We start from the raw sequence: 54,649 nt of genomic DNA on the forward strand, positions 1-54,649 counted from the left end.
GATGGTCGACGGCGACGCCGTGCACCTGGTGCGCGAGCGCGAACTGCCGGCCGACCTGTTCAAGGGCGAGCACCTGCTCAAGGGCTGATCCGGCGGCGCCCCTCTCCCCACGGCGGGGGGGCGCAGTACTCGCTACGCGGCGCGCTTGCGCGCCCACCACCACATCCGCAGGCCCAGCAGCACGAACACCACGGCGGCGTAGATCGATACTTCGCTGAAGTCGTTCTTGCCCGCCTTGTGCCACCAGAAATGCAGGATGCCGAGCACGGCGATCGCATAGACCGCCTTGTGCAGCGCCTGCCACCGCTTGCCGCCGAGCCGCTTGACCATGCCGTTGGTCGATGTGGCCGCCAGCGGCACCAACAGCACGAACGCGGCAAACCCCACCGTGATAAATGGACGTTCTGCAATGTCCTTGATCATGTACGCGACGTCGAACCCACGATCCACGCCCAGCCACAGCAGGAAGTGCTGCACGGCGTAGAAGAACGCGAACAGCCCGAGCATGCGCCGCAGTTTGATCAGCCAGTTCCACCCCGTGAAGCGGCGCAGCGGCGTGATGGCCAGCGTGGCGCAGAGCATGACCAGCGTCCAGGTTCCGGTGGATCGCGTGACGAATTCGAGCGGATTGGCGCCGAACTGCGCCGTGGCGCCGAGGTAGAGCAACCGGGCGAACGGTAGCAGCGCCAGGATCCACGCCAACACCTTGATGGCGCGCACGCCCGAAGGCGACAGCGTCGCCAGCCCGCCGGCGCGTGGCGCGGGCGGCGCGCGTGACACCGTGGCTTGATTCGCGATCATGTCCGGCTCCGCCATCAGAAGTTCTTCTTCAGATCCATGCCCTGATACAGCGACGCCACCTGCGCCCCGTAGCCGTTGAACGGCAGCGTCTTGCGCTTGGGTGCGAACAGCGCGGAGAACCCGCCGCCGCCCTTCTCTTCGCCGATGCGCCGCTCGGTGGCCTGGCTCCAGCGCGGGTGATCGACGTCCGGGTTCACATTCGAATAGAAGCCATACTCGTTCGGTGCGGCCAGGTTCCAGCTGGTGGGCGGCTGCTTGTCCAGGAAGCGGATCTTGACGATGGACTTGGCGCTCTTGAAGCCGTACTTCCACGGCAGCACCATGCGCACCGGCGCGCCGTTCTGGTTCGGCAGCACCTCGCCGTACAGGCCGAAGGTGAGCAGCGCCAGCGGGTGCATCGCCTCGTCCATGCGCAGCCCTTCGCTATACGGCCAGTCGAGCACGGAGCTACTGATACCGGGCATCTGCTTCTTGTCAGCCAGCGTAATGAACTGGACGAACTTCGCCCCGGGAAGCGGCTCCACGCGACGGATCAGTTCGGCGAGCGGATAGCCGATCCACGGAATCACCATCGACCACCCCTCCACGCAGCGCAGCCGGTAGACGCGCTCCTCCTGCGGGGCGAGCTTCACGAGTTCGTCGATGTCGTAGACCTTCGGCTGCTTGACCAGCCCTTCCACCGACACCTGCCACGGCCGGGGCCGCAGCGTGCCGGCATTGCGGGCTGGATCGGACTTGTCCGTGCCGAACTCGTAGAAATTGTTGTACGTCGTCACGTCCTCGTAAGGCGTGCGCTTCTCGGTGATCACGTAGCTGTTGTTCGGCGTGGCCGCCAGGCGCTGGCCCTTGCCCGGGCCGGCCTGTGCGAACGCCTCCCGCGCGAACCACGGTGTCAGCGCGCTGCCTGCGGCGCCGGCGGCGGCCAGCGCGAGCAGGCGACGACGCGATTCGAAAATATGGCGCGGGGTAATCTCGGACGTGGCGATATCGTCACCACGAAGCCATTTGGGGGAAGGGATCAACATGATGGGAGCGTTCCTGATGGCCGCATGTTCTGTTGGACATGGGGCTTGGTCGGATGGTGCGGGGAAACCTGACAACTATTTCCCCACCGTTTGCCGCCCGACATCTCCCCGGACGTGGCCCGGGGAGCCATGCGTGGACGGTCAGGGCTTGGCCACGTGCCAAACGTTGTTGAGGTTGTCGCCGGTACGGTCGCCAGCCTTGGCGTCCTTGGCGAAGCGGTACAGCGGCATGCCCTTGTAGGCCCACTGGCGGGTGCCGTCGTCACGCGTGATGATGGTGTAATTGCCCGAGCCGCTGGTGCCCGGTTCCGCAAGCAGCGGCGGCCAGTTGGTCGCACACGTGGCATTACAGACACTCTTGCCGCCGTTCGCCGGGTCGCGGTCGAACGTGTACAGCGTCAGGCCCTGCGGATCGGTCAGCGCGCCGTTCGTCACCTTGACGGTCGGAGGCATGCTGCCGCCGCCCATGCCCATGCTGGAACACGCGCCCAGCAGCACGACGGACGCGGAAGCCACGGCCAGCAGGGCGGGACGCAGCAGCGATGCAGCGGTGTGACGATGAGTGGTCATCATTGGGTCTCCTTTTCTCCAGGCGGCGCCGCCAGTCGACGCCGTACTTCCTCAGTAAACACCTGATGTGATCCGTTTATTCCCGAAAAGTTAAAAAAATGTGGTGCAGACGCCAACAAGAGACGAATACGTCATGTTTGTGGGCGAGCCGCAAAGAAAAAGGCCCGCTACGGAGAGCGGGCCTTTGTCGATCCAACCGGGAATGTCGGGTCAGAGTTCGCCGTAGCTGTGCAGACCCGAGAGGAACATGTTGACGCCCAGGAACGCGAAGGTCGTCACCAGCAGTCCGACCAGCGCCCACCACGACGCCACCGTGCCGCGCAGGCCCTTCATCAGGCGCATATGCAGCCACGCCGCGTAGTTGAGCCAGACGATCAGCGCCCAGGTCTCCTTCGGATCCCAGCTCCAGTACCCACCCCAGGCCTCGGCGGCCCAGAGCGCGCCCAGAATCGTGGCGATGGTGAAGAACGCGAAGCCGACCGCGATGGCCTTGTACATGACATCGTCGAGCAGCTCCAGCGAAGGCAGCCGCTCAGACAGGATCCCGCGCTCCTTGAGCAGGTACGCCACCGATACCATCGCAGCCAGCGCGAACGTGCCGTAGCCGATGAAGTTGGCCGGCACGTGGATCTTCATCCACCAGCTTTGCAGCGCCGGCACCAGCGGCTGAATCTCCTGCGCATTGCGGCTGACCGTGTACCAGAGCAGGAAGCCCACCGCCGCCGACACCACCAGCATCACGAACGGCCCCATCGCGCGCGTGGCGTAGTGGCTTTCGTAATAGAGGTAGAACAGCGAGGTGATCAATGTGAACAGGACGAAGACTTCGTACAGGTTCGAGATGGGAATATGGCCGATGTCCGCGCCGAGCAGGTAGGACTCGTACCAGCGCACCAGCAAGCCAGTGAAGCCGAGTACCACGGCTGCCCACAGCAGCTTGCTGCCGAGGCTCGACCCGGTATCGGACCGCGCCGTGAAGCCAATCCAGTAGAACAGCGTGGACAGGAAGACCAGCGCGCTCATCCACAGGATGGCCGACTGGCTCGACAGGAAGTACTTGAGGAAGAAGGCCTGCTCGGCGCGGGCAAGGTTGCCCTGATAGAGCTGGATCGCGAACAGCGCCAGCACGGCCATGCCGACCATCAGCGGCCGCACCGGCTTCCAGTGCCAGCCAAGCAGCGCGAAGGTGGGCACGGCGGCCACCAGCACGGCCTTGTCGTACACATTCATCCAGGCGCCGTAGCGGGTGAGCGCAAACCCCGCGCCCACCACCAGCAACAGTGCGAAGGCCCAGTCGAGCCAGCCCAGCCGGCGCAGGAACGAGGGTTCGAGGTAGGCCTCGGACGCGTCCATCGCCATCGTGGCGTTGGCGACATTGGCGGCGTTAGTGCTGGCGCGCGACGGGCTCAGGCCCGGGTTGGCGTGGTTGACATTGGACGACATGACATTCCTGCTCTATTTCCTGCGCTTTTGGGAGTTATGCATATGTACTATATCGATCGCACCTGCATATCACCGGGCATTGATGCCGTGAATCCCAGTGATCGATGCGCATCAATGTACCGACGGATCGGCTGACGGGTGCGTCTCCGGCGATGGCCCGGCGCCGGCTGCGCGCCCGATGTCGTCGCGCAATGCCGTGAACTCCTTCTCGAAATCCATCGTCCGGCGCTGCGTCGACATGGCCATCAGCACATGACTGGCGGCCTGCTGCGCCGCACTGTCCGGCCCCTGCGCGGCACTGTCCTTGATCCAGATCCACACGCGCCGCTCGCGGATGTAGAACATCGCAAAAACGCCAAGAACCAGTAGCAAACAGCCAAGATACACGATGTTTTTGCCCGGCGCACGCGTCATCTGGAACACGCTGGCCTTGATTTGCTGGAAGTCGTCAAGCTGCAAGAAAACCGGCGCGCCGTAGAAGAAACTGTCCGACAGCGTGTTGATGGCCTGCTGCAGGAAGGCGCCGCTTTTCGCATCGTTGGCGATCGCCGGCAGGTCGTCGCGTTCGCGTGACAGTTGCCACAATTCCCACATCGAGCCATTGAGAATCCTCAGCAGCACATCGGCCGCCTTCTGTTGCTCGGCGGGCGGCACGGACTTTTCGAGGAACGCGGCGATGGCGGTAAAGCCGCCAGGCGGCGCATCGGGCGCGCTGCGCGTGGCGCCGGCGAACAGGTCCATTGCGCGCTGGGCGCTCTCGGCGAGTTGCTTGCGCAGCGTGTCCTTGTCGGCGCCGGGCATCGAGATGGCCGCAAAGCGGCGCGCGGCCTCGCCACGCATCGCGCTGTCCTGCAGCGCGGCACGCAGGCGCATCCAGTCGGCCACGCTGTTCTGGTCGTCGGCCGGAATGCGCAGGTAGCGGAACGCCTCGCTCGGCGACTCCCGCATGCCCGCCAGGAACACCGACTGGCCCTCCAGCTGCACCGGCACCATATAGTTGTTGTATTCGCGCGCCTGGCCGGTACGGTCACGGAGCTTGTATTGCACCGACGGGCCGACGTTGCGCAGCGTCTTGTCCTTGTCCGTGCTGGCCGCCGCGCCCAGATGCTGCTCGAGCGTCTGGTTCAGCGACTTGCGCGCCACGCCACGGGCATCGGGCTTGCCCGAGGCATCGGTGACGTTCTCGATGTTCATCAGTCGGAAATCGCTGAATTCGACGGTCAGATCATCCTGGTCCGCCCCGGTACCGGTGCCGGCCAGCTTGGCATTGCCGCCAACCGTGCCGGCCAGCGCGAAGGTGCCGTGCGCGGCGCCCGACATTGGATAGCCCACGAACTTGAGCTTGGAGCCGCCATCCTCGAAGCTCGACTGGTAGATTGCCACGCCATCGACGATCAGCGGCTCATTGACCTTGATCGTCGCCTCGGTCTGCTTGCCCGTGGCGCGGTCCGTCACCACCACGTCCGAGGCGAACAGCTTAGGCATGCCCGTGGTGTAGTAATCCACCGAGAATTTCTTGAGCGTGATCGTGAACGGCAGGTCCTGGACCAGCGCGCCGTCGGCAATGTTCAGGATGGCTGTGGACACCGTGGCGCCCTCGGGCACGAAGGCATTGCCCCGGAACCCGGGATTGCTCGCCGACAGCCGGTGCTTGGCCGGAATCTCGCTGATGATGGCGTTGCCGTCGATCGGGCTCTTGCCGCCGAACCACATCTGGGCGCGAATCAGCATGTCGCCATCGAGCAGGCCGCCAATGCAGATCACCACGATGGCCGTGTGCGCCAGGATGTAGCCGAGCTTGTTCGCCGCCCCGGCCTTGGCCGCCAGGAGCGTGGCGCCCTCGTGCGCCACCGGCTTCACGCGGTAGCCACGGTTGCGCAGCAGTGCGGTCAGCCGGTCCACCGCCTCGTCACGGCTGCGCGGGGCCTCGTACTCGGCACGATGGTGGAACGCGCGCAGGCTGCGTTCGCGCACATGATCCTTCCACGAGCGCATGTCGGCAATCATCCGCGGGCCGTTGCGGGTGATGCACAGGGACGTGGATATCACGAGGAAAGCCAGGATCAGCAGGAACCACCAGGAACTGTAGACCTTCTGGAGCGACAGCGCGTGGAACAGGTCCGCCCAGAACGGCCCGAACTGGTTGACGTAGTTCGGATACGGCTCGTTCTGCTTGAGCACCGTGCCGATGATGCTGGCGATGGCGATCACCGTTAGCAGCGTGATGGCGAAGCGCATCGAGGACAGCAATTCCACGCCGTCGCGCAGCACGCGGTGAGGGGTCTTCAGGTGCAGCCCTGAAGTGGATGGGGTGGACATGGGCGGTGACAGGTTTCTGGGTAATGCCGGTGCAGCATGCGGCTGATGTCGCAAAACATGAAAAAAGGGTGGTCCCGCTTGCAAGCAGGCCACCCTCTTCGATTGTTGCCCGCGCGTCCGGTTCACCCCTGGAGGTGCCGCGGCGCGCGGGCCGGTACGACTTTAACGGACGCCAGCGACGTAATCCGCCACGGCCTTGATCTCGGCATCCGACATCCTGGCTGTGATCGTGCTCATGACCGAATTATTCTTGCGGGTGCCCTGGCGGAACGCCACCAGTTGCGCTTCGGTGTACTCGGAGTACTGACCGCCGATGCGCGGGTATTGGGCCGGAATGCCGGCGCCGGTCGGGCCATGGCAGGCCGCGCACGCGGGCACGCCCTTGGCTGCGATACCGCCGCGGTAGATCTTCTGACCAGCCTCGATCGTTTCCTTGTTCTTGGCCGTGGCCGGCTTCAGCTGCTGCTTGGCCAGGTACGCGCCGACGTCCTTCATTTCCTGGTCGCTCAGGGCGGACGCATACGGCGTCATGATGGCGTTGGAACGTGTCTTGGCCTTGAAATCGGCGAGCTGCTTGTGAGTGTACTCGGCCTGCTGGCCTGCCAGCTTGGGATTGGCGGCCGCGCCGCTATTGCCGGCGGCGCCGTGGCAGGAAAGACATGCGGGAACATTGCGATCGGGCGCGCCCTGGGTATACAGCGTTTCGCCCTTGGCGGGATCAGCCTTGGCGGCGGCCTGCTCTGCGGCAGATGCCAGCCCTGTCATCGCGGCAGCCGGAACAGCCAGCGCCATGACTCCCAGAAGTTTCGCAATGCGGTTCATTCGCACACCTTGTCAGAATTGTTATGAACACCGTAATGCATGCCGATCTGCCCCTGCTGGCGGTGAGGACGCGCCTTATTGCAAGAGCCTGAGCATCGTGCATCCGACCACGATGGAACCGGATACACGAAGGTGCCCCGGACCGGACAGGGCACCCTGCACTACAACCCGCAAGGATGCCACACGTCACCCGCTCAGGAGACCGTAAACCGGGTTATTGTACAATAAATCGCTTTCCGGATTGACTTGGCTCAGGTCTTGGCCCTGCCCGTGTGGCTCCGGCGCACCAGCCGTCCCGGCTCTCCTTCCCGCGGCGCGAGCAAACCGCCCGCGCGCCCACGGCGCGCGCGCTCGTCCGCCTCAACGCCTCACCGTGCTTCAACGCACCGCCCGCATGTCGCTCCTACACCAGGCTCGCTTCTTTATTACCGTCAACCACCTCCGCGACCTGCCCGCCACGGCCGTGCCCGAGGTGGCCTTCGCCGGCCGCTCCAACGCCGGCAAGTCCACGGCCATCAACATCCTGTGCAACCAGAAGCGGCTCGCGTTCTCCTCGCGCACGCCCGGCCGCACGCAGCACATCAACTATTTCTCGGTGGCGCCGGTGAAGGCGCCGGACCCGCTGGCCTTCCTCGTCGACCTGCCCGGCTATGGCTACGCCGAGGTGTCCGGTTCGGCCAAGTTCCACTGGCAGGGCCTGCTGTCCGACTACGTGCAGACACGCCAGCAACTGGCCGGCCTGGTGCTGATGATGGACGCACGCCGCCCCTTCACGGACCTCGACTGCCAGATGGTGGAGTGGTTCCTGCCCACGGGGCGGCCGATCCACGTGCTGCTGACCAAGGCCGACAAGCTGACGAACAACGAAAACGCCAATGCGCTGCGCGAGACGCGCCGCATCCTGGCCGAATACTCGGCCCAGATGAACAATCCGCCGCCGATGAGCGCCCAGCTGTTCTCGAGCCTCAAGCGTCGCGGCATCGAGGAAGCCCAGCGCGTGGTGGCCGGATGGCTGTCCTTGCCCGAGGCCCAGCCGCCGGTGGCCCCGGAGGCGCCCGCCGCCTGAATCGCTCTCCATCGAACCGGCAAAAAAAAGCCCCGTTGCAAGCAACGGGGACGAACTTTCCCACCGGTTCAGGGCGGGTACCCGCTCAGGGAGGAGTAGCGGGGGACATCCGCGCTGCGCGAAGCAACACAAGGTGTCCGCGAGTATGATAGCGGGCAGGCACAAAAGTTTAGTTTTTCTTTCGGCGCGCGATCGAGATGGCCGGCCGCGGGGTTTCGCGGTGATGCGCCCCGCGCATTCGTCCCGCTTTCGTCCCGCTTTCGTCCCGCTTTCGTCCCGCTTTCGTCCCGCTTTCGTCCAGTTATCTGCCTCGATCCCGACATGTCCACTTTCCCCGAGTACCGCCCCCGCCGCATGCGTCGCGACGATTTTTCGCGCCGTCTGATGCGTGAGAATCGTCTCTCGCCCGACAACCTGATCTATCCGGTCTTCATCCTGGAAGGGCAGAACCAGCGCCAGCAAGTGGCGTCGATGCCCGGCGTGGAGCGCGTGTCGGTGGACCTCCTGCTGCCCATCGCCGAGGACTGCGTGAAGCTCGGCATTCCGGTAATCGCGCTGTTCCCTGTGATCGATCCGTCGATCAAGACCCCGGATGGCATCGAGGCGACGCGCCCCGAAGGCCTGGTGCCGCGTGCGGTGCGGGCGCTGAAGGACCGCTTCCCCGAGCTGGGGGTGCTGACCGACGTGGCGCTGGACCCGTATACCAGTCACGGCCAGGACGGCGTGCTCGACGACAACGGGTATGTGATCAACGACATCACGGTGGAGATCCTCGTCAAGCAGGCGCTCGTGCAGGCCGAAGCCGGCGTGGACATCGTCGCACCGTCGGACATGATGGACGGCCGCATCGGCGCCGTGCGCGCGGCGCTGGAAGACGCCGGACACATCCACACGCGCATCATGGCGTACTCGGCCAAGTATGCGTCGGCGTTCTACGGCCCGTTCCGCGACGCGGTGGGCTCGGCGGCCAATCTGGGCAAGGGCAACAAGATGACCTACCAGATGGACCCCGCCAACACGGACGAGGCGCTGCGCGAGGTGGCCCAGGACATTATGGAAGGCGCCGACATGGTCATGGTGAAGCCCGGCATGCCCTACCTGGACATTGTGCGGCGCGTGAAGGACGAGTTCCGCTTCCCGACTTACGTCTACCAGGTGAGCGGCGAGTACGCCATGCTCAAGGCGGCGGCGCAGAACGGCTGGCTGGACCACGACAAGGTCATGATGGAGTCGCTGCTGGCGTTCCGTCGGGCCGGTGCCGATGGCATCCTGACCTATTTCGCGCGAGACGCCGCGCGGCTGCTGGCCGGCTGATCCCCGCGCATGCAACTGCTTGGCTTCTCGGCCAGCCAGGTCCATCCGCTGGCTACGCTGGACGAGGCCCACGACTTCCTGGCCGGCAACGCCGCCGCGCGCTTTGTCTGGGCCGACTTTCTCTTCGACGAAGTCAGCCCGGCGCCAGCCGCGTGGCGCGATCGTCTGGCGGGCCTGACCGGCTCGCCGATCCACGACCTGCACCTGGTCGATGCCATCAATCCCACGCATCCGTCGTTCTTCGACACGACCAATGCGTACGACATGATGATCTTCCGGAAGCTCACGTTTGAAACGAGCAGGCTCTTCGCGGAAGCTGACGCCGCGAGCGGCGTGGCAGCGGGCGCAGCGGTGAGTACGCCCGGGGCCTCGGTCGAGCCGGCGGCGGGGATCGCTCCCGTGGCGGGCTCGCCTGCGGCACCCGCGCCTGTGGCGGCTGTGCCCGTAGCACCGGCCAGCACGTCGCAGAAGCCCGCACGCAAGTATCCGGCCGGCTTCCTGCCGGCGCTAGCCCGCATCGACACCCAGCCCGTGACCTTCTTCGTCTTCGACAGCGTGCTGGTGACGGTGCGCCCCGGGCCCTCCAGAACCGTCGATCAGGTCCGGCAGCGGCTGCTCGAACTATGCGGCGCCCCGCGCCCCGCCTCCGCGCGCGCCAATGGCCAGACGCCGCTCGTGCACGGCGTGCGGCCGCCCACGCGCCCCGAGGACCTGATGCTGCGGCTGCTCAATGCGATGGTGGACCGCTACCTCGACCTGCGCGCGCCACTCACTCGCCAGCTGGACCGCTGGCAACGCGCCCTGCTCAGCACGCAGAAGAATTTTTCGAGTTGGGAGGGCCTGCTCGACGCGCGGATCCAATTGCGCCGGCTCGAGCACCTGAGCGAGGAGCAACGCGACGCGCTGCAGGAGTTCCGCGACAGCCTGCTCGACAATCGCTACAGCAACAATGATCCCCAAGCCGCCGACGGGAGCGAAGGCACCGTGGTGGCAGGCCGGGATGAGGTCCTGCTGGTCCGCATCGCGGACCTGATGGAGCACATCCTGCGCGTGCTGGCCCACGCGCGGCGGCTGGAGGACTCGATCGAGTCGGCGGTGCAGATCCACTTCTCGGCGGTGGCCCACCGGACCAATCGCACCATGCGCACGCTCACCGTCATCACCGCGCTGTTCATGCCGCTGACCCTGATTACCGGCGTGTTCGGCATGAATTTCGACCGGATGCCGTGGCTGCGGGAAGCGAATGGGTTCTGGTGGTCGATCGGCCTGATGGGCGGCGTGGTGGCCACCATCGGCGCGATCTGGGCGATTGGTCGCTGGCTGGACCGCTGACGCGGGTTCAGGTACGCGTCTTGGGGCCGAGCGCGCGTTCGAGGCTATCCAGGAAGCGTGTGGCCGATTGATAACCGATCACGCGAACGGGGCGCTCGCGCCCGTCAGGGCCGAACAGGATGATGCCGGGGGGCCCGAACAGCCCGAAGCGCTTCAACAGCGCGCGGTCGTCGGCATTGTTGGCGGTGACGTCAGCCTGCAACAGGACAACGTCGGCAAGCCGGGCGCGCACCTTCGCATCGGGAAACGTCAGTTTCTCCATTTCCTTGCAACTCACGCACCAGTCGGCATAGAAGTCTAGCAACACCGGCCGGCCGCTGGCGGCTGCCTGCGCCACGCGGGCGTCGAGTTCCGCCACCGACCGGATGCGCTCGAAGCGAATGTGATCCGCACGCACCTGCGACGCGGCACCAGCGCTCACCAGCCCAAGATGAGACAACGGCTGCAGCGGGTCACGCCCGCCCGACGCAAGCCCCACCAGTTGAATAGCGCCCGCCAGCGCGGCCAGAAGGCCAAGGCCCTTGCCCAGCCGCATCAGCCCACGCGGATCAGGGCCCAGCGCATCGAAGGCCCCCAGGTAGACCGCCGCCACGATCAACAAGGCGGCCCAGGCAGCCATCACGGCCCATACGGGCGCCACGGGCGTCACCATCCAGAGCGCGACGCCAAGTAGCAGAAATCCGAAAAAGCGCTTGGTAGCTTCCATCCACTTGCCCGCGCGGGGCAACAGGTTGCCAGCGCCCACGCCCACCAGCACGAGGGGCACCCCCATGCCAATGGCCATCGCAAACAACGCTGCACCGCCGGTGAACGCGTCGCCGGTCTGGGCGATGTAGGCCAACGCACCGGCCAGCGGCGCGGTGACGCACGGGCCGACGATCAGGGCCGAGATCGCCCCCATGGCCGCCGCCCCGAAGATCTGCCCACTCCGGCGCTGGTTGGACGATGCAGCAAGCCTCGTCTGCCAGCGCTGGGGCAATTGCAGTTCATAGAGGCCGAACATCGACAGGGCCAGGGCCACCATCAGCGCAGCGAATGCGCTCAGCACCCACGGGTTCTGCAGCGCGGCGGAAAGCCCTTCCCCGGCGAGGCCGGCCGCCACGCCCACGGCAGTGTAGACCACCGCCATCCCCAGCACGTAGGCCAGCGAGACCAGCAGCGCCCGGCCGCGCGTCACATGCTCGCCTACGACGATCGACGACAGGATCGGCACCATGGGCAGCACGCACGGCGTGAAGGTCAGCAGCAGGCCCAGTCCGAAGAACAGCGCGGCGATGAGACCGAGGTTGCGGCTAGCCAGCGCCCCGGCGATCCGATCGTTGTCGTCCCGCAGCGCGACGGCGGCCCCGGTTGTTTCCTGCGGCATTGGGGCGGATGCGGCAGGTGGTTCGGGCGCTGCAGGCGCCTGCGTTGCAGGCGCGGGGGTCGCACGGTCGCCGAACAGGTTGCCGAGCACCGACCCGCCCACCTTGTAGATGCTCTCCATCGGCGGATAGCAGAGCCCCTTGTCCGCGCAGCCCTGCGAGGTCACCACCAGGGACCAACGGCCATCGCCAGGGGCCTGGATCACGGGCACGCGCACCACCACGCTGCCACGATAGGTCTCCATGTTCTTGCCGAAGTTCTCGTCGAAATGGACCTGACCTTGCGGCAACGCCGGCGGCCCGAGCTTGACCGTGGCCGGCTGGGTGGCGAACGCAAATCGCTCACGGTACATGTAGTAGCCGTCCGCCACATCAAAGCGGACTTCGATCGTCTGCGGGTCCAACTGTTTCGCCGCGAACTGGAACGCCTTCTCTGGCGGCAGGAAATCCTCCTCGGTCGCGGCATGGGCCACGTGCCCGAGCAGCAGGTAGGCGCACAGCATCAGCAGCATTGCGACGATTTGCCGCACTCGCCGACCCCGCATTTGCCATCCCGCTCCGGCGCTCCACCCCATGCCGATGCCCGTTCCCGTCGATCCCATGTCGCTTTTCCGATGCTTCAATGTGTTAGCGCGGTGCGGTCGCGTCGCCAGCGGGCTTGCCGCTGGCCTCCTCCCGCACCCACGCCAGATACGGCGCAAAACCTGCTCCAACCGGCCAGGTGACTATCTCCGGGACATCATAAGGATGCTCCGTGCGGATCACCGCTTCGAGGCCCGCATACTGGGCGCGCGTAGTCTTGATCAGCAACGGCCACTCCTGCGCCTGCTCCAGCCTTCCCTGCCACCAGTACTCGGACTGACACGGCGCGAGCCGGTTCACGCACGCCGCCACGCGAGCCTCCAGCACAGCGCGCGCCACACGCGCTGCTGAAGCCTCGTCGGGCAGGTTCGTCATCGCCACGAGTATCGATTCTGCCGCCTCGCCGGCCGGCTGGATATGAGCGGATTCTGAAACGGTCATGTGATTCTCGGAAAACGTCGCCAAAAACAAAAGAGCCAGGCAAAAAGCCTGGCTCGATTGTAAAGCGGTGCTCGATTGCCCGTCAGCGAGGACGGGCACGGCCATCACTTATTCCGCAGCTTCTTCAGCCGGAGCTTCGGTGATTTCCGGACGATCCACCAGCTCGACCAGCGCCATCGGCGCGTTGTCGCCCTGACGGAAGCCGAACTTCAGGATACGGGTGTAGCCGCCCGGACGAGCGTTGTAGCGCGGGCCCAGTTCGGTGAACAGCTTGGTGACCATGTCGCGGTCGCGCAGACGGGCAAAAGCCAGACGGCGGTTGGCAACGGTGTCCTTCTTGGCCAGCGTGATGAGGGGCTCGACAACCTTGCGCAGTTCCTTGGCCTTGGGCAGGGTGGTCTTGATCAGCTCGTGCTGGAACAGCGAGTTGGACATGTTGCGCAGCATCGCGAGACGGTGCGAAGAGGTGCGGTTCAGTTTCCGCAAACCATGACGGTGACGCATGATGATTCCTTTCGATTTCAGTGTTTGACCAGCTCTTCTATCGCCAATGCGTGGGCACGGGCGCGGGCCGGTAGTGCTTCAATGCCGCGGGCGACATGCCCTTGGCGCGATGACAGGCGGGACCCCGTTACCGGAATCCCGCACCGCCAATTACTTCTCCAGACCTGCGGGCGGCCAGTTCTCGAGCTTCATGCCGAGGGTCAGGCCACGGGAGGCGAGGACTTCCTTGATCTCGTTCAGCGACTTGCGACCCAGGTTCGGGGTCTTGAGCAGTTCGTTCTCGGTACGCTGAATCAGATCGCCGATGTAGTAGATGTTTTCGGCCTTCAGGCAGTTGGCCGAACGCACCGTCAGCTCGAGGTCGTCCACCGGGCGCAGCAGGATCGGATCGATCTGCGGCGTGCGGCTCGACGCGGCCTCGGCGGCCGACTCGGTGCCTTCCAGCGCAGCGAACACGGACAGCTGGTCAACCAGGATACGAGCCGACTGACGAATCGCTTCCTCGGGCGAGATCACGCCGTCGGTTTCGATGTTCATCACCAGCTTGTCCAGGTCGGTACGCTGTTCCACACGGGCGGATTCCACGGCGTACGACACGCGGCGGACCGGCGAGAACGACGCGTCCAGCACGATACGGCCGATGACCTTGCCCGACTCGTCGCCGAACTTGCGCACGTTGCCCGGCACATAACCACGGCCTTGCTCGACCTTGATCTGCATGTCCAGCTTGCCGCCGGCAGACAGATGGGCGATCACGTGACCCGGGTTGATGATCTCGACGTCGTGCGGCAGCTCGATATCGGCAGCCGTGACCACGCCTTCGCCATCCTTGCGCAGCGACACCGTGACTTCGTCGCGGTTGTGCAGCTTGAATACCACGCCCTTCAGGTTGAGGAGCAGGTTGACGACGTCTTCTTGCACGCCATCGATGGTGGAATACTCGTGGACCACCCCAGCGATCGTGACTTCGGTCGGGGCATAGCCGACCATCGACGACAGCAGCACGCGACGCAGGGCGTTACCGAGCGTATGGCCGTAGCCGCGCTCGAACGGCTCCATCACGACTTTGGCGTGATGGTCGCCAAGCGGTTCGACGGCGATGATTTTTGGCTTGAGGAGTGCTGTTTGCATTAGGTTGTCCTTTTCAATACCCTCGGCTCGTTACACCGATAAGGCTGACGTTTGGAACCTGAAAATCCCATCGCACGATGGGCAATAAGCCCGGCGCGCCAAACGGCGCGTCGGGCTGAAAGCGAAGCCTTGCGGTAGGGGCAAGCGCTGAATCGTCCGATGATCGATTCGGCGATTAACGCGAATACAATTCGACGATCAGGCTTTCGTTGATGTCGCCCGAAATATCGGTGCGATCCGGGGCTTGCTTGAAGGTGCCTTCGAACTTCTTCGAATCCACGGCCACCCAGGTCGGGAAACCCGACTGTTCGGCCAGCGACAGCGCTTCAGCGATACGCACTTGCTTCTTCGACTGTTCGCGCACGGTGATGATGTCGCCCGACTTGATCTGGGCCGACGGCACATTCATGGCCACGCCGTTCACCAGGATCGCCTTGTGCGACACCAGCTGGCGTGCTTCAGCGCGGGTCGAGCCGAAGCCCATGCGGTACACGACGTTGTCCAGACGCGATTCCAGCAGTTGCAGCAGGTTTTCACCCGTGTTGCCCTTGCGGCGGTCGGCTTCGGCAAAGTAGCGACGGAACTGGCGCTCGAGCACACCGTAGATACGCTTGACCTTCTGCTTTTCACGCAGCTGGTTGCCGTAGTCAGACGTACGGGCACCCGAGGTGCGGCCGTGCTGGCCCGGCTTGCTGTCCAGCTTGCACTTGTCAGCCAGCGAGCGGCGGGCGCTCTTCAGGAACAGATCGGTGCCTTCGCGGCGGGAAAGTTTGGCCTTCGGGCCGGTATAACGTGCCACTTTATCTTCCTTTGATCGATCGCGACGCCATTCGGACGCGCCGCGAGTCCGTCATCTGCATGTGACGGACGGTGGGCTTATGGTTCTTCATCCGCAGCGGCCGAGGCCACGCGGAGGCAACGCAAAAGCATAACGATATCGCCCACGCCGAGCGCACCAGTTGCCTGGCGCCCTGCAAAGCGCGAACGCAAAACGAAAACCTGCCGCAATGAATTGCAGCAGGTCAACGCGCGATACTACCACATCTCGGGCGACGAGCGAGAAACCTTGCTCGCCTCCCGACCAACCGGGCGCTTAGATACGGCGGCGCTTCGGCGGACGGCAGCCGTTGTGCGGCACCGGCGTCACATCTTCGATCACGGCGATCTTAATGCCCAGCGCGTTCAGCGCACGGACAGCCGATTCGCGGCCAGGACCGGGGCCCTTGATGCGCACTTCCAGGTTCTTGATGCCCTGGTCTTGCGCCACGCGGCCGGCGTTCTCGGCAGCAACCTGGGCAGCGAAGGGGGTCGACTTGCGCGAACCCTTGAAGCCCTGGCCACCGGCGGTCGCCCACGACAGGGCGTTGCCCTGACGGTCGGTGATCGTGATGATGGTGTTGTTGAACGAAGCGTGGACGTGCGCAATGCCGTCGGCAACATTCTTCTTGACCTTCTTACGCGCGCGCTGGGCGGCGTTGTTCGGACCTTTTGCCATTAGTTTCTTCCTATGCCTTCGGCTTTACTTCTTCAGAGCCACGCCGGCCTTACGCGGACCCTTGCGGGTGCGGGCGTTCGTGCGGGTACGCTGGCCGCGCATCGGCAGGCCCCTGCGGTGACGGACGCCACGATAGCAACCAAGGTCCATCAGACGCTTGATGTTCATCGTGGTTTCACGACGCAGGTCACCCTCGACCGTGACCTTGCCCACTTCGTCACGAAGCTTTTCCAGGTCGGCGTCGGTCAGGTCCTTGACCTTCTTGTCAAACGGAACACCGGTGGCCTCGCAAATCTTGCGAGCGCGCGAGCGGCCGATACCGTAAATAGCCGTCAGGCCGATTTCGGTATGCTTGTGGTTCGGGATGTTAACCCCTGCGATACGTGCCATTCGTCAATCCTCTTTCCGATTAGCCTTGGCGTTGCTTGTGGCGGGGATCCGACGAGCAGATCACGCGCACGACACCGTTGCGCTTGATAATTTTGCAGTTGCGGCAAATGCGCTTCACAGAAGCCAGCACTTTCATGATTTTCCTCTTTCCTTCAATTCCTGTTCGCTTCACTTCGTCCGGAAGACGATGCGTGCGCGTGACAGATCATATGGGGTCAGCTCGACAGTCACCTTGTCACCCGGAAGTATCCGGATGTAGTTCATTCGCATCTTGCCCGAGATATGCCCGAGTACTACGTGGCCGTTCTCCAACTTGACGCGGAACGTCGCGTTGGGGAGATTTTCCAGGACCTCCCCTTGCATCTGGATGACGTCGTCTTTTGCCATACCTAGAGCCTGTTCCGACCCGGCATCAACGCAAGGTCAGATTACCCTTGAAATTCGCCTTCTTCAGCAGCGACTCATACTGCTGCGACATGACATAGGACTGTACCTGGGCCATGAAGTCCATCGTGACGACCACGATGATCAGCAGCGAGGTTCCGCCGAAATAAAACGGAACGTTCCAGCGCAGCACCAGGAATTCCGGCAACAGGCAGACCAGTGTGATGTAGATCGCACCAGCCAGCGTCAGGCGCACCAGGATCTTGTCGATATAGCGCGTCGTTTGCTCGCCCGGACGGATGCCCGGAATGAAGGCACCGCTTTTCTTCAGGTTATCCGCAACTTCCCGGCTGTTGTACACCAGAGCCGTATAGAAGAAGCAGAAGAAAACAATTGCAGCAGCGTACAGCAGGATGTAGACCGGCTGGCCCGGCGAGAGCGTGGCGGCCAGGTCCTTGATGAACCGTCCCACCGCGCCCGTCGATTCGGACGTAAACCAACCCGCGATCGTCGCCGGGAACAGGATGATCGACGATGCAAAGATCGGCGGAATCACCCCTGCCATGTTCAGCTTCAGCGGCAGGTGCGACGACTGACCGCCGTACACCTTGTTGCCGACCTGACGCTTGGCATAGTTCACCAGGATCTTGCGCTGGCCCCGCTCGACAAACACCACGGCGAAGGTCACACCGATCACGATCGCTACGATGACAATCGCCGCGAACGCACTCATGGAACCCGTGCGGACCAGTTCAAACAGTCCGCCGATCGCGTTGGGCAGGCCCGCTGCGATACCGCCAAAGATGATGATCGAGATGCCGTTGCCCAGACCACGCTCGGTGATCTGCTCACCCAGCCACATCAGGAACATCGTACCGGTCACCAGCGTGATCACCGCCGTCGCTCGGAACATCAGGCCCGGATCGATGACCAGACCTGGCTGCGACTCCAGTGCGACCGCAATCGACAGCGCCTGGAACGTGGCCAGAACCACAGTGCCGTAGCGCGTGTACTGCGTGATCTTGCGTTGCCCCGCCTGCCCTTCCTTCTTCAGCGTCTCCAGCTGCGGCAGCACGATCGTCAGCAACTGCATGATGATCGACGCCGAGATGTACGGCATGATGCCGAGCGCGAAGACGGTAAAGCGCGACAGCGCACCGCCCGAGAACAGGTTGAACATCCCGAGGATGCCACCCGACTGACTCTGGAAAAGCTTCGCGAGCTGTTCCGGATCGATTCCCGGCACCGGAATATGTGCACCGATGCGGTAGACGATCAGGGCCAGCACCAGGAACATCAGCCGGCGCTTCAAATCGCCGTACTTCGCCGTGTTCCTAGCCTGCGCGCTTGCATTGGGTTTCGCCGTGGCCAAACGATGCTCCGACTGTGACTTCGCCTATGCTGCGAATACTGCTGCAGAATTACTCAGCGATCTGGCCGCCAGCGGCTTCGATCGCGGCCTTGGCACCAGCGGTGGCGCCCAGACCCTTGATCGTTACCTTGCGGGTCAGTTCGCCAGCCTTGATGACCTTGGCGTTCTTGACCAGGTCGCCCACCAGGCCAGCTTGCTTCAGGACCAGCAGGTCCACTTCAGCAGCTTCCAGGCGTTCGATGTCACGCAGGGTCACCTCGGCGTTGAACGCCTTGGTCAGCGAGGTGAAACCACGCTTCGGCAGGCGGCGATACAGCGGCATCTGACCGCCTTCGAAACCCACCTTGTGGAAGCCGCCCGAACGCGACTTCTGACCCTTGTGACCACGACCGGCGGTCTTGCCCAGGCCGGAACCGATACCACGGCCGACGCGACGCTTGGCGTGCTTCGAACCGGAGGCCGGCTTCAGGTTATTCAGTTGCATGTTGCTCTCCAAGTCCCCGGGATCAGGCCAGAACCTTCACCAGGTACGAGACCTTGTTGATCATGCCGCGCACGGCGGGCGTGTCCTGCAGCTCCGACACCGAGTTGATGCGGCGCAGGCCCAGGCCACGGACGGTGGCGCGGTGATCCTCGCGCGTGCCGATCAGGCTGCGCACGAGTTGCACTTTTACGGTTTGTTGCGACATATCGTTCACCTTAGCCGAGGATGTCTTCAACCGACTTGCCGCGCTTGGCAGCGATTTCCGCCGGCGTGCTCATCTTTTGCAGACCATCGATGGTGGCGCGAACCATGTTGTACGGGTTCGTCGAACCGTGCGATTTGGTCACCACGTTCGTCACGCCCATCACTTCGAAGATTGCGCGCATCGGGCCGCCGGCGATCACGCCGGTACCTTCCTTGGCGGGCATCATCAGCACCTTGGCAGCGCCGTGCTTGCCGATGACTTCGTGTTGCAGCGTGCCGTTCTTGAGCGAAACCTTGACCATCTTGCGACGGGCTTCGTCCATTGCCTTCTGCACGGCCACCGGAACTTCCTTGGCCTTGCCCTTGCCCATGCCGATGCGGCCATCGCCGTCACCCACCACGGTCAGCGCAGCGAAACCGAGAATCCGGCCACCCTTCACCACCTTGGTGACACGGTTGACCGAGATCATCTTCTCGCGGAGGCCGTCGTCGCGTTCGTCCTGCTGGACTTTTGCTTGCATCTTTGCCATGACGTATCTCTCTTTGTGCGCTTAGAACTTGAGGCCGGCTTCGCGCGCAGCGTCAGCCAGGGCCTTCACGCGGCCGTGGAAGCGGAAGCCGCCACGATCGAACGCGACGGTTTCCACGCCGGCTGCACGGGCCTTCTCGGCCACGCGCTTGCCAACCACGGTGGCGGCGGCAACAGTCGCGCCGCTGCCGGTCAGTTCCTTGCGCACTTCTGCTTCGGCGGTCGAGGCCGATGCCAGCACTTGCGTGCCGCACGGCGAGTACACCTGAGCGTAAATGTGCGAATTCGTACGGAACACGGTCAGACGATTGACTTTCAGTTCCGCGATCTTGGCGCGGGTCTGACGTGCACGGCGCAAACGAGCGTCTTTCTTGTTCATCATTGCACCCCTTACTTCTTCTTGGTTTCTTTCAGGATGACGCGCTCGTCAGCGTAGCGAACACCCTTGCCCTTGTAGGGCTCAGGCGGGCGGTACGCGCGAACTTCAGCGGCAACCTGACCGACTTTCTGCTTGTCCGCACCCTTGATGATGATCTCGGTCTGCGTCGGCGTTTCCGCCTTCACGCCTTCCGGCATCTCATGGATCACGTCATGCGAGAAACCAAGCTGGAGCTTCAGCGCAGCGCCTTGCAGCTGGGCACGGTAGCCCACGCCAACGAGGTTCAGCTTGCGCTCGAAACCAGTGGTCACGCCCTTGACCATGTTTGCCACCAGGGCGCGCATGGTGCCTTGCAGGGCGTTTGCTTCACGCGATTCGTCAACCGGCGCGAAGGTCAGCGTGTCGTTCTCGACATTGACCTTGACCAGGCTGTGAATCGGCTGGGACAGCGTACCGAGCGGGCCCTTCACGGAGAGCACGCCAGCCGCCACATTCACTTCCGCGCCTTTCGGCAGCGAGATGGGAGCCTTACCTACACGGGACATGTTTGCTCCTTAAGCGACGTAGCAGAGAACTTCGCCGCCCACGCCGGTGGCACGTGCCTTGCGGTCGGTCATCAGACCCTGGGGGGTCGAGATGATCGCCACGCCGAGGCCGTTCATCACCTGGGGGATCTCGCTACGGCCCTTGTACACGCGCAGGCCGGGCTTCGAGACGCGCTCAATGCGCTCGATGACCGGACGGCCGGCGTAGTACTTCAGACCGATGCTCAGTTGTGCCTTGCCGCCTTCTTCCTGCACTGCGAAGTCGTCGATGTAGCCTTCGTCCTTCAGGACCTTGGCGATCGCCGCTTTCAGCTTCGACGAGGGCATGACCACCGACGCCTTCTGCACGCCCTGGGCGTTGCGGATGCGCGTCAGCATATCGGCGATAGGATCGCTCATGCTCATACTGTTTCTCCTGTAGCCTGTGCGTAATTACCAGCTGGCTTTCGTCAGACCCGGAATTTCGCCCTTGAAGGCGATTTCGCGGATCTTGTTACGCGCCAGGCCAAACTTGCGGAAGGTACCGCGGGGACGACCGGTGATCGCGCAGCGATTACGCTGGCGGGTCGGGTTCGCGTTGCGCGGGAGCTGTTGCAGCTCCAGGCGCGCCAAATAACGCTCTTCTTCCGACTTTTCTTGGTCGTCAATAATGGCCTTGAGGTTTGCGCGCTTGGCGGCGTACTTCGCCACCAGCTTGGCGCGCTTCTTCTCACGTTCAATCAGAGCCAGTTTAGCCACGGTAACCCCTTAATTGCGGAACGGGAACTTGAACGCGTTCAGAAGAGCCTTGGCTTCCTCGTCGTTCTTTGCCGTCGTCGTGATGCTGATGTTCAGACCACGCAGTGCGTCGATCTTGTCGTACTCGATTTCGGGGAAAATGATCTGCTCTTTCACACCGATGTTGTAGTTGCCACGGCCATCGAACGAACGACCCGACACACCACGGAAGTCACGCACGCGCGGCAGGGCCACGGTCACGAAACGATCGAGAAATTCGAACATGCGCTCGCCACGCAGGGTCACCATCGCACCGATGGGGTAGCCCTGGCGGATCTTGAAACCGGCGATGGCCTTCTTGGCCTTCGTCACAACCGGCTTCTGACCAGCGATCTTGGTCAGGTCGCCCACGGCCAGCTCAATGACCTTCTTGTCATTGATGGCTTCGCCAAGACCCATGTTCAGGGTGATCTTGGTGATGCGCGGCACTTCCATGACCGACTTGTAACCGAACTGCTCCATGAGCGCCGGCACAACCTTCTCTTTGTAAAACTCTTGCAGACGTGCTGCCATGCTCAACTCCTATCTGTGCCCAGAATCAAGCGGCCACGACGGCGCCGGTCGACTTCAGGAAGCGCACGCGCTTGCCGTCTTCAACCTTGATGCCGACGCGCGACGGCTTGCCATTGGCATCCACGAGCGCAACGTTGGAAATATGCAGCGGCATGACCTTGTCGACCACACCACCGGTGGTGCCCAGCATCGGGTTCGGGCGAGCGTGCTTCTTGGCAACGTTCACACCTTCCACAACGACCTTGTCGCCGAGCATGGCTTGCACGGTACCGCGCTTGCCCTTGTCTTTGCCGGTCAGGACGATGACTTCGTCGCCTTTACGAATCTTGTTCATGGCGGCTCCTTACAGCACTTCCGGTGCGAGCGACACGATCTTCATGAAGCGCTCGGTACGGAGTTCACGAGTCACCGGCCCGAAGATACGGGTGCCGATCGGCTCGAGCTTGGTGTTCAGCAGGACAGCGGCATTGCTGTCGAACTTGACGAGCGAACCGTCTGCACGGCGCACGCCCTTGGCGGTACGTACAACAACGGCGTTGTAGATATCGCCCTTCTTCACGCGACCGCGCGGCGCTGCGTCCTTGACGGTCACCTTGATGATGTCGCCCACGCTCGCATAGCGGCGCTTGGACCCACCCAGCACTTTGATGCACAGCACTTCGCGCGCACCAGTGTTATCGGCCACTTCGAGCCGGCTTTCTGTCTGAATCATGGTGTTATCTTCCCAACTTAATCCGCCGGATTTCTCAAGATGGAAGTCCGCCGGTCAGTCTTGGTCCCGTCGGCCCCGGCTTTGCGCCAGTACCGCTTGGGTTGATCAACTTGGAAGTCGGTAGTCACCAGGCAGCCCGGACAACTCCAGGACCACCAGGCCTTGGCTCGCTTCAGAGGTACGCCGTGTTGGTGAAGCTTCGACGAACGCTACAAAGCGGAAGTCCAGGATTATAGCAACATAATCCTGGACTTGCAAGTCAGCGAAGAACTGTTGTTCTTAGATGACGCGCGCAGCTTCTACCAGCCGGGAAACCACCCAGGACTTGGTCCGCGACAGCGGACGCGATTCCTGGATCTCGACCTTGTCGCCTTCCTTGTACTGGTTGGCTTCGTCGTGTGCGTGGTACTTCTTCGAACGCAGCACGTACTTGCCGTACAGAGGATGCTTGACGCGGTTTTCGATCAGGACCGTAACGGTCTTGTCCATCTTGTCGCTAACGACACGGCCTACGAGAGTCCGGCGAAGCGACGTTTCAGTCTTTGCAGCTTCAGTCATTTCGCGTCTGCCTTTTCGCTCAGCACGGTTTGCACACGCGCGATGTCCTTGCGCACCTTCTTCAGCTGGCTGGTGTTCTGCAGCTGTTGGGTGGCCTTTTGCATGCGCAGGCTAAATTGGGCCTTCAGAAGCTCGGAGAGCTCCTGGTTCAGCCCTGCGGCGTCCTTGCCGCGAAGTTCGGATGCTTTCATCCCTGCTCTCCTTACGTCCCGACCTGACGCACCACGAAATTCGTGGCGATCGGCAGCTTGGCGGCCGCAAGGCGGAATGCCTCACGCGCCAGCTCTTCGCTCACGCCATCCATCTCGTACAGCATCTTGCCCGGCTGAATTTCAGCCACGTAGTATTCCGGATTGCCCTTACCGTTACCCATACGGACTTCGGCGGGCTTCTTCGAGATCGGCTTGTCCGGGAAAATCCGGATCCAGATGCGGCCGCCACGCTTGATGTGACGGGTCATCGCACGACGTGCCGACTCGATCTGGCGCGCGGTCAGACGACCACGGCCCATTGCCTTCAGGCCGAATTCGCCGAAAGACACGGCGTTGCCACGGGTAGCCTTACCCGTGTTGCGGCCTTTCTGCTCCTTGCGATACTTCCTACGCTTCGGTTGCAGCATTCTTATTCTCCACTCTTCGCATCGCCAGGCGCAGCGCGGCGACCAGCGCCAGCACCTGCACCACCGCGGCGGTTGCCACCCGGACGGCCACCTTCGCCTTCACGGCGACGGCCTTCCGGACGACCCGGGCGACGACGACGGTCTTCTTGGGGCTCTTCCACCACAGGCGCGTCATTGCGGCCCAGGTAATCACCCTTGTAGACCCACACCTTGACACCGATGATGCCGTAGGTGGTCTCGGCTTCGGAGAAGCCGTAGTCGATGTCGGCGCGCAGGGTGTGCAGGGGCACACGACCTTCGCGGTACCACTCGGTACGTGCGATTTCGATACCGTTCAGACGACCCGAGCTCATGATCTTGATACCCTGGGCACCGAGGCGCATCGCGTTCTGCATCGCGCGCTTCATGGCGCGGCGGAACATGATACGGCGCTCGAGCTGCTGGGTGATCGAGTCGGCGATCAGCTGCGCATCGGTTTCCGGCTTGCGGATTTCCTCGATGTTCACGTGCACGGGCACACCCATGCGGCGTTGCAGCTCGGCCTTGAGCAGTTCGATATCCTCACCCTTCTTGCCGATCACCACGCCCGGACGCGAGCTGTAAATGGTGAGACGGGCATTACGGGCAGGACGCTCGATCACGACGCGGCCAACCGATGCGTTCTTGAGCTTCTTCTTCAGGAACTCGCGAACTTCGATGTCTTCTTTCAGCATGCCGGCGAACTTCGTGTTGTTGGCGTACCAACGCGAAGCCCAGTTACGGCTGACGGCCAGACGGAAGCCAGTCGGATGAATCTTCTGTCCCATCGTGACTCCTTAGTTGCCGAGCGTCACAGTGATGTGACAGGTTTGTTTCTCGATGCGGTTGCCGCGGCCCTTTGCCCGTGCGGTGAAGCGCTTGAGCGAGGTTGCCTTGTCGACGAAGATCGATTTGACCTTCAGTTCGTCGATGTCGGCGCCTTCGTTATGCTCGGCGTTGGCGATGGCCGATTCGACCACCTTCTTCACGATCCCGGCAGCCTTTTTCGGGCTGAACGTCAGGACGTTGAGCGCGCGCTCGATCGGCAGACCGCGAATCTGGTCAGCAACCAGACGCGTCTTCTGGGCGGAGATACGGGCACCGCGATGAATCGCTTTCACTTCCATGATGGCACCTTACCTCTTGGCTTTCTTGTCAGCCGCGTGGCCCTTGAACGTGCGCGTGAGCGCAAATTCGCCGAGCTTGTGGCCAACCATGTTTTCCGTAACGTACACCGGCACGTGTTGACGGCCGTTGTGAACGGCGATCGTCAGGCCAATGAACTCCGGCAGAATGGTCGAGCGACGCGACCAAGTCTTGATGGGTTTCTTATCCTTGCCGCCTGCAGCCGTTTCCACCTTCTTCAGCAGGTGGGCGTCACAGAACGGACCCTTTTTTGCGGAACGTGTCATGTTCTAGGCTCCTACCTACCGATTAACGCTTGTGGCGCTTCTGCACGATCATGCTGGCAGTGCGCTTGTTGCTGCGGGTACGGTAACCCTTGGCCGGGGTACCCCACGGCGAAACCGGATCGCGACCAGCGGCGGTCTTGCCTTCACCACCACCGTGCGGGTGATCCACCGGGTTCATCACCACGCCGCGGACGGTCGGGCGAATACCACGCCAACGCGTCGCACCGGCCTTGCCGATGACGCGCAGGCTGTGCTCTTCGTTACCCACTTCGCCAACGGTGGCGCGGCACTCGATGTGCACGCGGCGCACTTCGCCGGAGCGCAGACGCACCTGGGCGTACACGCCTTCGCGGGCCAGCAGCACAGCGGAACCACCAGCAGCGCGGGCGATTTGCGCACCCTTGCCAGGCAGCATTTCCACGTTGTTGATCGTGGTACCAACCGGGATGTTGCGGATCGGCAGGTTGTTACCGGCCTTGATCGGCGCTTCCGAGCCGTTCATCAGCGACTGGCCAGCCACCATGCCCTTCGTGGCGATGATGTACCGGCGCTCGCCGTCGGCGAACAGCACGAGCGCGATGTTGGCGCTACGGTTCGGATCGTATTCCAGGCGCTCGACCTTGGCGGGAATACCGTCCTTGTCGTTGCGCTTGAAGTCGACCACGCGATAGTGGTGCTTATGACCACCGCCCTTGTGGCGGGTGGTGATATGACCATTGTTGTTACGGCCCGACTTCTGGAATTGCTTTTCCAGCAGCGGAGCGTGCGGGGCGCCCTTGTGCAGGTCGTTGTTCACGACCTTCACCATCGAGCGACGGCCCGGGGAAGTCGGCTTGGTCTTGACGAGTGCCATGATTACTTGGCCTCCGCTTCAAAATTGATTTCCTGACCCGGCTTCAGCGACACGTAAGCCTTCTTTACGTGGTTGCGGCGGCCCATGAAGCGGCCAAAGCGCTTTTGCTTGCCCTTCTGGTTCAGGATCTGAACGGACTGCACCTCGACCTTGAACAGCAGTTCAACGGCGGCGCGCACTTCTGCCTTGTTGGCATCGCGAGCCACTTCGAACACGACTTGTTCGTTCTTGTCGGCGACCAGGGTTGCCTTTTCGGAAACCACCGGCGCGAGCAGCACCTGCATCAAACGATGATCGTTCTTGGCTACTTGCGTCATTTCAGCAACTCCTCGATCTGCGCGACGGCGGCCTTGGTCACGAGCACCTTCTTGTAGTGCACGAGCGACAGCGGGTCGGCCTGGCGCGGCTCCACGACTGCCACGTGGGGCAGGTTGCGCGAAGCCAGGTAGAGGTTTTCGTCGAGGCTGTCGGTGATGATCAGCACCGAGTCCAGGCCCATGGCCTTGAACTTGTCGGCCAAGAGCTTGGTCTTGGGCGCGTCGACAGTGAAACCGTCCACCACGTTGATACGACCTTCACGTGCGAGCTGCGAGTAAATCGAGCGCATACCGGCACGGAACATCTTCTTGTTGACCTTCTGGGTGAAGTTCTCTTCCGGCGAATTCGGGAAGATACGACCACCCCCGCGCCACAGCGGTGAGGAAGACATACCGGCACGAGCACGGCCCGTACCCTTCTGGCGCCACGGCTTCTTGGTCGTGTGCTTGACCTCTTCACGATCCTTCTGCTTACGGTTACCGCTACGCGCGTTGGCCTGGTAAGCGACGACGATCTGGTGAACGAGGGCTTCGTTGTAGTCACGGCCGAACACTTCGGGCGACGCGGCAACGCCGGCGCCGATCTGGCCGTTGTCCTGGAGGAGCTTGAGTTCCATTACATGCGCTCCTTAAGCTTTGGCTTTGGCCTTGACGGCCGGGGTAACGACGACCTTGCCGCCCTTGGAGCCGGGAATGGCGCCCTTGACCAGCAGCAGCTTGCGCTCTGCGTCGATCTTGGCGATTTCCAGGTTCTGGACGGTGCGGGTGACATCACCCAGGTGACCGGTCATGCGCTTGCCGGGGAACACACGGCCCGGATCCTGCGCCATACCGATGGAACCCGGCACGTTGTGCGAACGCGAGTTACCGTGGGTGGCACGACCCGATGCGAAGTGATAGCGCTTGATGGTACCGGCGTAGCCCTTACCGATGCTCACGCCCTGCACGTCGATCTTCTGGCCAACCTGGAACAGGTCGACGGAGAGCGAGCTGCCAGCTTGCAGCTCGGCAGCCTTGGCTGCATCGATGCGGAATTCTTTGATGACTTCACCGGCTTCCACGCCGGCTTTGGCGAGGTGACCCGCCAGCGGCTTGGTAACGCGGCTTGCGCGGCGGCTGCCGAAGGTGACTTGAACCGCGGTATAACCGTCGGTCTCGTCCGTCTTGATTTGCGTCACGCGGTTGTCGCCGACCTCGACCACGGTAACGGGAATCGAATCACCGTCGTCCGTGAAAATACGGGTCATGCCAACCTTGCGACCTACAAGGCCAAGGCTCATGGTTTGCTCCATTCCCAGCTGCGATTGGCCGGGGCTGATTGATACACGAAAACTGTGCGATGTGCGGGTTGCGCGAAAAGGATTGCGCACGACCAAAACGGTCCCCACTACCCGGATAAACGGGTAGCCTTACACTATATCGCAGTAGTTTGGAAAGGGCAACATGCACCGCGCCTTTTCTTGAGGGTGCCAGCCTTCTTCCGCCTGAAAGTGGGCCGATTCCCGCACTTCCGAGCAAATTTCGACACGTTGCGTGCCGATACGGGCGCCATCCGGGTAGCACTCGTGTTGCCAATAAGCAAAAACGGCGAACTTGCGTCCGCCGTTCTGTGCTGCAGCGAGCCGGCGAACCGGCCCGGGTCAGGCAAGCTTACACCTTGATCTCGACGTCCACGCCGGCCGGCAGGTCCAGCTTCATCAGCGCGTCAACGGTCTTGTCCGTCGGGTCGACGATGTCCATCAGGCGCTGGTGGGTGCGGATCTCGAACTGATCGCGGCTGGTCTTGTTGACGTGCGGCGAACGCAGGATGTCAAAACGCTGGATGCGGGTCGGCAGGGGCACCGGGCCCTTGACGATCGCGCCCGTGCGCTTGGCGGTATCCACGATTTCGGCGGCCGACTGGTCGATCAGGCGATAGTCGAAAGCCTTCAGGCGGATACGGATCTTCTGGTTCTGCATGATATTTCCTTGAAAGAGCGATGAGCGCGTGCGCCCAGATAAAAGGGGACATGCCCGAAGACATGTCCCAGGAACAATTGCTTAGTCGAGAATCTTTGCCACGACGCCGGCGCCGACGGTACGGCCGCCTTCACGGATGGCGAAGCGCAGACCTTCTTCCATGGCGATCGGGGCGATCAGCTTGACGGTGATCGACACGTTGTCGCCCGGCATGACCATTTCCTTGTCCTTCGGCAGCTCGATCGAGCCAGTCACGTCGGTCGTACGGAAGTAGAACTGCGGACGGTAGTTGTTGAAGAACGGCGTGTGACGGCCACCTTCGTCCTTCGACAGGATGTACACCTCACCCGTGAAGTGCGTGTGCGGCTTGATCGAACCCGGCTTGCACAGCACTTGGCCGCGCTCCACGTCTTCGCGCTTCGTGCCGCGCAGCAGCAGGCCCACGTTGTCGCCAGCCTGGCCTTGATCCAGCAGCTTGCGGAACATTTCCACGCCCGTGCAAGTCGTCTTCACCGTCGGGCGGATACCCACGATTTCGATTTCTTCGCCGACCTTCACCACGCCGCGCTCGATACGACCCGTCACCACGGTACCGCGGCCCGAGATCGAGAACACGTCTTCCACCGGCATCAGGAACGTACCGTCAACCGCGCGCTCCGGCGTCGGGATGTACGTGTCCAGCGCGTCGGCCAGGTTCATGATCGCCACTTCGCCCAGCTCGCCCTTGTCGCCTTCCAGCGCCAGCTTGGCCGAACCCTTGATGATCGGAGTGTCGTCGCCCGGGAAGTCGTACTTCGAGAGCAGCTCGCGCACTTCCATTTCCACCAGCTCGAGCAGTTCGGCGTCGTCCACCATGTCGCACTTGTTCAGGAACACGATGATGTAAGGCACGCCAACCTGACGGGCCAGCAGGATGTGCTCGCGCGTCTGCGGCATCGGGCCGTCAGCGGCCGAGCACACCAGGATCGCGCCGTCCATCTGCGCAGCGCCCGTGATCATGTTCTTCACATAGTCAGCGTGGCCCGGGCAGTCAACGTGGGCGTAGTGGCGGTTGGCCGTCTCGTATTCCACGTGTGCGGTGTTGATGGTAATGCCGCGTGCCTTCTCTTCCGGCGCTGCGTCGATTTCGTCGTACTTCTTGGCTGCGCCGCCAAACTTCGCAGCCAGCACCGTGGCGATTGCTGCCGTCAGCGTCGTCTTGCCGTGGTCAACGTGACCAATCGTACCTACGTTCACGTGCGGCTTGGTCCGCTCGAACTTTTCCTTTGCCATTTTTCAGCTCCTAATGGAATGCAGTCTTGTTGTTTCATCGCGCCGCCGCACCGGCAGGCGCGGCGGCAAACTTCCAATTACTTGCCCTTGGCCGTGATCACGGCTTCGGCGATGTTCTTGGGTGCCTCGGCGTAATGCTTGAATTCCATGGTGTACGTGGCGCGGCCTTGCGTGGCCGAGCGCAGCGACGTGGAATAACCGAACATTTCCGACAGCGGGACTTCGGCCTTGATGATCTTGCCACCACCCACCATGTCGTCCATGCCCTGCACGATGCCGCGGCGGGACGACAAGTCGCCCATCACCGTACCCGTGTAGTCTTCCGGCGTTTCCACTTCCACGGCCATCATCGGCTCGAGCAGAACCGGGCTGGCCTTGCGCATGGCTTCCTTGAAAGCCATCGAGCCGGCCATGCGGAACGCGTTTTCGTTCGAGTCCACATCGTGGTACGAACCAAACGTCAGCGTGACCTTCACGTCCACCACCGGGAAGCCAGCCAGAATACCGGCCGACAGCGTGTCGACGATACCCTTTTCAACCGCCGGAATGTATTCGCGAGGAATCACGCCGCCCTTGATGGCGTCGATGAACTCGAAGCCCTTGCCCGGCTCTTGCGGTTCCAGCGTAATCACAGCGTGACCGTACTGGCCGCGGCCGCCCGACTGCTTGACGAACTTGCCTTCGACGTCTTCGGCCTTCTTGCGAATGGTCTCGCGGTAGGCCACCTGCGGCGCGCCGATGTTGGCTTCCACGCCGAATTCGCGCTTCATGCGGTCGACCAGAATTTCGAGGTGGAGCTCGCCCATGCCCGAAATGATGGTCTGACCCGATTCTTCATCGGTGCGCACGCGGAACGACGGATCTTCAGCGGCCAGGCGGTTCAGGGCGATGCCCATCTTTTCCTGGTCAGCCTTGGTCTTCGGCTCAACGGCCTGCGAGATCACCGGCTCCGGGAACACCATGCGCTCGAGCACGATCGGGGCAGCCGGATCGCACAGCGTATCGCCCGTGGTGGCGTCCTTCAGGCCCACCGCAGCGGCGATGTCGCCGGCCAGCACTTCCTTGATTTCTTCGCGCTGGTTGGCGTGCATCTGCAGAATACGGCCCAGACGCTCCTTCTTCTGCTTCACCGGGTTGTACACGGTGTCGCCCGAATTGATCTTGCCCGAGTACACGCGGAAGAAGATCAGCTGGCCAACGAACGGGTCGGTCATGATCTTGAACGCCAGCGCCGAGAACTTCTCGCTGTCGTCAGCCTTGCGCTCGAGCTTCTTCTCGTCGTCGCGTTCGTCCACGCCCGTAACCGGCGGAATATCCACCGGCGACGGCAGGAAGTCGATCACGGCGTCGAGCATACGCTGCACGCCCTTGTTCTTGAACGCGGTGCCGCACAGCATCGGCTGGATTTCGCAGGCGATGGTACGGTCACGCAGCGCCTTGACGATCTCGGCACGGGTCAGCTCTTCGCCGCCCAGGTACTTTTCCATCAGCTCTTCGCTGGCTTCGGCGGCGGACTCGACCATCTTCTCGCGCCATTCTTCAGCGGTGGCTTGCAGTTCGGCCGGGATGTCCTGGTACTCGAACTTCACGCCCTGGCTGGCTTCGTCCCAAATGATCGCCTTCATTTCCAGCAGATCGACGACGCCCTGGAAGCCGTCTTCAGCGCCGATTGGCACCACGACGGGCACCGGGTTGGCCTTCAGGCGGTTCTTCAGCTGGTCGTAGACCTTGAAGAAGTTGGCGCCGGTACGGTCCATCTTGTTCACGAAGGCCAGACGCGGCACGCCGTACTTGTTGGCCTGGCGCCACACGGTTTCCGACTGGGGCTGCACGCCACCCACTGCGCAGTAGACCATGCAGGCACCGTCCAGCACGCGCATGGAGCGCTCCACCTCGATGGTGAAGTCCACGTGGCCCGGGGTGTCGATGATGTTGAAGCGATGCTCGGGATAGTTCCCGGCCATGCCCTTCCAGAAGGCGGTGGTGGCAGCGGAGGTGATCGTGATGCCACGCTCCTGCTCCTGCTCCATCCAGTCCATGGTGGCCGCGCCATCGTGCACTTCACCGATCTTGTGGTTCACACCGGTGTAGAACAGGATCCGCTCGGTCGTGGTGGTTTTACCCGCGTCAATGTGAGCCGAAATACCGATATTGCGGTAGCGCTCAATGGGAGTCTTACGAGCCACTTTAATCCTCTATTCGTCCGTGAGGCGCCGGCATCTCATCGCCCGCGCCCCTAACACAAACGGGCGAGATGTGTAGCAACACAGCCCGCCCGGCAACCAACAACGTGTCTCGCTCGCTTTAGAAGCGGAAGTGCGAGAACGCCTTGTTGGCTTCGGCCATGCGGTGCACTTCGTCGCGCTTCTTCATCGCGCCGCCACGGCCTTCCGATGCTTCCAGCAGCTCACCTGCCAGGCGCAGCGCCATCGACTTCTCGCTGCGTTTCTTCGCGGCCTCGCGCAGCCAACGCATCGCCAATGCCAAACGACGCGACGGACGGACTTCGACCGGAACCTGATAGTTGGCGCCGCCCACGCGACGGCTCTTCACTTCCACCACCGGCTTCACGTTGTTGATGGCAACGGAAAACACTTCGATGGGGGCCTTGCCTGCCTTCTTTTCGATCTGGTCGAACGCGCCGTACACAATGCGTTCGGCAACCGACTTCTTGCCGTCCAGCATCAGCACGTTCATGAACTTGGCAACTTCAACGTTGCCGAACTTCGGATCAGGCAGAACTTCCCGCTTGGGGACTTCACGACGACGTGGCATCTTCTTTCCTTTAGATTCAGTTGAGAGCGCGTCACTTATCGCGGCTCTCCGGCCACCAACTAGCTTGCCTGCATGGCAAATTCGCCGGGTGACCACTTACTCGACGGCACGGCGCATAACTCTCCGTTGTACCGCCGCCTGGTGACAGCACCATGACTCGCGCCACAGGCCATCTTCTTGTTGCTGCTGCGGGCAATCGCTTGCCCAGGTGCCCTGAAAACGATCAGGCAGCCTTCGGACGCTTCGCGCCGTACTTCGAACGAGCTTGCTTGCGGTCCTTCACGCCTTGCAAGTCGAGCGAGCCACGGACGATGTGGTAACGCACACCCGGCAGATCCTTCACACGGCCGCCGCGGATCAGCACGACCGAGTGTTCCTGCAGGTTGTGGCCTTCACCGCCGATGTACGAGATGACCTCGAAACCGTTGGTCAGGCGCACCTTGGCGACCTTACGCAGTGCCGAGTTCGGCTTCTTCGGCGTCGTGGTGTACACACGGGTGCACACGCCGCGACGCTGCGGGCAGTTCTCAAGCGCAGGGCTCTTGCTCTTGACGACTTCAGAGACACGCGGCTTGCGAACCAGTTGGTTGATAGTTGGCATTGTTCAATCCAGCTTGGTTTTACAAAAACACCCCTCCGCCGGCTCCATATCAATGAACTCGGCCTGAGGGGCAACTACGGGTTTCGGACGGGAATGGAGAGCGGGCGCTCAAAAGGAAGGGCTGTGAAGTGACAGACTTGCCAAAGAGCGCGAGCTCGCCCGGATCCCGCTTGGCTATCCTGCCGGGCTGCGCCGCAAGGATCACTCCACGGGCGCGCGTCCGACGGACGAGCGAAATCCAAAGCCAAAAACTCGAATCTGGCATCCTAGCAGGGGTGTTGACAATGGTCAAGCGGTATACCCGCCCTGTATACGCTTGGGGCGGGCGCCCCGGTCAGACTCGGACCGCGCGCAGTGTCTCGAGGATTTCCTCGCCGTAGCGTTCGAGCTTCGATGCACCGATACCGGGCACTTCGGCCAGTTCGTCGAGCGATTCGGGCGCGCTGCGCGCCAGTTCGGCCAGGGTTGCGTCGTGGAAAATGACGTAGGCCGGCACGCCGTGCTCGCGCGCCGCGGCCGTGCGCCAGCGGCGCAGCGCTTCCCAATGCGCGAGCGCGTCGGGATCCATCGTGGCACTGTGGTCGGTACGCGTGCCACGCGCGGCACGGTCGCCGGACTTGGCTGGCTTGTTGACCTGCCGGCGCAGCGTAATGGGCTGCTCGCCCTTGAGCACCGCCCGGGCGGATTCGCCCAGCAGCAGCGCGCCATGGCCACCGTGGTCGATCACCAGCAGCCCGTGGGCGATCAGCTGGCGGAAGATCGCATGCCACTCCGACACCGATCGGTCCTTGCCAATGCCGAAGGTCGAGACCTTGTCATGGCCCCACTGCCGGATCTTCTCGTTGGCGTTGCCGCGCAGGATGTCGATCAGATGAGTCGCGCCGAAGTGGACGCGGCTTGCCTGGGCCGTGCGATAGACGCAGGACAGGGCCATCTGGGCCTCGCGCGTGCCGTCCCAGGTCGCCGGCGGCTCAAGACAAGTGTCGCAATTGCCACACGGCTCGGCATTTTCGTCGAAGTACGCCAGTATGCGCACGCGCCGGCAACCCGCCGTCTCGCACAAACCCAGCAGGGCGTCGAGCTTGGAGGACGACACGCGCTTGTGGGCGTCGTCCGCCTCGGACTCGTCGATCATCCGCTTCTGCTGCACCACGTCGCCCAGGCCGTAGGCCATCCACGCGTTGGCGGGCAGGCCATCGCGGCCGGCGCGGCCGGTTTCCTGGTAATAGCCTTCCATGCTCTTGGGCAGGTCCAGGTGGGCGACGAACCGGACGTCCGGCTTGTCGATACCCATGCCGAAGGCAATCGTCGCCACCATCACGATGCCCTCTTCCTCGCGGAAGCGCGCCTGGTGATGCTGCCGCACCTGGGCATCCATGCCGGCGTGATACCCCAGCGCCTGGATGCCGTGGCCGGCCAGCCAGGCGGCGGTGTCCTCGACCTTCTTGCGCGACAGGCAATACACGATGCCGCTGTCGTGCCCGCCGTCGCCGTTCATGTGCTCGGCCTTGATGAAGGCGAGCAGCTGGTTGCGCGCGTTGTCCTTCTCGACGATGCGATAGCGGATGTTCGGCCGGTCGAAGCTGGAGATGAACACGCGCGCGTCGTCCAGCGCCAGCCGCTCGACGATTTCATCGCGCGTGAGCGTATCGGCCGTGGCGGTGAGTGCAATACGCGGCACCTGCGGGAACCGCTCGTGCAGCACCGACAGCTGAATGTACTCGGGCCGGAAGTCGTGGCCCCATTGCGACACACAATGCGCCTCGTCGATCGCGAACAGCCCGACGCGGGTGCGTTCGAGCAGGTCGAGGAAGCGCGGCGTCATCAGCCGTTCGGGCGCCACATAGAGGATTTCCAGCCGCCCCGCGAGCAGATCGCGCTCCACGGCGGAGGCCTCGCTGCTGGTCAGTGTGGAGTTGAGCACCGCTGCGCGCACACCGGCCTCGGTCAGCGCAGCCACCTGGTCCTGCATCAGCGCGATCAGCGGCGAGACGACGATACCGACACCCTGCCCCGCCTGCTGGCGCAGCAGCGCCGGAATCTGGTAGCAGAGCGACTTCCCGCCGCCCGTGGGCATGAGCACCAGGCAATCGCCGCCCTCGGCCACATGGTCGATGATCTCTGCCTGCCGGCCGCGAAAGGCGTGGTAGCCGAAGACTTCTTTGAGGATCGCCAGTGCGCGCGACATGGACAGCGGAATTCGGGAAAGCCGTAACCTTACCACTAAGGCGCCCGGGCTCGGCGTCGATGCTGCCGAGATCGCTATTTCGGATAACGGCGATTGCGTTCTCGACGGTTGCAGAGTTCCATGGGCATTGCCAGACTCTCAACAAGGGGCGATGCAATGGGCAATTGGCAGGATCGACTCAAACGCATCAGCAAGCCGGCAGCATCGGAGCGTGAAGTACTCGAGAGCATCGAGACGACCGCCGCGATGCTCGGCTTCGATATGGGGAACCGCAGCATGACATTCTCGGCGAGCCAGCTGTGGAGCGAGGCAAGGCTGCTGGGCCTGTGCCACGGTCTGTCGGAGGAGGACTTCACCCTGGCCATGCGCGGTGGGCCCCTATCCTCCGCCCCGTCGCCGACCCCGCCGGTCAACGGCAAGCTTGGCCGTCGCGAAATTCGCATGCGCTGGTTCGCCTTCGTGGTTCATCTCGTGCTGGACCAGCAACGCATGGCGCGCCCCACCGGGCAAGGACAGTCGCCCCTGACCGAGCGCGAGCTCGAAGTCCTGAAACTGACTGCCCAGGGCAAGACCTCGTCGGAAATCGCCGCATTGCTGATGGTCTCCGGCAACACCGTCAATTTCCACATTCGCAATGCGATGCTCAAGCTGCAGGCCAGGAACAAGACGGCAGCGGCCGTGTGCGCTGCCTTGCAGGGGTGGCTCAACGGGTGAGTTGACTTGGCGCAAACGTAGCCCACGCGCCTATCAGATTTGGTAGTTACTGCACTTCGCCATGTCTGTTGCAATGCGCCATCGACATTGCGAGGAATGGCAGATGACATCGATTGCATCGCCGCAGCGCCCGGTTGCACTGGTCAGCGGCGGCTCACGCGGGATCGGCCGGGCGATATGCCTGGCACTGGCCGACGCTGGCTACGCAATCTCCTACTGCCATCACGCATCAGGCGATGCCGGCCTCGAGACACTCGCCCAGCTGCGCGCCGCAGGCATCCCCTCGCTGGCCCTGCAATGCAACGTTGCCGACGCGGGCGCCTGCGAGCGCTTCTTTGCCGAGACCATCGAACATCTCGGCCAGGTCGACGTGCTGGTGAACAACGCCGGCATCACCCGCGATGCGCCGCTGGCGACAATGCGCCCCGATGCATGGGCCGCGGTCATCGACACCAATCTCACCGGTACCTTCCACTTGAGCCGGTCCGCCGCCTTCCACTTCATGAAGCGGCGCACCGGCGTCATCATCAACGTGGCGTCCATTGCGGGCGTCTACGGTAACGCTACCCAGACCAACTATTCGGCATCGAAGGCCGGCATGATCGGCTTCACCCGGGCGCTGGCCAAGGAGGTTGCGCCCTACGGCGTGCGCGTCAATGCCGTGGCGCCGGGTTTCATCGAATCCGACATGACGGCAGGCCTTTCCGACAGCGTCGCGTCGGCCGCACTGGCCCGCGTGCCGCTGCGCCGCTTTGGCAAGCCCGAGGAAGTCGCGGCGTTGGTCCGCTTCCTGGCCTCCGCCGACGCGGCCTACGTCACGGGCCAGGTCTTTCAGATCGACGGCGGGCTCGTCCTCTAAGGCGCCAGGGCGATATCGTGGACGACATCCTCCCGCCTCTCATCATGGCCCGCAGCGTCCGGGGCTTTTCGGACTGTCGCCGGCCCGGCCTCCGCGAATGGGAATTCGACTGGCGTTTTGCGGACGACGACGACAGCTTTCAGGGCCACTTTCCGACGTACCCCATCCTGCCCGGGGCATTTCTGCTGGAGATGGCGCAGCATGCCGCCAACCATGCGCTCGCGCAGAGCGGCCAGACGGGGCGCCGCGTCACCAGTGTGACGCGCCTGCGCTTCCAGAACCCGGTCCTGCCGGGGGACACCTGCACATTGCAGGTCGCCTGGGATGACCTCGATGCGGTGCAGATCCGCTTTACCAAGCCTGGTGGCGCGGTGGCGCACGGCATCCTCGGCACTGGCCCGGTGCCACGCCATGCAGGCGCCCCGGAAGTATCCGCGGCGGAATTGCCGCGCGATCCGACCGTCGCCCTCAAGGTGCTACCGCATGGTCATCCCATGCGGCTGGTCGATCGTGTGGCGCTGGATGGCACTGCTCGCGCAGTCGCCTACAAGAACATCACGCTCAATGAGCCTTGCTTCAGCGCCGCGCATCGCGGCATGGACGAGGCGCAACTGGCATATCCGTTGGCGCTGCTGGTGGAGTCCTTCGCCCAGGGCGCGGGGCTGCTGCTATCCCGGCGCGGCTTCTTTGCGGACGCTGGCGGCGCCGCCTCGCTGACCGTGTTCGGCGAGTTTCGCGGCATCCATCTGCTTGGCCGGGCCCTGCCGGGGGACCAGCTTCGCCACGACGTCCATCTCCTGGAATGTGGGCGCAACGTGGCCCACCTGGCGGGACAGACCAGCGTCGGGGGACGCACTGTCGCCCTGTTCGACGATCTGATGGCCTTCTCCATTGGCGCGACGACACTCGGCGCCGCTGGAGGCCAGCGATGACACAGCGGCGCGATGTCCTGCTGGCCGGATTCGGCGCCTGCTCCGCCGCAGGTCCGGATGTCGAAGCCTTCTGGCGTGCCCTGCAACGCGCACCCGAGGCGCCATCACCGAACGCCATCGTCCCGCGGAGTACCGATGGACGGACGTGGCGCCATGGGCATTGCCTGCCCGCGTCGGCCTCTCATGTGCATGCCGACTTCGACAGCCTGATCGCAGATGTTGCCCTGCAAGCCCTCGATGACGCCCGCAGACGCGGCCATGCACTCGACACCCTGCACACCGGTCTCGTGCTTGGCACGGCGGCCGGGGACAGCCGCCGTGCCGAACGGCACCGCCTAGAAGACGCCGTGGCGCCGTATGCCACGAGCCACCCGTACCGCGCCATCGACACGCTGCCCCACGTGCTGCCCATCCAGGTGTCCGGACCGGCTTTCGTCGCCGCCAACGCCTGCTCGGCCGGCCTTCATGCCCTGGTCCATGCGGTGGACATCATCCGGGCCGGCATGGCCGACGCGATGATCGTGATCGGCGCCGACCTGCTTTCCCACGTCACCCAATCGGGCTTTCAACGCATGACGGCGCTCGATCCGCAGGGGTGCATGCCCTTCGACGTCCGCCGCCTGGGCACCGTGCTGGGCGAAGGCGCCGCCGCGCTGGTACTCGTGGCCGACAGCGAAGCTGCCGCGCACGCCGGATCCGCCGGACGCATCCGAGGCATCGGCGTGAGCTGCGACGCCTTCCACCCGACCGCCCCCGAACCCGGCGGCCGGGACATCTCCCGGGCCTTGCGTGAGGCGCTGCGCGATGCGAATGTCGGCCCCGACGGCATCGACGTCATCGTGCCACACGGCACCGGCACGCCCCCCAACGACCGCATCGAAGGCAACATTCTGGCGGCAGTGCTTGGCCCAAGCGTCGTCATGCCGCCGGTGCTGTCCGTCAAGGCGCATATCGGACACACCGCAGGCGCGTCCGGCCTGTTCTCCCTGCTCGCGGCGGCGCTTGCACTGGCACATCGGAAGGTGCCGGCAGGCTACTGCGAGCGCCCTGATCCGGCCACGCGCATCCGGCTGCCCAGCCGTGAAACGCCACTGCGGGCAAGACGGCCGCTTCGGGCACTCATCAATGCCTGTGGATTCGGTGGGAACAACGTGTCCCTGGTCTTGCAGGAAGGGACGCCATGAGCGCCGTCAATCTCCTGACCTGCGCGGCCGTGGCGCCCGGCATCGGGGAAGATCTTCTCCCGTGCTCGCCTGGCACGCTTGCGATCGTCGACCCGGACTGGTTCGATCCGGCCCTGTGGCTGCCGGGTACGCGGCACCGCTACCTCAACGACACCACGCGCTACGCGCTGGCCGCGGCGCGCCGGTGTCCCGATCCATGCACGGATGGCGGCGTCGCCCCTGAGCGGCTCGCGCTTTGTTTCGGTACAAGTGTCGCGGATGTCTCAGTCCGGCACCTGTTCGATCAGGCCGTGGCCCACGGCGGACTGGATGCCGTCAGCACCGTCAGCGCACCCAATATCTCGGCCAATATTGCCGCCGCCCACGTCGCCATCGACTGTCAGGCCCGCGCGCTATGCAGCACCGTCACGTCGCCGTTCCTGGCCGGCTTCGAAGCCCTGATGCTGGGCATCCAGGCGATCCAGGCCGGTCGTGCCGACCAATCGCTGGTCATTGCCGCCGAAGAGGCGATCCCCGAGGGGGCCGGCGCAGCCATCCTGCCGGGCGCCGTCGCGCTCCGGCTGGGCAGGCGCGCGACGGAGAACGGTCATTGCCTGCGGCCCCTCGGTTGGGGCCGGGTCGAGACGCCCGGACAACTGCCGCAGCGGCTGGTCCACGCGCTGACGCGCGCCGCCTCCGGGTTTCCCGGACCGACGCGGCTTGTTGTCCCGGCCCGCACGCCGCTCAGCTGGCCCAAAGGCCTTCCGCCCCCAGACATCCTCACGTGCGACGACGCAGGCGCCCTGGCACCCCTGCTGTGCGCCCTGCCGACGCTGCGTGACGTCCACCCCTTCATCCTCGTCGCCATACACGAGCACCGCTACATGGCATTTGTTTCCCAATGCTGACCGCTTTCCACCCAAGAAGGAGCACATCCATCATGACTTCCCCCGACCGCATCGCCGCCATCAAGCAGATCGTTTCCGAAATCCTTGAGATCGAGCCGGCCGACATGACCATGACCAGCCGCTTCAAGGAAGACCATGACGCGGATTCGCTGCGCGCCATCGAAATCCTCGCCAGCCTGGAGAAGGCTTTCGGCGTGACCATCTCGCAGGACGGGCTGGCCCGCATGGTGAACCTGGAGGGCGTCTGCCAGGTGGTGGATGAAGCCGCCTCGGTCAAGTCCTGAGTCACGCACCGGAGCCATCATCATGCGACGTGTCGTCGTGACCGGCATTGGTGCCGTGAGCAGCATAGGTCTTGGCGTGAAGGCGTTCACCGACGCGCTCCGTGCCGGGGCGTGCGGCGTGTCCGAGATTCGCTCCTTCGACACGTCGGGCTTCGCCAGCCATCGCGGATGCGAAGTCCGGAATTTCGACCCCGCCACCTGGATCGCCGGGATCGATCCGAGCACACTGGGCCGCAGTGCACAGTTCGCGGTCGCGGCGGCCGGCATGGCGATACGTGACAGCGGGATCGATACAACCCGACTCAAGCAGGCCCGCTGCGGCGTGTCCATCGGGACGACCGACGGCGAATCGCAGGTGATCGACCAGCTCACCGAGCAGGCGGTACGCCATGGCTATGCCGGCATTGACCCCGCGTTGCTCCAGCAGGTGCCTTCGCACCACATCTCATTCGCGGTGGCGCGCGCGCTGGGCTTGCGCGGCGGAGCCATCACCCTCCCCACGGCATGCTCGGCCGGCAACTACGCCATCGGCTATGCCTATGACTGCATCGGGCTCGGCGATGCGGACGCCATGCTGTGCGGCGGCGCGGACTCGGTATGCCGCAAGACATTCGCCGGCTTCTACCGGCTGGGCACCATCGCGCCGCAGGTCTGCCAGCCATTCGACAAGGACCGCAAGGGCATCCTGACGGGCGAAGGGGCCGGTCTGCTTCTGCTCGAGTCGCTCGACAGCGCCCTGGCCCGTGGCGCGCGGATCTACGCCGAGGTCCTGGGCTACGGACTGACCTGCGACGCGGACCACATGGTGGCGCCGAATCGGGACAGCATCGTGCGCTGCATCCGGCTCGCACACCGTAACGCGGGCGTCAGCGCGGCGCAGATCCAGTACATCTGCGCCCACGGCACCGGCACCATCGCCAACGACATCACGGAATCCGGTGCCATCGCCGAGGTGTTCGGCGCCACCAAGCCGCCTGTTTCCTCCATCAAGTCGATGATCGGACACACCATGGGCGCCGCCAGCGCACTGGCCAGCATCGCCTGCGCGGTGGCCGTCCGGGACGGATTCCTGCCGCCGACCATCAACCATGGTGAGACGGACCCCCGCTGCCCGCTCGATTGCGTACCCAACCACTCGCGCGCCGCCGACCTGCGCGTGGTGCAGAACAACGGCTTTGCCTTCGGCGGCAACAACGCCATCACCGTGTACGCGAGGTACCCCCAATGAGGAGCAGCGCATGACCGCACATGGCATCTCGATTGTTGGCTGGCAGGCGATATCGGCCCTGGGGGTGGGGGCGGATGCGTTGCGCACGGCCGACCCAACGGCACCCCCGGTGACTGAACTGCCGCAATCGACCGACCCGTATCCGCAGGACGTCGCCTATCGCCCGGCGCACTTCGACGTCTCCGCACTGATTGGCGCCAAGGGAACCCGTTCCATCGACCGCACCACGGCGCTCGCGCTTTGCACGGCGCGCCTGCTGCATGGCGACCAGCCGCCTTATGAAGGGGAGCAAGCCGAACGGACCGGATTCGTGCTGGGCACCAGTACCGGCAGTATCCGCAGCACCAGCGATTTCACGCGCGACTCGCTGGTCCAGGAGCGGCCATTCCTGGTCAATCCCGCCCACTTCCCGAACACCGTGATGAACTGCGCGGCGGGACAGTGCGCCATTCGCTTCAAGGCGCGCGCGGTGAACGCAACCATCTCGGGAGGGCGGCTGTCCGGACTGCTCGCGCTGCAGTACGCCTCGCAGATGCTGCGCCGGGGCTATGCGGACCGGCTTCTGACAGGTGCCGTCGAGGAGCTTTGCGTGCAGACGGCCTGGGCACATCGCGGCCTGATCCAGCTGGGCAAGCGGCAAGCCGTGCCCCTGGGCGAAGGCTGCGCGATGTTCTCGCTCGAGCGCACCACGCCGCAGCATGAAGGGGTGGCCATCCTGGCCTTGCGTTACGGGCGCTACAGCGAACCCGTCGACGGCCCGGCCGGTGATCTGGCGCTGGACCACGCGGTGGAGGGCGCACTGGCCTGCATCGGCGAAGCCCTGACGCAAGCCGGCCTCGATGCGTCCGAGGTGGTCGCTTGTTGCCTGTGCGGCGCGGCCGAGCCTCGCATTGCCGACATCGAACGGCGCGCCATCGCGCGGCTGCCCGGCGCCAGCATGACCGTCCACCAGGCGGCGCTCGTCGATCGGTTCGGCGACACCTACAGCGCCACCTTCGCGCTCGCGCTCTGCCATCTGCTTGCCTGTCTCGAACAGGCCCCCGCCGGTGCGGCGGGCATGGTCCTGGCCACCACCGACGACGGGCACGCGGGCTGCCTCATCGTGCGCCGCGCGCCTGCGGCTAAGGAACTTCCATGACATATGCGATCACCGGCTCGGCCATGAAGACCAGCCTCGGCGAAGACAAATGCACGTGTTTCGAGAGCCTGTGCTCAGGGCACTCCGGCCGCAAGCGCCTGCAAGCATTTACCGCCGACCATTTCAACGTGCGCAACGCCTATGAGATTGACGACCGCCCCGGCGGCATCGACCGGGCGCTGCGCGCCACCGAACTGCTCTGCGATGCGGTACAGGCCGCCGTGCAGGAGGCCGCACTGCCGCCGGACGCGCGTTGCGTCGTCGTGGTGGGAACCGGCCTGCGGGAGCTACGCACGCTGGAACTGTTCTGGACGGTCGGCACGCCGATGACGATCGACCAGTTGCATTTCGAGCGCGCACTGAACCGAAGGCTGCACACCAGTTTTCCGGTCATCACGCTCGCCAATGCCTGCTCCGCCTCCAGCTTCGCACTCGCGGTTGCCGAGGACTTCCTGCGCGATGGCGCCTTCGACTTCGCGATCGTCGGTGGCTGCGACACCATCACGAAGAGCATGTTCGGCTTGCTGGATCGCGTGAATCCCTCGCACCCCGACGCAGTCCGGCCATTCGATCGAGACCGGCGCGGCGTGCTGATGGGCGATGGCGCCGCCGCCGTCGTGCTGGAATCCCGCGCGAGCGCCAACGCGCGCGGCGCGCCGGTGCTGGCAACGTTGCGGGCCGTCGGCACGAGTTGCGATGCGGCGCACGAGACGGCCCCAGATCCGGCGGGCATCGCCCGTGCCATCGAGGATGCCTACCAACGCGCCGGCCTGGCGCCGGAGGACATCGACATCATCATGGCCCACGGCACCGGTACGCCGCTCAACGACAAAGCCGAGGCCGAGGCCATGCAACGCGTGATGCGGCAACACGTCTCGCATCCACGCATCTGTGCGATGAAATCGATGACTGGGCATACCTCGGGGGCGTCGGGGCTGGTTGGCGTGGTCACGGCGATCGAAGCCATCGAGTGCGGCATGCTGCCGCCCACCGTCGGGCTCGAGCACCTGATGCCGGAGGCGCGCGCGATGAATATCGTCAACGAGGCCACCCCGGTCAATGCGCGGCTGGCCCAGGTGAATGCGTTCGGCTTCGGCGGCGTCAATGCCGTGGCCATCCTGGAGTGCGAATCATGAATCCCCGCACGCAGGCCATCCTCATCTCGGGTCATGGCTGGGAGATCCCGGCCTTCTCCACCCACGACAGCCTCGCGGAGGGGTTGCTGGCCGGTCCCACCGCGCCGCATTTCACGCCCGAGCGACTGCTGGGCAAGAAGGGGCTTCGCTACAAGGAGCGCTCCACGTTGCTGGCCCTCTGCGCAGCATCCAAGGCGCTGGCCGACGCCGGCTTCGTGAAGGCGGACACCGTGTCCTTGCACGATGACGGGTTCGGTGTGGTGGTCGCTACCAACACGTGCAATCTGGATACGGTCTGCCAGGCAGCGGAGACCATCCATCGCCAGCACGTCAATGCCACCAGCGCAATGGATCTACCCAACGCCTCCAGCAATGTCGTCTCGGCCGCTATCGCCATTCGCTTCGGACTGCGTGCGCTCAACCTCACCGTCTGTACCGGGGCTTCGTCGTCGCTCGATGCCATCGTGCTGGCCGCCAATGCCATCCGCAACGGCCGCGCCCGGCGCATGCTGGTTGTCGCGGTGGAAGTGGATGGCCCGGCGGCGCGCAGCCTGCTGGCCGGCCGCCGGCTTGCCGAAGGCGGCGGGCTGCCCGCCTTGCTGGAAGGCGCAGGTGCCTTGGTGCTCGAGCGGACCGATGATGCCAACGCCCGTGGCGCACGCCACCATGGTGCCCTGGCCGGCTACGCCTATTGCCATGCCGATGCGGCACGTTCGCCCGCCCTAGACGCCCTGCTGACCGATCATGCGAGCAAGCCTTGTTACGTCGCCGGCGACAGCTTTGCCGCCCACGCGGTCACCGCACTCCATCAGCGCGAGGGCGCGCAGCGCGATCTCGGCATACTGTCCGGCCCGGCCTATGGGGCCAGCACGCTGTATGCGCTGATCCATCATTGCGAACAGGCACGCGCCGCGGAGCCGGAGTCGGCTTGCGGGGCGGTCGTCCTCGGCGGTGGCAGCTGGGGAGACCGCCGCGCCGGAGCCATCGTCGTTGAAGCGGGCGGCGTCGGGCAATGACGACGCTGCTGGCATCACTGGGCGGCTACACGCTTCAGGCGCGGGTGTGCGGGCCCGTCGGCGCCCCGCTGGCCGTGCTGGTCCACGGGATGATGGAAGCAGGCAGCGTCTGGGAACCGCTGCTGCCGCGCCTGGCCGCCACGCATCGGTGCGTCGTGCTGGACCTGCCCTGGAACGGGTTGCAGTCTGGCCTCTGGGGCCGGGTGCTGCCACCCGAGCGGTGGCTATCCGCTGCGCTTGAGCGCTTTCAACTGTGCCCGGACGTCTGGATTGCCCACTCTTTCGGCGCCAACACCGTGCTGACGCTGCTTGCCCAGCACCCGGCCACACCCGGGGCCACCGCACCCGCCGCGCTGGTCTCGCCGTTCTACAAGGCGTTACACCGGGAGGTGACCTGGTCCCTGTTCCAGCAGCACGTCAACGCATTCCCGGATTTTGTCCAACAGAGCATCCGCGCCCGCACCGCGCGCCCGCTGGCGCCGGACGTCCTGCAGCGCATGACACGCACTGCCTGCGAGCACTTCGGTTGCTACGTCTGGACCGAATTCTGGCGCCTGTACGCCGGGATGCCCTTCCTTCCCCTGCACGAGGTGCGCCAGCCACTTCTCGTGTTGGCCGGCGGCGATGACCAGTTTGCGCGATTGCCCGACGTCCGCGCGATGGTCGACACCCTGCCGGCAGGCCGGCTCCGTGTCTTTCGCGATGCCGGCCATTTTCTGCTGAACGATCTCCGGCACGACGCTGTCGGCGCCATCGCGCAGTTCCTGCAGGTGCGCGGCGATCCAATGCCGGCCACGCCTCGCCAGGCTTGTGCTGGCGCCACCCCTTCCTTCCACTCCACGGAATCCACGCCATGACCTTGCATCACTCCGACACGACTGGCTTCGACCGCACCCACACCAGGGTCCGGCCCCGCTTCGAAGGCTGCAACATCTGCACCTGGATCGGCTTCAAGCACGTCATGTATTGCATCGAGGAAGCCGTTGTCGATCATTTCCGCGCGCACGGCTTCGGACCGCGCGAACTCTATGAGCAGAAAGGTCTCTGTCTCGAGATCGTCGATTCGAGCGTACGGATCCTCCATGCGCTTCACATTGACGATACGGTAGATATCGAGGTCGTGCCGTCGCCGAAGGCACCGGACGGGGTGCTGCGCGTCGCCGTGACACTGACGGTGCCGCGCGACGGCAAACCATTGAAGGCCGTCACCGGTTACGTGGACGTGCTGTTCCGCCTGGACGACAGCGTCGTAACCCCACAGCCAGCCAGCGGGGAGCCGCGCCTCGCGCCATACACCTGTACCCGGATCCGGCGAGGGCCGCAGCGCTCCATTCCCGATGCCGGCCTGGACACGGCGCGCCAGGCCGGTAACCCGCCGCTGGACGTGCGTCGCGCGCTGGCTGCCGATGAAGGCAACCGCTTCGTCTGGCAATGGCGGGTGCCCTATTTCTACTGCCACTTCAACGATCGCCTCCAGCATTCGGGCTACCTGAGACTGATGGAGGAGGTGCTGGATCTCTTTGTCGCCGAGCGTGGAATCTCCATCCGCACATTGCTGGAGAACAAGAAGTGGATTCCCGTCGTACCGCAGGCGAGCCTCCAGATCCTCGACGAAGCGATGATGGAGGAGACCATCCACACCGTCTTCACCGTCGAGGATATTTTCAAGGACACCACCTATCGGTCGCGCATGGACTGCTATGTCGAACGGCATGGCGGACTGGTTCATACGGCGACTGGCCTGATCACCCACGGCTACGCGGTGGTCGAGAACCGCCGTGACTGGTCGCTCGTGACCTTCGACGCCGAGGTCTCGGCCGCCCTGCGCGGCAGGCAGCGCGCGGACTGAAGGAGGCGGCATGCAGGCAGCACATCCCGTCTTCTATTTCTCGCTGCGCAGCCCCTACTCGTGGCTGGCCTTGCACGATCTCAGGCAGACACGGCCCGATCTTCTCGCCGCCGTCCAACTGGTGCCTTTCTGGGAGCCGGACGCGGACTACCAGGCGCAACTGAGCATGGTCGGCAGCACGTTCCTGTATCACCCGATGTCGCGCGAGAAGCATCTCTACATCCTCGCCGATGTGCGGCGCCTTGCGGCGCGGCGCGGGCTCCGGCCAGTGTGGCCACTGGATCGCGCGCCGCGCTGGGAGGTGCCGCACCTCGCATGGATCGTCGCCGACATGCATGGGCAGGGGCTGACCTTCCTCGAGCGGGTCACGCTGGCGCGCTGGCAGGAAGGCGCGGACATCTGCGATCCCGACGTCATCGCACGACTGGGCAGTGCGCTGGGGCTGGACCCCAACGCGCTCTCGTCGGCCCACACGGATGCAGCCGTCCGGGAGGTCGGACTGACCCGGCTGCAGGACTGCATCCACACGGGCGTGTTCGGCGTGCCGTTCTTCACCGTCGGCAGGGAGAAGTTCTGGGGCGTCGATCGCCTCCGGGACTTCATGGCCGCCGCCACGGGCATGCCTGCCATCGATCTGTCCGACCCGTTGAGCAGCGATGACAGCCCGCCGCCGGCAATCCTCGACCATGCCGGCGGCTGCGGCTAGGAGCATTCGTCATGGAAGCAACCCCTACCGTTACCGTCCTGCTCATCGAGACGCACTCCCCCGCAAACCCCGGCGGCACCGAGTGCATCCGCCTGGCCGAGGCGCTGCTGAAAGCCGGCGATTCGGTGCAGTTGCACCTGATGCAGGACGGCGCGACCTGGCTGCAGCAGGACCCGGACACGATCCGCACACTCGGACGCCGGCATGGCGGGCAATTGCGCATCACCGTGGACGATGTCTCGCTGGCCCTGCGCGGCGTGGCGGCGACGGTCAGCCATGGCGTTGCCACCGTCATCGATGCAGACACCCTCGTGCGCGCTATCTGCGAGCCGTCGACCAAGACCATCTGGCACTCCTGACATGACCGCATCTCTCCCCCCGGACGCCGCGCCGGGCTCCGTCTTCTTCGGCATGATGGGCACACCGTTCCGGTCCGAGACCGTGACCTCCCTGTTCCGGATGGTGGATGCGGCCTTGCGGCAGGGCCGTCACGTCACTGTGTGGAACTGCGGCCACGCAACCGGGCTGTCGCAGATCTCGCTGTGCCGCCCACCGGACCTCTTCGCGCCGGACGCACCGGCGGGCACGACAACCGCCACATTGGTCCAGACGCTGAAGCGTCGCTACGGCGACCAGCTCGAGTGGCTGGTATGCCGCTATTGCATGGAAGAGCGCGGCAACACCCAGCAGATCCCCGAGGCGATGGTGAAGATTCCCTTCAGCTTCCAGCACTACCTCAGCGCTGCAGACAGCGCGATGGTCCTCGGAGTCAAGTCATGACGGCAACCGCCGGCCGGGGCAGGCGCCGCTCCCGCAGTTCACTCGCCATTGTCGAGCAAGCCTATCGCGGCAGTCTGGAGGAGCAGTACGGGCACATCGTCTGGCTGAGCCGGGTCATGCGGCAGATGGGGGCCGACCATGCCCTCCTGCTCAAGGCCGATACCGTGTTGTTCGCGCGACGCGACCAGCCGGCGCCGTTGCTGACGTTGGGCGGCCTGACGATAGACGGACTTTCCCACCACGAGTCCGGCGTCGCCGCGTTGGTCGCCGCCAACGTCCCGGTGTACGCATGGCGACCCGACCTGCACCGCCTGCGTCTTTCTCCTGCGGACCTCATCGATGGCGTCGAGTCCGTCGACGAGGCGGACATGCCGACCCTCATTCATCACTTCAACAACGTCTGGTACTGGTGACGATGCCACCCTCCTCCCCTTCCGCCACACTGGGCGAAGCGCTGCTGGTCAGCGGCACGGACCTTTTCGCGCTGGGGCACTATCCCGGTGCCCCGATCTATCCCGGCGTCCTGCTGCTGGACCAGTTGCTCGCCCTGGCGGAACGCCTCGCCACGCGCACGGCGGGGCACCCCATGCGCGTCCGGACGGTGGCGCGGGTGCAGTACCTCGACGCGCTCCTGCCCGGTGACGTCGTCAACCTCGAGGCAACTGTCCGGACGTCCGGGCCGGACGGACTCTCCCTGGCAGCCACGGCGAGTGTTCGCGGCAAGCCTTGTGCGCGGGCCAGCTTCGCCTGTGGCGCGCCGTGTGCCGCCATCGAACATCCTGCCGTGGCGCCGTCTCAGGCGCCACCGGTCCTGACACACCGCCAGGTCGCGGCACTGCTGCCGCATCGCTACCCCTTCCTGTTGGTCGATGCGGTCCAGAGCTACACCGCCGGCGCCCAGATCTGCGCGTGCAAACTCGCTACCCGCCAATCACCGCTGTTCGCCGCACAGGCACCGGCCGTGTACCCGGCGGGGTTGGCTATCGAATCCCTCGGGCAAGCCGGCATCGCGCTCTTCTTCCTTGGCCAGGCCGGCGGGGCACCGAGGGAGGTGGTACTCGGCGCCATGACCGGCATCGAACTGATCCACGACGTGCCCTTCGACTCCGTGCTGACGCTGGACGCCCGGATAGACCGGCTACTGCCCAATGCGGTGGTGTTCGGTGGTGAGGTCCGTATTGGCCCCACGCCGGTGATTCGCGTCGGCAGTCTGGTCGCGATGATCGACCCACGTCACGCGCCGGCATGACCCCCTTTTCCCGACCGCGTTCACCAGGAGGCCCCAACCATGCGCATCGATGGCATTTCCTTTCTTCCGGCATCCCGCAGGATGGACAACGAGGCCGTGCTGGATGAGATCCGCCGTCACAGCACACCCGGATTCGACGGCAACGTCGAGCACGCGCTTACCTACATCCGCTGGAAGCTCAATGAGACGCAGGTGAAGACGCGCTACTGGTTCGACGAGGGCGAGCGGCCGCTGGACCACATGGTCCGCGCCGCCGAACAGGCGATGGCGCAGGCCGGCTGCGGCCCGGATGACGTGGATCTGCTGATCTACGCGGGCAACACCCGGGGCTTCATCGAGCCCGGCGATGCGTACTTCGTTGCGGACGCGCTGGGCATGGACAGCGTGGACTGCTTCGACATCGTCGACGCCTGCATGGCGTGGACGCGCGCGTGCGACGTGGCGCAGAGCCATTTCCTGTCCGGACGTTACCGCACCGCACTAATCGTCAATGCCGAGTCGTACTACGTACCTGGCGGCGTCTCGTATCCCAGCAACTTCACGCTGGGTTCCCTGCGCGACATCGCGCACTGTTTCTCCGCTTACTGCGGGGGGGACGGGGCAACCGCCACGCTGCTGCGCGCCGATACAGAACAACCCTGGGTCTTTCACTACCTGTCGACGAAGCGGGGCGTCGATCTCTGCACCATTCCGCTGCCGGGCCACCTCGGGCGCGCCCGGCCCAGCGAGCGCATCGGCCTCAATGGCCTTGGTGCCTTCACCTCCTTCAGCTCGCTGGTCTTCGGCTATAGCCAGCACATGACGGACTCGCTGAAACTGCTTGCGCCCTATCGCGACAGCATCCGCCTGCTTTTTCCGCATACCGGCGGCTCTGTCCCCGCATTCCAGGGCTGGGCGGACGAGGCCGGGTTCGGGCACTGCATCCGCCACATTTTTCCGGACTACGGCAACGTGGGCGCGTGCTCCATTCCCGCCGCCATTGCCCTGCACGCGGGCGATGGGTCGCTGGCACGCGGCGACCGGATCGGATTCTGGATCGGCAGCGCCGGCATGTCATTCGCATCCTCGACGTTCATCTACTAGATCGGAGCCCGACCATGCTCTACGCCATGACGCTGCTGCCTTCGATGGCCTGGTTCGCCGCCTCGTACCGGCTTCGCGCCGCACGCCGCCCTCCCGCCGACCGGGCCAGCCTGCTTGGCGAGTGCATCGCCCGCTTCTGCATCGCCTCGGGCCCGCTGTACATCAAGATCGGGCAGATCCTCTCGACCCGCTCCGACCTGTTCGGGCCTGACACCATCGCCGCGCTGCAACGACTGCAGGACGATGTCCCGGCAGCTGACGAGCCGGCCGTTCGAAAGCTCCTCGCCGAGGCGTTCGGCAGCGGGTATGAATCCGTCTTCGAATCCTTCAACTATGTTCCGCTTGCCAGCGCGTCCATTGCGCAAGTCCATGAAGTGCGGCTCGAGGGTGGCGAGCGCGCGGCGGTGAAGCTGGTCAAGCCTGGCGTCTCGCGCCGCCTGCGCAAGAGCCTGCGATCGATTGCCCGGCTCGCGGCGCTGGCACATGCCATGGTGCCCTCGTTGCGCCATTTCAACATGCCGGTACGTGTGGCCGAGTTGCGCGAGTTACTGCTGCCACAGGTCGACATGGAGGTGGAGGCGCGCAACATGACGGCGCTCGCGCGGAATTTCGCCAATCACCCCTTTGTCATCATCCCGCGGGTGCACACCGAACTGACCCGCCGGAGCGTGCTGACCATGGAATATATGGAGGGCATTCCGGGCCGGGACTTCGAACGAGTGGGCATCCCCCGGGCGCAACTGGCGCGCCGCTTCCAGGATGCGATCTACACCATGCTCTACATGCATGGCGTCGCCCATGGCGACCCCCATCCCGGCAACGTGCGTTTCACGGCGGACGGCAAGATCATCTTTCTCGACTTCGGCATCACGGTCTACGTGACGGAGGCAGAGAAATGGGGATTGGCGTCGTTCTTCTTCGCGTCGATCCGGCATGAATGGGACCTCGCCACCACCCGCTTCCTGAGTCACTTCGTCGTAGACAAGGAGGCTGTGCGTGACCATCGCCAGCTCTTCGAGGACGTCAAGGCGGTGATCCTGCGGCACTTCTACGAGATCGCGGATCAGTGGAAGACCGACGAGTTCTTCTGGGACATCAGCCAGGCACTGCGCCGCCACGGTGCCAACTACACCCCGAACTTCACCAAGGTCGAATTGACGTTGACCACCTGCGAGGGCTTCGGCAAGCAGATCGATCCGGACATCGACGTCTGGGCCAATTCCCGACGGTTCTCGGACAAATACTCGCCCTACATGAATGACGATGTGCGCCAGCGCTTCGACGGCCACTTCCACCGGGCAACGCCAAAGACACTGGCGATGCGTGACGACGCGCAGCGATTCATGATCGCGTCCATCCACATGAACCGCTACTTCTTTCCCTGCACCTATCCGATGTTCGCGCGCCGGGCCCAGGGATGCCAGATCGAAGACGTCGACGGCAATCGCTATATCGATCTGACCGGTGGCTACGGGCCGCACATCCTCGGCTACGCGCATCCGGCAATTGTCGCCGCACAGCAGGCGGCCGTGGCGGACGGTTGCCTGAACGCTGTCGGCAACCCGTCGGAGGTTGAACTTACCCGGCTGCTGGTGGATGCGTTCCCGGGTAGCGGTTACGCCTGCCTCTCGAATTCGGGAACGGAGGCCGTCATCCAGGCGCTGCGCATTTGCCGCGCCTACCGGCAACGGGGAAAGGTGGCGAAATGCGAGGGCCAGTACCACGGCTTCTCCGACCAGGCCATGGTCAGCTCGTGGTTTCAGCAACGCGGGCCGGTAGAGCGGCCCGAGCCGGTGGCAGGCTGTCCCGGCACCCCGGACGAAACGGTGAACAACACCGTTGTCCTCCAGTACGGCCATCCAGAAAGCCTGCGCGTGCTGCGCGAGCGTGCCGAGGAAATCGACTGCGTCATTCTCGAACCCCTGCCGTTTTCCGTGGGGAGGCTCGACACCGAATTCCTCCAGCAATTGCGTGCGGCCTGCTCCGAGCTCGACATCCCGCTGGTGTTCGATGAGGTCGTGAGCGGCTTCCGCGTCTGCTACGGCGGCGCCCAAACCCTGGCGAACGTCACACCGGACCTGACGGTACTGGGCAAGATCATTGGCGGCGGCATGCCGTGCGGCGCCGTGGTGGGGAGCCGGAAGCTGATGGAGATCGCCCGCAGTACTGCCGACCCCTTCCGCGACTACGAGACGCGGGTCTTCCTGGGCGGCACCATGAGCGGCAACTCATTGAGCGCCGCGTCTGGCGCCGCGATGCTGACATATCTCCGCGACCATCCCGAGGTCTATCAGACGCTGCATGCGAAGAGTGAATGGCTGCTTGAGCAGCTGACAAGCATCGCCCGCGCCCTGCAAGTGCCGGCCCGCATCAAATCCATGCGCTCGATCTTCACGGTGAGCTTTTCGCATCGGGAAACCCGCTTCTATCGCGAGATCCAGGGCGGCAGCGACTACAAGGCCAGCATCGCACTGGCCTATTACATGCGCACGCATGGCGTCTATATGCCGGAGCTGCACTTCCTCGCCCTGAGCGACGCCCACATGCCCGCCGATCTGGAACAGGTCTGCGAGGCGTTCCGCCAATCACTCACCGAGATGAAACGCGATGGCTTCTTCGTCGACTGAACCCCGCCTGCGCGACCCGGACGCGTCCCATCACGCCTTGGCCATACGCTATGCGGCATGGCTGGTCAGGCGGCGATGGATGGTGATCGTCGCGACGGTGCTACTTTGCGTGGCGGCCAGTGCGGGACTCGAGCGCATCGCCTTCAGCAGTGACTATCGCGATTTCTTCCGTTCGGACGATCCGCAACTGCTCGCCAATCAGGCACTGCAAGACGCTTATGCAGACGACAACCAGGCGCTGGTGGCCTTTGTCCCCCGAGACGGGACGGTGTTTACGCCTCGCGCGCTGGACGCAATGGCGCGCTTCACCGAACTGGCATGGCGGCTGCCCCATGTGCGACGCGTGGACAGTCTCACGAACCATCAGCATGCCGAAGCCCACGACGATGACCTCCGGGTGCGCCCCCTATACCAGCCGGGGACGGGCCAGACACCCGAAGCGATCGCAGCCATCCGCGCCATCGCACTCAGCGAGCCGCTATTGGTAAAGCGGTTGGTCTCGCCCGATGGGTCCGTGGCGGGAATCAGTATCAGCTTCACGCTCCCCGCGCCAACGGAGACAACCTTGCCGGAGGCCGTGCATGCACTGCGCGCCCTGATGGACCAGGCGCGCGCGCTGGACCCCGATATCCGCGTTATGGCCACGGGCGGCATATTGCTCGACAACGCCTTCGACGAGGAAGCGAAGGCCGACCTGGCCACGCTGACGCCACTGATGTACGCGCTGATTCTCGTCGTCATGTTCGTGGCGTTGCGCAGTGCGTGCGGCGTGGCGGCTGCGTTGCTGACGATGACGTTGGCGATCTTCGCCGCGCTCGGCATGGTCGGCTGGTTTGGCGTCAAGCTCACGGCCATCTCCGTCTCCACGCCGACCATCCTCACCACCATCGCCGTCGCGAACTGCTTGCACGTAATCGTCTACACGATCCGGCGGATGGGGGCCGGCGCGTCACGGCATGATGCCGTACGGGATGCCGTGGCAGCAAACGCCCCCATCATGCTGGTGGCCTGTGGCACGGACGCGCTCGGCTTCTTCAGCATGTGCCTGTCGGACGTTCCACCGGTCGCCAACTTCGGCGTGATGCTGGGCATTGGTGCCATCGTGGTGCTGCTGTTGTCAGCGTCGTTCCTCCCGGCGTGCCTGGCCGTGCTGCCGATCTCCGGGCAGCAGCGGATGCTGCGGCAGGGGCATGCCATCGGCCGCATGGCGGGCGCCCTGGTGGCGTGGCGAAAGCCGGTGTTCATCGGGGTGGCGCTGCTCAACCTCGCTGCCGCCTGGTTCGTCACGCGCAATCAACTCGAGGACAATTTCGTCGACTATTTCAGTCCGGCCGTCGAGTTCCGCCGCGATACGGACTTCATCCAGTCGCATCTGTCCGGCGTCCATACCGTGTACTACGCGGTGCCGTCAGGTGCCGGGGGTACGGTAGGTTCGGCCGCGTACCTGCGGGATCTGGACAGGTTTGCCGACTGGCTACGCGCGCAGCCCGAAGTCTTCCAGGTCAGTTCGCTCGCCGACGTGGTCAAGCGCGTTCACCGCACGCTGCATGGCGATGCGCCGACCGCATATCGCGTGCCTGATGATGACATGGCGGCGGCCCAGGTATTACTCGTGTACGAGCTGTCCCTGCCACCGGGGCTGGATCTGAACGATCAGATTCGGATCGACCGCTCGGCCAGCAAGCTGACCGTGGTCCTGCGCGACATCACGTCCACGGCATTGGTGGCCTTCGACCAGCGCGTGCAGGCGTGGATGCGCGCAAACCTGCCGGCCGGCATGCAGGCGTCTGGCGCTGGGCCGTCCATCATGTTCTCGCATATCGGCGAGATGAATGTCGCCGGTACGCTGCAGGGGTATGTGCTGCAGATCCTGCTCGTTTCCGTCGTCATCGGGCTGGTGTTGCGCA

General features: G+C 64.2%; 66 protein-coding genes (2 of these 66 cut by a window edge). 24 read left to right on the plus strand and 42 right to left on the minus strand.

What is annotated here, in order from left to right:
- Positions 1–88, plus strand: partial view of a diaminopimelate decarboxylase gene (gene lysA, locus KHO18_RS05940; RefSeq protein WP_211942903.1) — the final stretch only. Its footprint begins 1,172 nt before the window's first position; only the last 88 of its 1,260 coding nucleotides appear in the window; its start codon lies off the left edge, out of view; its stop codon occupies positions 86–88.
- Between the two features lie 44 nt (positions 89–132).
- On the opposite strand, the gene msrQ is transcribed toward lysA, so the two are convergent.
- The 6 genes from msrQ to KHO18_RS05970 form a co-directional block, all read right to left on the minus strand.
- On the minus strand, positions 133–801 hold the full coding sequence (gene msrQ / locus KHO18_RS05945) for a protein-methionine-sulfoxide reductase heme-binding subunit MsrQ (protein ID WP_244844575.1): 669 nt from the start codon (positions 799–801) through the stop codon (positions 133–135).
- Between the two features lie 14 nt (positions 802–815).
- Complete coding sequence (gene msrP / locus KHO18_RS05950) at positions 816–1,826, minus strand: protein-methionine-sulfoxide reductase catalytic subunit MsrP (RefSeq protein ID WP_144200352.1); 1,011 nt, start codon at positions 1,824–1,826, stop codon at positions 816–818.
- Positions 1,827–1,967: 141 nt separating this feature from the next.
- A complete protein-coding gene (locus KHO18_RS05955; RefSeq protein WP_144200551.1) occupies positions 1,968–2,396 on the minus strand; it encodes a COG4315 family predicted lipoprotein in 429 nt (142 codons plus the stop codon).
- A gap of 210 nt (positions 2,397–2,606) precedes the next feature.
- Positions 2,607–3,839, minus strand: coding sequence for a c-type cytochrome biogenesis protein CcsB (gene ccsB, locus KHO18_RS05960; RefSeq protein WP_144200350.1), 1,233 nt, complete (start codon positions 3,837–3,839; stop codon positions 2,607–2,609).
- 111 nt (positions 3,840–3,950) lie between these two features.
- The gene (locus KHO18_RS05965) at positions 3,951–6,158 is read right to left on the minus strand and encodes a cytochrome c biogenesis protein ResB (RefSeq protein WP_144200348.1); all 2,208 of its coding nucleotides are present in this window, start codon (positions 6,156–6,158) and stop codon (positions 3,951–3,953) included.
- 162 nt (positions 6,159–6,320) lie between these two features.
- On the minus strand, positions 6,321–6,980 hold the full coding sequence (locus KHO18_RS05970; RefSeq protein ID WP_144200346.1) for a c-type cytochrome: 660 nt from the start codon (positions 6,978–6,980) through the stop codon (positions 6,321–6,323).
- 394 nt (positions 6,981–7,374) lie between these two features.
- On the opposite strand from KHO18_RS05970, the gene yihA reads away from it, so the two are divergent.
- The 3 genes from yihA (at position 7,375) to KHO18_RS05985 (ending at position 10,692) form a co-directional block, all read left to right on the plus strand.
- Positions 7,375–8,046: a ribosome biogenesis GTP-binding protein YihA/YsxC gene (gene yihA, locus KHO18_RS05975; RefSeq protein WP_144200344.1), complete on the plus strand. Its 672-nt coding sequence runs from the start codon at positions 7,375–7,377 to the stop codon at positions 8,044–8,046.
- 321 nt (positions 8,047–8,367) lie between these two features.
- The gene (hemB, locus tag KHO18_RS05980; RefSeq protein WP_144200342.1) at positions 8,368–9,360 is read left to right on the plus strand and encodes a porphobilinogen synthase; all 993 of its coding nucleotides are present in this window, start codon (positions 8,368–8,370) and stop codon (positions 9,358–9,360) included.
- A 9-nt stretch (positions 9,361–9,369) separates the two neighbouring features.
- Positions 9,370–10,692, plus strand: a complete 1,323-nt coding sequence (locus tag KHO18_RS05985; RefSeq protein ID WP_144200340.1) for a magnesium transporter CorA family protein — start codon at positions 9,370–9,372, stop codon at positions 10,690–10,692.
- Between the two features lie 7 nt (positions 10,693–10,699).
- On the opposite strand, the gene dsbD is transcribed toward KHO18_RS05985, so the two are convergent.
- The 36 genes from dsbD to recQ form a co-directional block, all read right to left on the minus strand.
- Positions 10,700–12,631, minus strand: a complete 1,932-nt coding sequence (gene dsbD, locus KHO18_RS05990; protein WP_211942915.1) for a protein-disulfide reductase DsbD — start codon at positions 12,629–12,631, stop codon at positions 10,700–10,702.
- 52 nt (positions 12,632–12,683) lie between these two features.
- Positions 12,684–13,079 (minus strand): divalent-cation tolerance protein CutA, encoded by a 396-nt coding sequence (gene cutA / locus KHO18_RS05995; protein WP_211942916.1) that lies wholly within the window; start codon positions 13,077–13,079, stop codon positions 12,684–12,686.
- Positions 13,080–13,187: 108 nt separating this feature from the next.
- Positions 13,188–13,583 (minus strand): 50S ribosomal protein L17, encoded by a 396-nt coding sequence (gene rplQ / locus KHO18_RS06000; protein ID WP_011299296.1) that lies wholly within the window; start codon positions 13,581–13,583, stop codon positions 13,188–13,190.
- A gap of 150 nt (positions 13,584–13,733) precedes the next feature.
- Complete coding sequence (locus KHO18_RS06005; RefSeq protein WP_092299399.1) at positions 13,734–14,714, minus strand: DNA-directed RNA polymerase subunit alpha; 981 nt, start codon at positions 14,712–14,714, stop codon at positions 13,734–13,736.
- Positions 14,715–14,889: 175 nt separating this feature from the next.
- Positions 14,890–15,513 (minus strand): 30S ribosomal protein S4, encoded by a 624-nt coding sequence (rpsD, locus tag KHO18_RS06010; RefSeq protein WP_144200338.1) that lies wholly within the window; start codon positions 15,511–15,513, stop codon positions 14,890–14,892.
- Between the two features lie 294 nt (positions 15,514–15,807).
- A complete protein-coding gene (gene rpsK, locus KHO18_RS06015) occupies positions 15,808–16,209 on the minus strand; it encodes a 30S ribosomal protein S11 (protein ID WP_008642963.1) in 402 nt (133 codons plus the stop codon).
- 24 nt (positions 16,210–16,233) lie between these two features.
- Positions 16,234–16,599, minus strand: a complete 366-nt coding sequence (gene rpsM / locus KHO18_RS06020; RefSeq protein ID WP_039007551.1) for a 30S ribosomal protein S13 — start codon at positions 16,597–16,599, stop codon at positions 16,234–16,236.
- Positions 16,600–16,618: 19 nt separating this feature from the next.
- The gene (rpmJ, locus tag KHO18_RS06025; RefSeq protein ID WP_008642959.1) at positions 16,619–16,735 is read right to left on the minus strand and encodes a 50S ribosomal protein L36; all 117 of its coding nucleotides are present in this window, start codon (positions 16,733–16,735) and stop codon (positions 16,619–16,621) included.
- Between the two features lie 32 nt (positions 16,736–16,767).
- On the minus strand, positions 16,768–16,986 hold the full coding sequence (gene infA / locus KHO18_RS06030; protein WP_010812378.1) for a translation initiation factor IF-1: 219 nt from the start codon (positions 16,984–16,986) through the stop codon (positions 16,768–16,770).
- A gap of 25 nt (positions 16,987–17,011) precedes the next feature.
- Entirely contained in the window at positions 17,012–18,355 is a 1,344-nt protein-coding gene (gene secY, locus KHO18_RS06035; RefSeq protein WP_144200336.1) for a preprotein translocase subunit SecY, read from the minus strand.
- Between the two features lie 49 nt (positions 18,356–18,404).
- Positions 18,405–18,839, minus strand: coding sequence for a 50S ribosomal protein L15 (rplO, locus tag KHO18_RS06040; RefSeq protein ID WP_144200334.1), 435 nt, complete (start codon positions 18,837–18,839; stop codon positions 18,405–18,407).
- Between the two features lie 22 nt (positions 18,840–18,861).
- Positions 18,862–19,044 carry a 50S ribosomal protein L30 gene (gene rpmD, locus KHO18_RS06045; protein WP_006160440.1) on the minus strand — a complete coding sequence of 61 codons (183 nt, stop codon included), beginning with the start codon at positions 19,042–19,044 and terminating at the stop codon, positions 18,862–18,864.
- Positions 19,045–19,054: 10 nt separating this feature from the next.
- Entirely contained in the window at positions 19,055–19,573 is a 519-nt protein-coding gene (gene rpsE / locus KHO18_RS06050) for a 30S ribosomal protein S5 (RefSeq protein ID WP_092299417.1), read from the minus strand.
- A gap of 21 nt (positions 19,574–19,594) precedes the next feature.
- Positions 19,595–19,951: a 50S ribosomal protein L18 gene (rplR, locus tag KHO18_RS06055; protein ID WP_092299512.1), complete on the minus strand. Its 357-nt coding sequence runs from the start codon at positions 19,949–19,951 to the stop codon at positions 19,595–19,597.
- An 11-nt stretch (positions 19,952–19,962) separates the two neighbouring features.
- Entirely contained in the window at positions 19,963–20,496 is a 534-nt protein-coding gene (gene rplF / locus KHO18_RS06060) for a 50S ribosomal protein L6 (RefSeq protein WP_144200329.1), read from the minus strand.
- Positions 20,497–20,505: 9 nt separating this feature from the next.
- Positions 20,506–20,901 (minus strand): 30S ribosomal protein S8, encoded by a 396-nt coding sequence (gene rpsH, locus KHO18_RS06065; RefSeq protein WP_092141231.1) that lies wholly within the window; start codon positions 20,899–20,901, stop codon positions 20,506–20,508.
- 27 nt (positions 20,902–20,928) lie between these two features.
- A complete protein-coding gene (rpsN, locus tag KHO18_RS06070; RefSeq protein WP_092141234.1) occupies positions 20,929–21,234 on the minus strand; it encodes a 30S ribosomal protein S14 in 306 nt (101 codons plus the stop codon).
- Positions 21,235–21,243: 9 nt separating this feature from the next.
- Complete coding sequence (gene rplE / locus KHO18_RS06075; protein ID WP_092299425.1) at positions 21,244–21,786, minus strand: 50S ribosomal protein L5; 543 nt, start codon at positions 21,784–21,786, stop codon at positions 21,244–21,246.
- Between the two features lie 25 nt (positions 21,787–21,811).
- On the minus strand, positions 21,812–22,120 hold the full coding sequence (gene rplX / locus KHO18_RS06080) for a 50S ribosomal protein L24 (RefSeq protein WP_144200327.1): 309 nt from the start codon (positions 22,118–22,120) through the stop codon (positions 21,812–21,814).
- Between the two features lie 9 nt (positions 22,121–22,129).
- On the minus strand, positions 22,130–22,498 hold the full coding sequence (gene rplN / locus KHO18_RS06085; RefSeq protein ID WP_017225233.1) for a 50S ribosomal protein L14: 369 nt from the start codon (positions 22,496–22,498) through the stop codon (positions 22,130–22,132).
- A 279-nt stretch (positions 22,499–22,777) separates the two neighbouring features.
- A complete protein-coding gene (rpsQ, locus tag KHO18_RS06090; RefSeq protein WP_092299431.1) occupies positions 22,778–23,056 on the minus strand; it encodes a 30S ribosomal protein S17 in 279 nt (92 codons plus the stop codon).
- Positions 23,053–23,247: a 50S ribosomal protein L29 gene (gene rpmC / locus KHO18_RS06095; RefSeq protein ID WP_092299434.1), complete on the minus strand. Its 195-nt coding sequence runs from the start codon at positions 23,245–23,247 to the stop codon at positions 23,053–23,055. Before rpmC ends, rpsQ begins: the two co-directional genes overlap by 4 nt.
- 11 nt (positions 23,248–23,258) lie before the next feature.
- Positions 23,259–23,675, minus strand: a complete 417-nt coding sequence (gene rplP / locus KHO18_RS06100; protein WP_006576240.1) for a 50S ribosomal protein L16 — start codon at positions 23,673–23,675, stop codon at positions 23,259–23,261.
- A 2-nt stretch (positions 23,676–23,677) separates the two neighbouring features.
- Positions 23,678–24,481, minus strand: a complete 804-nt coding sequence (gene rpsC, locus KHO18_RS06105) for a 30S ribosomal protein S3 (RefSeq protein ID WP_092299437.1) — start codon at positions 24,479–24,481, stop codon at positions 23,678–23,680.
- Positions 24,482–24,490: 9 nt separating this feature from the next.
- The gene (gene rplV / locus KHO18_RS06110) at positions 24,491–24,820 is read right to left on the minus strand and encodes a 50S ribosomal protein L22 (RefSeq protein WP_010812393.1); all 330 of its coding nucleotides are present in this window, start codon (positions 24,818–24,820) and stop codon (positions 24,491–24,493) included.
- A gap of 9 nt (positions 24,821–24,829) precedes the next feature.
- Positions 24,830–25,105 (minus strand): 30S ribosomal protein S19, encoded by a 276-nt coding sequence (gene rpsS, locus KHO18_RS06115; RefSeq protein WP_092299440.1) that lies wholly within the window; start codon positions 25,103–25,105, stop codon positions 24,830–24,832.
- A gap of 22 nt (positions 25,106–25,127) precedes the next feature.
- Positions 25,128–25,958 (minus strand): 50S ribosomal protein L2, encoded by an 831-nt coding sequence (rplB, locus tag KHO18_RS06120; protein ID WP_144200325.1) that lies wholly within the window; start codon positions 25,956–25,958, stop codon positions 25,128–25,130.
- Positions 25,959–25,960: 2 nt separating this feature from the next.
- Positions 25,961–26,275: a 50S ribosomal protein L23 gene (gene rplW, locus KHO18_RS06125; RefSeq protein WP_092299446.1), complete on the minus strand. Its 315-nt coding sequence runs from the start codon at positions 26,273–26,275 to the stop codon at positions 25,961–25,963.
- Positions 26,272–26,892: a 50S ribosomal protein L4 gene (gene rplD, locus KHO18_RS06130; RefSeq protein ID WP_092299449.1), complete on the minus strand. Its 621-nt coding sequence runs from the start codon at positions 26,890–26,892 to the stop codon at positions 26,272–26,274. Before rplD ends, rplW begins: the two co-directional genes overlap by 4 nt.
- 12 nt (positions 26,893–26,904) lie before the next feature.
- Positions 26,905–27,555 (minus strand): 50S ribosomal protein L3, encoded by a 651-nt coding sequence (gene rplC / locus KHO18_RS06135; protein WP_144200323.1) that lies wholly within the window; start codon positions 27,553–27,555, stop codon positions 26,905–26,907.
- 370 nt (positions 27,556–27,925) lie between these two features.
- Positions 27,926–28,234, minus strand: a complete 309-nt coding sequence (gene rpsJ / locus KHO18_RS06140; protein WP_006160488.1) for a 30S ribosomal protein S10 — start codon at positions 28,232–28,234, stop codon at positions 27,926–27,928.
- Between the two features lie 81 nt (positions 28,235–28,315).
- Positions 28,316–29,506, minus strand: coding sequence for an elongation factor Tu (tuf, locus tag KHO18_RS06145; protein ID WP_144200257.1), 1,191 nt, complete (start codon positions 29,504–29,506; stop codon positions 28,316–28,318).
- A 77-nt stretch (positions 29,507–29,583) separates the two neighbouring features.
- Entirely contained in the window at positions 29,584–31,692 is a 2,109-nt protein-coding gene (gene fusA, locus KHO18_RS06150) for an elongation factor G (protein WP_144200319.1), read from the minus strand.
- Between the two features lie 118 nt (positions 31,693–31,810).
- Positions 31,811–32,281, minus strand: coding sequence for a 30S ribosomal protein S7 (rpsG, locus tag KHO18_RS06155; RefSeq protein WP_092301786.1), 471 nt, complete (start codon positions 32,279–32,281; stop codon positions 31,811–31,813).
- A gap of 223 nt (positions 32,282–32,504) precedes the next feature.
- A complete protein-coding gene (rpsL, locus tag KHO18_RS06160; RefSeq protein WP_010810460.1) occupies positions 32,505–32,882 on the minus strand; it encodes a 30S ribosomal protein S12 in 378 nt (125 codons plus the stop codon).
- 334 nt (positions 32,883–33,216) lie between these two features.
- Positions 33,217–35,070, minus strand: coding sequence for a DNA helicase RecQ (recQ, locus tag KHO18_RS06165; protein WP_211942904.1), 1,854 nt, complete (start codon positions 35,068–35,070; stop codon positions 33,217–33,219).
- A gap of 120 nt (positions 35,071–35,190) precedes the next feature.
- Here recQ and KHO18_RS06170 point away from each other — a divergent pair, with 120 nt between their 5' ends.
- The 20 genes from KHO18_RS06170 to KHO18_RS06265 form a co-directional block, all read left to right on the plus strand.
- A complete protein-coding gene (locus tag KHO18_RS06170) occupies positions 35,191–35,784 on the plus strand; it encodes a helix-turn-helix transcriptional regulator (RefSeq protein ID WP_144200314.1) in 594 nt (197 codons plus the stop codon).
- 103 nt (positions 35,785–35,887) lie between these two features.
- Entirely contained in the window at positions 35,888–36,643 is a 756-nt protein-coding gene (fabG, locus tag KHO18_RS06175; protein WP_144200312.1) for a 3-oxoacyl-[acyl-carrier-protein] reductase, read from the plus strand.
- Positions 36,644–36,660: 17 nt separating this feature from the next.
- Positions 36,661–37,575 carry a hotdog family protein gene (locus KHO18_RS06180; RefSeq protein WP_144200310.1) on the plus strand — a complete coding sequence of 305 codons (915 nt, stop codon included), beginning with the start codon at positions 36,661–36,663 and terminating at the stop codon, positions 37,573–37,575.
- Positions 37,572–38,759 (plus strand): beta-ketoacyl synthase N-terminal-like domain-containing protein, encoded by a 1,188-nt coding sequence (locus tag KHO18_RS06185; protein ID WP_186296925.1) that lies wholly within the window; start codon positions 37,572–37,574, stop codon positions 38,757–38,759. Before KHO18_RS06180 ends, KHO18_RS06185 begins: the two co-directional genes overlap by 4 nt.
- Complete coding sequence (locus KHO18_RS06190) at positions 38,756–39,646, plus strand: beta-ketoacyl synthase N-terminal-like domain-containing protein (protein WP_144200306.1); 891 nt, start codon at positions 38,756–38,758, stop codon at positions 39,644–39,646. The genes KHO18_RS06185 and KHO18_RS06190 overlap by 4 nt, the downstream gene beginning before the upstream one ends.
- A gap of 32 nt (positions 39,647–39,678) precedes the next feature.
- Positions 39,679–39,930: an acyl carrier protein gene (locus tag KHO18_RS06195; protein WP_144200304.1), complete on the plus strand. Its 252-nt coding sequence runs from the start codon at positions 39,679–39,681 to the stop codon at positions 39,928–39,930.
- Positions 39,931–39,952: 22 nt separating this feature from the next.
- The gene (locus KHO18_RS06200; protein WP_186296924.1) at positions 39,953–41,158 is read left to right on the plus strand and encodes a beta-ketoacyl-[acyl-carrier-protein] synthase family protein; all 1,206 of its coding nucleotides are present in this window, start codon (positions 39,953–39,955) and stop codon (positions 41,156–41,158) included.
- A 10-nt stretch (positions 41,159–41,168) separates the two neighbouring features.
- Positions 41,169–42,296: a beta-ketoacyl synthase N-terminal-like domain-containing protein gene (locus KHO18_RS06205; protein WP_144200299.1), complete on the plus strand. Its 1,128-nt coding sequence runs from the start codon at positions 41,169–41,171 to the stop codon at positions 42,294–42,296.
- Complete coding sequence (locus KHO18_RS06210) at positions 42,293–43,432, plus strand: beta-ketoacyl-[acyl-carrier-protein] synthase family protein (RefSeq protein WP_211942905.1); 1,140 nt, start codon at positions 42,293–42,295, stop codon at positions 43,430–43,432. Before KHO18_RS06205 ends, KHO18_RS06210 begins: the two co-directional genes overlap by 4 nt.
- Positions 43,429–44,448, plus strand: coding sequence for a beta-ketoacyl synthase N-terminal-like domain-containing protein (locus tag KHO18_RS06215; RefSeq protein WP_211942906.1), 1,020 nt, complete (start codon positions 43,429–43,431; stop codon positions 44,446–44,448). Before KHO18_RS06210 ends, KHO18_RS06215 begins: the two co-directional genes overlap by 4 nt.
- The gene (locus KHO18_RS06220) at positions 44,445–45,305 is read left to right on the plus strand and encodes an alpha/beta fold hydrolase (RefSeq protein WP_211942907.1); all 861 of its coding nucleotides are present in this window, start codon (positions 44,445–44,447) and stop codon (positions 45,303–45,305) included. The genes KHO18_RS06215 and KHO18_RS06220 overlap by 4 nt, the downstream gene beginning before the upstream one ends.
- Entirely contained in the window at positions 45,302–46,297 is a 996-nt protein-coding gene (locus KHO18_RS06225) for a hotdog family protein (protein ID WP_211942908.1), read from the plus strand. Before KHO18_RS06220 ends, KHO18_RS06225 begins: the two co-directional genes overlap by 4 nt.
- A gap of 10 nt (positions 46,298–46,307) precedes the next feature.
- Entirely contained in the window at positions 46,308–47,003 is a 696-nt protein-coding gene (locus KHO18_RS06230; protein ID WP_211942909.1) for a DsbA family protein, read from the plus strand.
- Positions 47,004–47,014: 11 nt separating this feature from the next.
- Entirely contained in the window at positions 47,015–47,362 is a 348-nt protein-coding gene (locus tag KHO18_RS06235) for a DsrE family protein (protein WP_144200283.1), read from the plus strand.
- A gap of 1 nt (position 47,363) precedes the next feature.
- Entirely contained in the window at positions 47,364–47,783 is a 420-nt protein-coding gene (locus KHO18_RS06240) for a hypothetical protein (protein WP_092301743.1), read from the plus strand.
- Entirely contained in the window at positions 47,780–48,196 is a 417-nt protein-coding gene (locus tag KHO18_RS06245; protein WP_092301740.1) for a hypothetical protein, read from the plus strand. The genes KHO18_RS06240 and KHO18_RS06245 overlap by 4 nt, the downstream gene beginning before the upstream one ends.
- A gap of 2 nt (positions 48,197–48,198) precedes the next feature.
- On the plus strand, positions 48,199–49,032 hold the full coding sequence (locus tag KHO18_RS06250) for a beta-hydroxyacyl-ACP dehydratase (protein ID WP_211942910.1): 834 nt from the start codon (positions 48,199–48,201) through the stop codon (positions 49,030–49,032).
- Positions 49,033–49,071: 39 nt separating this feature from the next.
- Entirely contained in the window at positions 49,072–50,115 is a 1,044-nt protein-coding gene (locus tag KHO18_RS06255) for a beta-ketoacyl-[acyl-carrier-protein] synthase family protein (RefSeq protein ID WP_092301734.1), read from the plus strand.
- Between the two features lie 14 nt (positions 50,116–50,129).
- The gene (locus tag KHO18_RS06260; protein ID WP_144200279.1) at positions 50,130–52,742 is read left to right on the plus strand and encodes an aminotransferase class III-fold pyridoxal phosphate-dependent enzyme; all 2,613 of its coding nucleotides are present in this window, start codon (positions 50,130–50,132) and stop codon (positions 52,740–52,742) included.
- Positions 52,723–54,649 carry the 5' portion of an efflux RND transporter permease subunit gene (locus KHO18_RS06265; RefSeq protein ID WP_211942911.1) on the plus strand. 458 nt of this gene lie beyond the right edge of the window, so only the first 1,927 of its 2,385 coding nucleotides appear in the window; it begins with the start codon at positions 52,723–52,725; its stop codon lies off the right edge, out of view. Before KHO18_RS06260 ends, KHO18_RS06265 begins: the two co-directional genes overlap by 20 nt.

Origin of the sequence: Cupriavidus campinensis (assembly GCF_905397395.1) — a bacterium.
Classification (GTDB): domain Bacteria; phylum Pseudomonadota; class Gammaproteobacteria; order Burkholderiales; family Burkholderiaceae; genus Cupriavidus; species Cupriavidus campinensis.

Excerpts from the sequence above, each read along its gene's own strand:
- msrQ (WP_244844575.1), bottom strand. The coding sequence starts at position 801 with ATGATCGCGAATCAAGCCACGGTGTCACGCGCGCCGCCCGCGCCACGC.
- msrP (WP_144200352.1), bottom strand. The coding sequence starts at position 1,826 with ATGTTGATCCCTTCCCCCAAATGGCTTCGTGGTGACGATATCGCCACG.
- KHO18_RS05955 (WP_144200551.1), bottom strand. The coding sequence starts at position 2,396 with ATGACCACTCATCGTCACACCGCTGCATCGCTGCTGCGTCCCGCCCTG.
- ccsB (WP_144200350.1), bottom strand. The coding sequence starts at position 3,839 with ATGTCGTCCAATGTCAACCACGCCAACCCGGGCCTGAGCCCGTCGCGC.
- KHO18_RS05965 (WP_144200348.1), bottom strand. The coding sequence starts at position 6,158 with ATGTCCACCCCATCCACTTCAGGGCTGCACCTGAAGACCCCTCACCGC.
- KHO18_RS05970 (WP_144200346.1), bottom strand. The coding sequence starts at position 6,980 with ATGAACCGCATTGCGAAACTTCTGGGAGTCATGGCGCTGGCTGTTCCG.
- yihA (WP_144200344.1), top strand. The coding sequence starts at position 7,375 with ATGTCGCTCCTACACCAGGCTCGCTTCTTTATTACCGTCAACCACCTC.
- hemB (WP_144200342.1), top strand. The coding sequence starts at position 8,368 with ATGTCCACTTTCCCCGAGTACCGCCCCCGCCGCATGCGTCGCGACGAT.
- KHO18_RS05985 (WP_144200340.1), top strand. The coding sequence starts at position 9,370 with ATGCAACTGCTTGGCTTCTCGGCCAGCCAGGTCCATCCGCTGGCTACG.
- dsbD (WP_211942915.1), bottom strand. The coding sequence starts at position 12,631 with ATGGGGTGGAGCGCCGGAGCGGGATGGCAAATGCGGGGTCGGCGAGTG.
- cutA (WP_211942916.1), bottom strand. The coding sequence starts at position 13,079 with ATGACCGTTTCAGAATCCGCTCATATCCAGCCGGCCGGCGAGGCGGCA.
- rplQ (WP_011299296.1), bottom strand. The coding sequence starts at position 13,583 with ATGCGTCACCGTCATGGTTTGCGGAAACTGAACCGCACCTCTTCGCAC.
- KHO18_RS06005 (WP_092299399.1), bottom strand. The coding sequence starts at position 14,714 with ATGCAAACAGCACTCCTCAAGCCAAAAATCATCGCCGTCGAACCGCTT.
- rpsK (WP_008642963.1), bottom strand. The coding sequence starts at position 16,209 with ATGGCAAAAGGTCCGAACAACGCCGCCCAGCGCGCGCGTAAGAAGGTC.
- rpsM (WP_039007551.1), bottom strand. The coding sequence starts at position 16,599 with ATGGCACGTATCGCAGGGGTTAACATCCCGAACCACAAGCATACCGAA.
- rpmJ (WP_008642959.1), bottom strand. The coding sequence starts at position 16,735 with ATGAAAGTGCTGGCTTCTGTGAAGCGCATTTGCCGCAACTGCAAAATT.
- infA (WP_010812378.1), bottom strand. The coding sequence starts at position 16,986 with ATGGCAAAAGACGACGTCATCCAGATGCAAGGGGAGGTCCTGGAAAAT.
- rplO (WP_144200334.1), bottom strand. The coding sequence starts at position 18,839 with ATGCAACTGAATAACCTGAAGCCGGCCTCCGGTTCGAAGCACGCCAAG.
- rpmD (WP_006160440.1), bottom strand. The coding sequence starts at position 19,044 with ATGTCGCAACAAACCGTAAAAGTGCAACTCGTGCGCAGCCTGATCGGC.
- rpsE (WP_092299417.1), bottom strand. The coding sequence starts at position 19,573 with ATGGCAAAGATGCAAGCAAAAGTCCAGCAGGACGAACGCGACGACGGC.
- rplR (WP_092299512.1), bottom strand. The coding sequence starts at position 19,951 with ATGAACAAGAAAGACGCTCGTTTGCGCCGTGCACGTCAGACCCGCGCC.
- rplF (WP_144200329.1), bottom strand. The coding sequence starts at position 20,496 with ATGTCCCGTGTAGGTAAGGCTCCCATCTCGCTGCCGAAAGGCGCGGAA.
- rpsH (WP_092141231.1), bottom strand. The coding sequence starts at position 20,901 with ATGAGCATGAGCGATCCTATCGCCGATATGCTGACGCGCATCCGCAAC.
- rplE (WP_092299425.1), bottom strand. The coding sequence starts at position 21,786 with ATGGCAGCACGTCTGCAAGAGTTTTACAAAGAGAAGGTTGTGCCGGCG.
- rplX (WP_144200327.1), bottom strand. The coding sequence starts at position 22,120 with ATGAACAAGATTCGTAAAGGCGACGAAGTCATCGTCCTGACCGGCAAA.
- rplN (WP_017225233.1), bottom strand. The coding sequence starts at position 22,498 with ATGATTCAGACAGAAAGCCGGCTCGAAGTGGCCGATAACACTGGTGCG.
- rpsQ (WP_092299431.1), bottom strand. The coding sequence starts at position 23,056 with ATGACTGAAGCTGCAAAGACTGAAACGTCGCTTCGCCGGACTCTCGTA.
- rpmC (WP_092299434.1), bottom strand. The coding sequence starts at position 23,247 with ATGAAAGCATCCGAACTTCGCGGCAAGGACGCCGCAGGGCTGAACCAG.
- rplP (WP_006576240.1), bottom strand. The coding sequence starts at position 23,675 with ATGCTGCAACCGAAGCGTAGGAAGTATCGCAAGGAGCAGAAAGGCCGC.
- rpsC (WP_092299437.1), bottom strand. The coding sequence starts at position 24,481 with ATGGGACAGAAGATTCATCCGACTGGCTTCCGTCTGGCCGTCAGCCGT.
- rplV (WP_010812393.1), bottom strand. The coding sequence starts at position 24,820 with ATGGAAGTGAAAGCGATTCATCGCGGTGCCCGTATCTCCGCCCAGAAG.
- rpsS (WP_092299440.1), bottom strand. The coding sequence starts at position 25,105 with ATGACACGTTCCGCAAAAAAGGGTCCGTTCTGTGACGCCCACCTGCTG.
- rplB (WP_144200325.1), bottom strand. The coding sequence starts at position 25,958 with ATGGCACTCGTCAAGACCAAGCCGACTTCCCCGGGCCGTCGCTCGATG.
- rplW (WP_092299446.1), bottom strand. The coding sequence starts at position 26,275 with ATGACGCAAGTAGCCAAGAACGATCATCGTTTGATGCAGGTGCTGCTC.
- rplD (WP_092299449.1), bottom strand. The coding sequence starts at position 26,892 with ATGGAACTCAAGCTCCTCCAGGACAACGGCCAGATCGGCGCCGGCGTT.
- rplC (WP_144200323.1), bottom strand. The coding sequence starts at position 27,555 with ATGAGCCTTGGCCTTGTAGGTCGCAAGGTTGGCATGACCCGTATTTTC.
- rpsJ (WP_006160488.1), bottom strand. The coding sequence starts at position 28,234 with ATGCAGAACCAGAAGATCCGTATCCGCCTGAAGGCTTTCGACTATCGC.
- tuf (WP_144200257.1), bottom strand. The coding sequence starts at position 29,506 with ATGGCAAAGGAAAAGTTCGAGCGGACCAAGCCGCACGTGAACGTAGGT.
- rpsG (WP_092301786.1), bottom strand. The coding sequence starts at position 32,281 with ATGCCACGTCGTCGTGAAGTCCCCAAGCGGGAAGTTCTGCCTGATCCG.
- rpsL (WP_010810460.1), bottom strand. The coding sequence starts at position 32,882 with ATGCCAACTATCAACCAACTGGTTCGCAAGCCGCGTGTCTCTGAAGTC.
- recQ (WP_211942904.1), bottom strand. The coding sequence starts at position 35,070 with ATGTCGCGCGCACTGGCGATCCTCAAAGAAGTCTTCGGCTACCACGCC.
- KHO18_RS06170 (WP_144200314.1), top strand. The coding sequence starts at position 35,191 with ATGGGCATTGCCAGACTCTCAACAAGGGGCGATGCAATGGGCAATTGG.
- fabG (WP_144200312.1), top strand. The coding sequence starts at position 35,888 with ATGACATCGATTGCATCGCCGCAGCGCCCGGTTGCACTGGTCAGCGGC.
- KHO18_RS06185 (WP_186296925.1), top strand. The coding sequence starts at position 37,572 with ATGACACAGCGGCGCGATGTCCTGCTGGCCGGATTCGGCGCCTGCTCC.
- KHO18_RS06190 (WP_144200306.1), top strand. The coding sequence starts at position 38,756 with ATGAGCGCCGTCAATCTCCTGACCTGCGCGGCCGTGGCGCCCGGCATC.
- KHO18_RS06195 (WP_144200304.1), top strand. The coding sequence starts at position 39,679 with ATGACTTCCCCCGACCGCATCGCCGCCATCAAGCAGATCGTTTCCGAA.
- KHO18_RS06200 (WP_186296924.1), top strand. The coding sequence starts at position 39,953 with ATGCGACGTGTCGTCGTGACCGGCATTGGTGCCGTGAGCAGCATAGGT.
- KHO18_RS06205 (WP_144200299.1), top strand. The coding sequence starts at position 41,169 with ATGACCGCACATGGCATCTCGATTGTTGGCTGGCAGGCGATATCGGCC.
- KHO18_RS06210 (WP_211942905.1), top strand. The coding sequence starts at position 42,293 with ATGACATATGCGATCACCGGCTCGGCCATGAAGACCAGCCTCGGCGAA.
- KHO18_RS06215 (WP_211942906.1), top strand. The coding sequence starts at position 43,429 with ATGAATCCCCGCACGCAGGCCATCCTCATCTCGGGTCATGGCTGGGAG.
- KHO18_RS06220 (WP_211942907.1), top strand. The coding sequence starts at position 44,445 with ATGACGACGCTGCTGGCATCACTGGGCGGCTACACGCTTCAGGCGCGG.
- KHO18_RS06225 (WP_211942908.1), top strand. The coding sequence starts at position 45,302 with ATGACCTTGCATCACTCCGACACGACTGGCTTCGACCGCACCCACACC.
- KHO18_RS06230 (WP_211942909.1), top strand. The coding sequence starts at position 46,308 with ATGCAGGCAGCACATCCCGTCTTCTATTTCTCGCTGCGCAGCCCCTAC.
- KHO18_RS06235 (WP_144200283.1), top strand. The coding sequence starts at position 47,015 with ATGGAAGCAACCCCTACCGTTACCGTCCTGCTCATCGAGACGCACTCC.
- KHO18_RS06240 (WP_092301743.1), top strand. The coding sequence starts at position 47,364 with ATGACCGCATCTCTCCCCCCGGACGCCGCGCCGGGCTCCGTCTTCTTC.
- KHO18_RS06245 (WP_092301740.1), top strand. The coding sequence starts at position 47,780 with ATGACGGCAACCGCCGGCCGGGGCAGGCGCCGCTCCCGCAGTTCACTC.
- KHO18_RS06250 (WP_211942910.1), top strand. The coding sequence starts at position 48,199 with ATGCCACCCTCCTCCCCTTCCGCCACACTGGGCGAAGCGCTGCTGGTC.
- KHO18_RS06255 (WP_092301734.1), top strand. The coding sequence starts at position 49,072 with ATGCGCATCGATGGCATTTCCTTTCTTCCGGCATCCCGCAGGATGGAC.
- KHO18_RS06260 (WP_144200279.1), top strand. The coding sequence starts at position 50,130 with ATGCTCTACGCCATGACGCTGCTGCCTTCGATGGCCTGGTTCGCCGCC.